Raw genomic sequence first — 53,854 nt, forward strand, 5'->3', positions numbered from 1 at the left:
GGTCCAGTCGCCCGTCATAGAGCGCGCGGCCCGTTATGACGCCCTCAATGCCATCCTTGGCGTGGAGCGAGAGGACGTGGATGTCGTCCAGCCCCTTCACCCCGCCGCTGGCGATCACGGGAATGTCGACTTGCCGCGCAAGGTCCACGGTCGCGTCGAGGTTCACACCCTTTAGCAATCCGTCGCGCCCGATGTCGGTGAAAAGCAAAGCGGCGACGCCTGCATCCTCGAACCGGCGAGCGAGGTCGACCACGGGGACGTCGGAAACTTCCGCCCAGCCCTCTGTCGCTACATGGCCGTCCTTCGCGTCCACCGCGACGACCACGCCGCCTTCGAAGGTGCGCGCCATGTCCTTGACGAATTCGGGGTCCTTCAATGCCGCCGAGCCCATCACCACGCGCGATACGCCCGCATCGAACCAGCCTTCGACATCCTCGCGTGTGCGGATGCCGCCGCCCAGCTGGACGTGCCCCGGAAAGGCAGCGACGATGCTTTCGACTGCCTCGCGGTTCTGCGCCGATCCGGCAAAACTGCCGTCGAGATCGACCACATGCAGATGCTGCGCTCCGGCCTCGGCAAACAGCGTCGCCTGCTGCGCGGGGTTGTCGCCATAGACGGTTGCGCGGTCCATATCGCCCTCGGCGAGGCGCACGACTTGGCCGGCTTTGAGGTCGATGGCGGGAAAGACGATCACGGGGCCCACTCCAGGAAACGTTCGAGAATGCCAAGGCCGTAGCTCTGGCTCTTTTCAGGGTGGAACTGCACCCCGAGGATGTTGTCGCGGCCGATGGCGGCGACCAGCCCACCGCCATGGTCGGTCATGGCCAGCACGTCCTGCCCGCTTCTCGCGTCAAAATGATAGGAATGGAGGAAATAGGCCTCCCCCGTATCGAGCAAGTCATGGTCGCGTGCGTGCGGGGTCAGCGCGACATCGTTCCAGCCCATGTGCGGGACTTTCACGGTGGTGTCGGTCGGCTCGATCAGCCGCACCTCGCCTTCGATCCAGTCGAGCCCCGGCGTCTCGCCATGCTCCAGCCCGCGCGTGGCGAGCAATTGCATTCCGACGCAGATGCCGAGGAACGGCGCGCCGCCTACGAACACGCGCTCGCGCATCGCCTCGATCACGCCCTTCTCGGCGCGCAAGCCCGCCGCGCAGGCCCCGAAGCTGCCGACACCGGGCAGCACGATACGGTCCGCGGCGCGTAGCACATCGGGATCGGCGGTGACCGTCACCTTGGCACCGACCCGCTTCAACGCGTTCTCGACGGAGTGCAGATTGCCCGCGCCATAATCGACGAGAGCGACGACTTCAGCCACCCAGCTGCCCCTTCGTGCTCGGGATTGCGCCGCCCTTGCGCGGGTCGATCTCCACCGCGGCGCGCATGGCGCGGGCGAATCCCTTGTAAAGGCTTTCGCAGATATGGTGATTGTTCGTGCCGTAGAGCAGTTCTATGTGCAGCGTCAGCCCGCAGGTCTGGCCGACCGAATGGAACCAGTGCTCGATCAGCTCGGTATCCCATTCGCCTAGCTTTTCCTGGGTGAAGCCGGCTTTCCACACGAAATAGGGCCGCCCCGAGATGTCGAGCGCGACGCGCGACAAAGTCTCGTCCATCGGCGAATAGGCGCTGCCGTAGCGCGCAATGCCGCCCTTGTCGCCGAGCGCCTGCGAAATCGCCTGGCCCAGCGCCAGCGCGCTGTCTTCGGTCGTGTGATGCTGGTCGACATGGAGATCGCCGTCGACTTTCATGGTCACGTCGATCAGCGAATGCTTCGCCACCTGCTCGACCATGTGGTCGAGAAAACCGATGCCCGTGCTGACATCGTATTTCCCCGTCCCGTCGAGGTTGACCTCGACCAGGATCTTGGTTTCCGCAGTGTTTCTTTCGATACGGCCTGTACGCATGGTGCCTGCCTATAGGGGCGCTACACGAGGGCGCAAGAAATAGCGCCTATCGGCAGGGTAAAGACCGGCTTAAACCGCTTGACCCGCGCCGCGCCGGGTTCCAATTATGCGGGCATGAGTGACGATACGCCCGACAGCCTGATCCCCTACGATACGATCGTGCAGGAAGCCCTGCGCGCCGTGGTCGGCCGGGTGCTCGGCGAAATCGAACAGGGCGGCAGCGAATTGCCCGGCGCGCATCACTTCTACATCACCTTCAAGACTCACGCGCCCGGCGTGTCGATCCCCGTGCATCTGCGTGAACGGTTCCCGGACGAGATGACCATCGTGCTCCAGAACAAGTTCTGGGATTTGAACGTGCGCGAAGATGGCTTCTCGGTCGGCCTGTCCTTCAACCAGATCCCGGCCGAACTCGACATTCCCTATGCCGCCATTACCCAGTTCGTCGATCCGGCGGTCGATTTCGGGCTGCAGTTCCAGGCGACCGTGGCCGATATGGCCGAGGTCCCGACCGACGAGGCCGGGAATGACGAGGAACAGGGTGACGGCCCGCCCGTTGAAGGAGCAGAAGACGGCTCCAACGTCGTCACGGTCGATTTCGGCCGCAAGAACTAGCTGCGGGGCCTGCTGCCCCGCCACAGCAATGGGGCAGGCATGGGACTTTCGAAAAAGGTAGGGCTTTCCGACGCGGAAGCGCCAAATCATCTCACCGACGTTGTGAGCGACGAGATTGCGGCGGCAAAGAAGGATGCGCGCGGCGAGAATGTCATTCCCGGCCCCAGCCCGAACCCTTCGACCAACCTCATCATCCACGACATCCTGCTGCGCAGCGCCGGTCGCCTGACTCGCCAGACGCTGGAAAAGGCGCTCCTCGGCCGGCAATACGGCAGCAAGTTCGCCAAGGAAGTGGTGGAGAACCGCTCGCTGGTCCAGACGCTGGCCGCCTATGGCGTGACGAAATTCGCCACAAAATCGGTGCCGGGCGCGGTGCTGGTCGGTGCAGGGCTGCTCGCCAAGACCATCTTCGACCGCAGCACCACCCGCCGCCGGTCGCGCCGCAGCGGCGAACGGGCGCTCAGAAAACAATCCAAGGGCGAGACCGCCGTCTGAAACCGGGCCGCGCGGGGTTGATTCCCTACGCCCCCATGCGCCACTAGCGCGCATGGCCGATTCCGCACATGACAACGACAAGCTGGCCCGCCGCGGGCTGATGTTTATCCTTTCCTCGCCCAGCGGCGCAGGCAAGACGACGATCAGCCGGATGCTGCTGGGCGCCGATGACGAGATCAAGCTTTCGGTCAGCGTCACCACCCGTCCGCCTCGACCCGGCGAGATCGATGGCGTGCATTATTATTTCGTCGACGATGCCGAGTTCGACCGCATGGTCGAGGAGGACGATTTCTACGAATGGGCGCATGTGTTCGGCCATCGTTACGGCACGCCCAAGGGCCGTATCCGTAACGCGCTGAAGGAAGGGCAGGACTTCCTCTTCGACATCGATTGGCAGGGCACGCAGCAGCTCTACCAGAAGGACCAGCAGGACGTGGTCCGCGTGTTCATCCTGCCGCCGAGCATTGCTGAACTGGAACGCCGCCTGCGCAGCCGCGGGACCGATGCCGAAGAGGTGATCGAGGCCCGCATGGAACGCGCCCGCAGCGAAATCAGCCACTGGGACGCCTACGACTACGTGGTCATCAACGAAAGCGCCGACGACTGCTTCGCCAAGGTCCGGGAAATCCTCGACGCCGAACGCATGAAGCGCCAGCGCCAGACGGGACTGATCCCGTTCGTGCGCGAATTGATGAGTTAAACCGAAAGGATCGGTTACGATCCGATAGCGGTCGTCAACGAAACCTGCTAATTTTTTCCTGGGTTTGCATTCCAAGGAAGCGAAAAAGATGCTGAGTTCGGTTTTGGCAGTTGCGCTGACGACCGCAGCACCTGCAACGGCATCCGAAGTCGACGAGGCGCCGATGCGCTCTTACCTCGCTGCGATTCTGGCTCGGGATAGCGAGTATCTCGAAGCAAACACTCATCCCGAAGTGCAATACGATTCCCAATTTCTTGATAGGACAGCTCCGAGCAATCTGGAAGAAAGCGTCGAAGCGATCTTTGCAAAAACGAAGGATTGCGATGTGGGCGCACTGCTTCGCGATCGGGGATCGAAAAGCTATACGGTCAACTGGTGGTGCAGCTATTATGACGAGCCGGCGGGGATACCGTTTGAAGGTGGAGCGGCCACATTTCGCGTGCGGGACGGCCACATCGAGATCAGCAATTTCAGCTGGTCGGGCCCATATCCCGCATGGGCACCGAGACGTGTGGAGCAATAGCCGAGTGGGAAAAGTGACGGTTCCGGCGCTCCGCCAATGTAGCGAGGCCGCACAGTGAGCGAAGTCGGCGGGGCGAGGCGCCTCTTCATCGCCTCGCCAGCCATTGGAAGAAACGTGTCCGATTTCGAATTGTTCGACGAGGATCGGCTGAGGCGAGAGGCGGATCGATCGCGCATGGCTGGGCACGTGCAAACCGGCAACAGTTTCGAAACGCTGTTCGGACTGCCCGAATATGCGGAGACACCACGCGTCAGGGTCGCGCTCTGCAACAGGCCGCTGGATTTCTATGGCTTCGACCGCTGGATACTCTCCGACCGCGCGCGGCAGCTATTATTTGAAATGGACCCGTTGGCCTTCGACTTTGTGGCGTGCGATACGTCGGGACCGGCGAAGCACGAGGTCGGCACCTACTGGCTTGGCAAGGTGAAGCGGGTGGTGACCGATTTCGACCATGATGCCTCCGATTTCGAACGGGGCGGGTGGATGTACGATCCGTCGTTGGAAAAGGAGGTCTACGTCCATGCAATCACGAAACTTAATCGCCTCACGCTCCTGCGCGGGTCCGAGGACGCGTTGGCCTTCTACCTCCTCGATTTCATCCGCTATCCCATTTTCGATGGGCGTCTGGTGGATGCCATCTGGGCGGCGAAGCTGACTGGCCTGATGTTCTCGCCGCTGCACTGACCGGATAAACGCGACGTCAGAACGAAATACATCGAGAATTACTCTTACTGGAAAGAGCAGGGCGCGATTTGACCGGTTCCAGACATGGGCGGGATTCCCTGCATCTGTATGAGATCAGTTCGGCATCACTTATTGTTGCCGCTCTCCTACTGTTCGTAGCAGGTCGGCTCGCTCTCGATTATCTTCCGCGGTTCGGTTTGCCAGCATGCGAGAGGCCCGACGGGGTCTTCCATGCGTTCCGCGGCTGCGTCGCGGTGTTGGTCCTCTCCGGTTTCGGTTTGCAGCTCCGGTTGCGGAACAACCCAAGCCTGCTCCGCCTGGCGCTCGCGACGGTTGTTTCACTTGCGGCTCTCGGGGTCCAGGAGGCCGCGGACTGGCATGAAGCACGCGAGCAAGAGCGATGCAGAAGCCGAACCCTGCCGCAGGCGACAAAGGTATGTCAGGTCGATCCTGCTCATCTTCGCCTCGGGAAAAGCAAATATGGAACACCGGTCCTCTCGCTCGTCTCTCCCGGTAATACCGGCGCTGCCTGGAACTGTCTGCAGGACTGGGCAACTTACCAGAACGACGTTTCCCTCGTGATCGACGAAGGCGTTTATCGCCAGCGAGGTGATTGAATCGCGCAAGGCGTGGCCGGTGTGCACAGGCCGCAGGTCCGCTCCTCACCCATTCTGGACGTTCCGCTTTCCTACATCGACAGGGCTGGATAGGCTGCGGCTGTTCCTTCACATTGTCGAAGCAGTTCATTCAGAAAGCCCCGCCGCCTCTCTCGAAGGCTAGCGGGGCTTTCGCGCTTCCATGGCAACCTCTTTGGCGAGGCGCGCCGGCGTATGTACTTCGTCAACTTGCAGCACACGCAAGCGTAGGAAATTATCTTCCGCCGGCGGGATCCGCGAAGTGGGTCGGCAAATGCGCGTTCACGATGCCGCCGTCGACCGCAATCGTATCTCCGACCGTGTAGTCGCCCGCGCGGCTGGCGAGGTAGACGCAGCTTCCGCCCATGTCGAACCTGTCGCCCACGCGCTTGTTGGGAATGCCCGCCGCGCTCGCCTCGGCATGGTCGCGGGCGACCTTGTTCATGTTCGAGGGGAATGCGCCCGGCGCAATGCCGGTGACATAGACGTGGTCCTTCACCAGCCGGGCCGCCATGCGGCGCGTCAGGTGGATCAGCGCGGCCTTGGACGCCTGATAGCTGTAGGTCTCCCAGGGGTTTATCCTGAGGCCGTCGATGCTGGCGATGTTGATCACCTTGCCGGGCTTGTCCTGGCTCGCCTCGGCGGTCAGCAAGGCATGGAGCTTCTGGGTCAGGAAGAAGGGCGTCTTGACGTTGAGGTCCATGACCTTGTCCCAGCCTTCTTCGGGGAAGTCGAGATAGTCCGCCCCCCAGGCCGCGCCCGCGTTGTTGACGAGGATGTCGAGCCGGTCTTCCTTGCCCGAAAGCTCGGCCACCAGCTCGTCGATGCCGTCCATGGTCGAGATGTCGCCCTGGATCGGCACGACCCGCTCGCCCAGTTCCTCGGCGGTTTCGTGCAATTCGCCGCCCTTGCGCGCGGTGATGTAGACCCGCTCGCAGCCTGCGGCGAGGAAGCCTTCCACGATCATGCGGCCGATGCCGCGGCTGCCACCGGTGACGAGCGCGATGCGCCCTTCAAGGCTGAACATGTCTTCGAGTGTCATGCTGTCTCTCCCGCTCAGTAACCGCTCATCTCGGCGACGCGTCCGGCGTGGTAATACTGGTCGCCGAGGAATTCCTGCAGTGCGCGGTCGCGTTTCATGTAGAGGCCGATGTCGTATTCGTCGGTCATGCCGATGCCGCCGTGCATCTGCACGCCCTCCTTGACCGCGAGGCCCGCCGCCTTGGCGACCTTGGCCTTGGCGACCGAGGCCATCAAATCGGCCTTCTCGCTGCCACCATCGAGCAACTGTGCCGCCTTGATGGTGACCGCGCGGGCGATCTCGACTTCGGAATAGAGGTGCGCGGCGCGGTGCTGCAGCGCCTGGAATTCGCCGATCAGCTTGCCGAACTGCTTGCGCTGCTTGAGGTAGTCGACGGTCATGTCCATCGCCCCCTGCGCGACTCCCACGCCTTCGGCAGAAGCCCCGACGCGCCCCGCCATCAGCATGGCATTCAGGACCTCGCGCCCGCCATCGACTTCGCCGATGACGGCATCGCCATCCAGTTCCACACCGTCAAAAGCGACGTGGCTGGCCATCGAACTGTCGACCAGGCGCACGCTGTCGTGGCTCATGCCATCGGCGTCCTGCGGAACGGCGAAGAGGGTGATGCCGTCGCTATCGCTGTCGTCGCCCGAAGTGCGCGCGGCGACGACGATCATCTCCGACGATGCGCCGTAGACCACGAAGTCCTTCTTGCCCGAAAGCCTGAAGCCGTTACCCGACTTCTCGGCCTTGCAGGCGATGGTTTCGGGGCGATGCTTCGCGCCCTCGTCGATGGCGACGGAATAGACCTTCTCGCCCTCGATCAGACCCGGCAGCCAACGGCCGCGCACATCGTCGCTGCCGTGCTTGAGCGCAGTCACCGCGAGGACGGAGGAGGACAGGAAAGGCGACGGGGTCAGGTTGCGCCCGATATTCTCGAGCACGATCCCGGCCTCGACATGGCCCATGCCGAGCCCGCCGTCGTCTTCGTCCACCAGCATTCCGGTGAATCCCATTTCGGCGAACTGCTTCCACAAACCGTGGCCGAAGCCGTCCTTGCAATCGCGGTCGCGCCAGTGGCGCAGCTGTTTCGCAATCGCGCCTTCCTCGGCCATGAATTGCTGGGCTGTCTCGGCGAGCATCGCCTGGTCGTCGTCGTAATAAAGGGGCATCGATCAGGCTCCCGGCAGGTCGAGGATACGCTTCGAGATGACGTTGAGCATGACTTCGCTCGTACCGCCCTCGATCGAATTGGCCTTGGTGCGCAGCCAGTTGCGCGCCCCCTTGCCGCCGCCGGTTTCCTCGCTCTCCCATTCGAGAGCGCGGCTACCACCCGCGGCCATCATCAGTTCGTGACGGCGCTTGTTCAGCTCGGTCCCGGCGTATTTCATCATGTTCGGCTGGGCGGGATGCGCCTTGCCGACCTTGAGTTCGTCGAGAAATTTCTCGCCCATGGCCGAATAGGCCAGCGCGTCGACATCGAACTGAGCAAGCTCGGCGCGCAGCACCGGGTCGATCTCGCCCGCGTTGCGCTTCAGCGCCGCGCCGATGGCCGCCGTACGGTCGCCGCCGCCTGCGCCCGAGATCATCTCGCGCTCATGGCCGAGCAGGTACTTGGCGACATCCCAGCCGCGGTTGATTTCGCCCACATAGCCGGGGCAATCCTCGCCATAGGACTTGGGCACCTCGACATCGTCGAAGAAGGTTTCGCAGAACGGGCTGTTGCCGCTGATCAGCTTGATCGGCTTGGTCGAGACACCATCGCCCGCCATGTCAAACAGCATGAAGGTGATGCCCTGATACTTGTTCTGCTTGTCGGTGCGCACGAGGCAGAAGATCCAGTCGGCTTCGTCGGCGTAGGAGGTCCAGATCTTCTGGCCGTTGACGACCCAGTGATCGCCCTTGTCCTCGCCGAAGGTCTGCATCGAGACGAGGTCCGAGCCGCTGCCCGGCTCCGAATAGCCCTGGCACCAGCGGATTTCGCCAGCCGCGATCTCGTTGAGAAAGCGCTTCTTCTGGCCTTCGGTGCCGAAGTGCAGCAGCGCCGGGCCGAGCATCCAGATGCCGAAGCTGGACAGCGGCGGGCGCGCGCCGATGCGGGCCATTTCCTGCCGCAGCACCTTGCCCTCGGCAGGCGAAAGGCCGGCCCCGCCATATTCCTTGGGCCATTCGGGAACAGTGTAGCCCTTGTCGCGGCACACTTCGAACCACGCCTTTTGTGCGTCGTTCTTGAAGGTCGCGTTGCGGCCGCCCCAGTAGACATCGGCCTCGTCGCGGACGGGCTTGCGCATTTCGGGGGGGCAATTGGCTTCGAGCCATACGCGCGTTTCGGCGCGGAAGCTTTCCAGATCGGACATGACCGACTCCTCTCTCAGATCTCCTCGGTTGACGTTTACGTTAGGGTGATTCGCGAGGCTCCCGCAAGGGCGATCATGATGAAGCGCCATGCCGTAGCGTCAGGCGGTTTGCGTTGACGTAAGGGGCGGCGCGCCTAAGCTTGGAGCCAGCATTTCCGGGAGAGAGACCGATGCGTTTTGACGGCAAGACCGTGATCATTACCGGTGCGGCATCCGGCATCGGCGCGGAGGCTGTGCGGCTTTTCGCCAGCGAAGGCGCGGTGGTCTACGCCTCCGATATCGATGACGAAGGCGGCAAGGCGCTCGAAAGCGAAACGCAAGGCGATGTGCGATACCGCCATTGCGATGTGTACAGCACCGACGACATCCGCCAGCTGATGGACGGCGCGGCGGCCGAGACCGGCGGGATCGACACGGTCTTCAACAACGCCGGCGCCGGAGGCACACGCGCGCCCATCGACGAGGTCGAGCCCGAGGACTGGGACCGCACGATGGACCTGCTCCTGCGCTCGGTCGCTTTCGGCATCCGCTACGCCGTGCCGCACATGAAGGGACGCAAGGGCGCGAGTATCGTCAACGTCTCCAGCGTGGCGGCGGTGGGTCCGGGCTATTCGCCGACCACTTATGCCGTTGCCAAGGCAGGCGTGCTCCACCTCACCAAATGCGCGGCGACCGACCTCGCACGCCACGGCATCCGCGTGAACGCGGTGCAGCCCGGCTTCATCAACACCAACATCTTCACCTCCTCGATGGAGATGCCGGAAGATATGGTGCACATGGCCAAGGCGGCCATCGCGCAGATGTCGTCCAACGCCCAGCCCGTCGCCCGCGGCGGCCAGCCGCGCGACATTGCCGAGGCGGTGGCCTTCCTCGCCAGCGACGCGGCCAGCTTCATGACCGGCGCATCCATGCTGGTCGACGGCGGCATCACCCTTGGCCCGCGCCACAGCTGGGACCCCGACACGCCGACGATGTTCGAAGCGCTTGAAGCGATGGAGAAACAGGCCCAGAGCGGCGGCTGATGGCATTCGTTCAAGGTCCCCTTTCCCAGCGGCTGAAGATCGTCCACGGCTTCGGGTCGATGGCCTTTGGCGTGAAGGACCTTGGTTTCAGCTTCTTCCTGCTGATCTTCTACAACCAGGTGCTTGGCATGGACGCGCGGCTGGTCAGCCTCGCGCTTCTTATCGCCCTGCTGGTCGACGCGGTTGTCGATCCCATCATCGGCAATCTGTCCGACCGCACCTATACGCGCTGGGGGCGTCGCCTGCCCTGGCTCTACCTCGCCCCGGTGCCGCTCGCGGTCATGTGGGTGCTCTTGTGGCATCCGCCCGGCGGGGAGGCTCCGGGCTTCTTCGGCCTGATCGCTATCGCCGTAGGCGTGCGCATCCTGCTCTCCGCCTGCGAGGTTCCCTCGATCAGCCTCGTGCCCGAGATCACGCAGGATTACGACGACCGCACCACGCTGTTCCGCTACCGTTTCCTGTCCGGCTGGCTGGGGGGCATCGTAATGATGATCCTCGCCTATACCGTCTTCATGTCGGGCCCCGACGGGCTGCTCCAGCAAGAAGGCTATTTCGGCTTCGCCATCTTCGGCGCGGCGCTGATGGTGCTCTCGGTAGTGGGCTCGGCGCTGGGCCAGCACCGCCTCGTTGCTCACTGGCCCGAACAGCGTCCCGCCCCCTTTTCCCTGCGCGGAGCCTTTGACGAGATATTCGACGCCTTTTCGGAAAAGAGCTTCCTCATCTTCGCCGCCGGCGCGCTGGCAGCCTACGTCAATCAGGGGATGACCTTTTCCATCTCCAACTACCTCAACGTTTTTGTCTGGCAGCTCGACCAGCCGCTGCTCGATGGTGGCCCCGATTGGTTCACCGGCCTGCTCGGCTATGCCCTCACCCTATTCCTGTCGGTCGTGCTGATGTTCTTCGTGGTCGGCCAGATGCACCGCGCCTGGGGCAAGGCGAAGAGCGCGGCGATCGGTGCCTATGCCAGCATCATCCTCGGCCTCACGCCCTATTTCCTTCTGCTTGGAGGGTTGTGGCCCGAAGTCGGTACGGCGGCGTCCACCTTCGGTTTTCTCGGCATGCTCCTGTTTGCGAACATGTTTGGCGTGGTCATGATGATTTCGGCCACCTCGATGATTGCCGAGATCGTCGAGGCGTTCGAGGAGCGCACGCACCGCCGCGCCGAAGGAGCCTTCTATTCGGGCAACTGGCTGATCCAGAAATGCGCAACCGGTCTCGGCATCTTCGTCACCGGCCAAATCGTGGCTGCCGCGCAGCTGCCCGATGGCGCTCGCGCCGGCAGCGTTGCGCCGGGCGTGCTGTCCGACATGATTCTTTATTATGCCTGCGCGGCAATCGTGCTGGCGGTGCTGGCCGCCTTCTGGCTTGGCCGGTTTCCGATCAGCCGGGAGGAACACGAAGCGCGTTTGCAGACCCTCGCTCAGCGCCGCGCGAACGTAATTGACGCTGCGGCACGCGGGGATGTCGATGCAGGCACCGTCGTGCCCTGAGATTTTCTTGCGAGAAAGGGCTTGGCGCGAGGCGTCGCCCTATGCCAGTTTCAAGCCGAAACGGATTTTGAGAGAGAGGACATACCCATGGATTTCGAACCCACCGAACGGCAAGTCTACTGGCGCGACCGGGTGAAGAACTTCATCGAGGACCATGTCCGCCCCGCGGTCCCGACCTACAAGCAGCAGGACGCCGAAGGCGAACGCTGGAAGGTCATCCAGGTGGTCGAGGATTTGAAGGCCAAGGCCAAGGACCAGGGTATCTGGAACCTCTTCATGCCACCGCGCAACGACGGCCACCACCATGTCGACGAGACCTATGACTTCGAAGGCCCCGGCCTCACCAATCTCGAATACGCGCTCTGCGCCGAAGAGATGGGCCGCATCGGCTTTGCCTCGGAAGTCTTCAACTGCTCCGCGCCCGACACCGGCAATATGGAAGTGTTCCATCGCTACGGCACGCGCGAACAGAAGGAGGAATGGCTGACTCCGCTGATGAACGGCGAGATCCGTTCGGCCTTCCTCATGACCGAGCCTTTCACCGCCTCGTCCGACGCGACCAATATCGAAACGCGCATCGAGCGTGACGGCGACGAATATGTCATCAACGGCCGCAAATGGTGGTCCTCGGGCGTGGGCGATCCGCGTTGCAAGGTCGCCATCGTCATGGGCAAGACGGATTTCTCGGCAGGCCGCCATGCGCAGCAGTCGATGATCCTCATGCCCATGGACGCCAAGGGCGTGAAGGTCCTGCGCCATCTCCCTGTCTTCGGCTATGACGACGCGCCGCACGGCCACATGGAAGTCGAGCTGACCGATGTCCGCGTGCCGGTCACCAATATGCTGCTGGGCGAAGGCCGCGGCTTCGAGATCGCGCAGGGCCGCCTCGGCCCGGGCCGCATCCATCACTGCATGCGCACCATCGGTGTCGCCGAGGAAGCGCTCGCCAAGATGTGCCAGCGCCTGCAGGAGCGCGAAGCCTTCGGCAAGCCGATCTACAAGCACTCGGTCTGGGAAGAGCGCGTGGCGCGCGCCCGCATCGATATCGACATGACGCGCCTCCTCTGCCTCAAGGCCGCCGACATGATGGACAAGGTCGGCAACAAGAGCGCCAAGCAGGAAATCGCCATGATCAAGGTGCAGGCGCCGAACATGGCGCTGAAGATCATCGACGATGCGATCCAGGCCCATGGCGGCGGCGGCGTCTCCGACGATTACGGCCTCGCCAACGCCTACGCCCACCAGCGCACGCTTCGCCTGGCGGATGGCCCGGACGAGGTCCACGCCCGCTCGATCGCGCGGATGGAATTTGCCAAGCACATGCCCAAGGAAGGGCCGACCTCAAACGCGCTTCGCGGCGGTAACGCCCAATCGGCCAGCGCCGGCAGCGCGGCGGCTTCGGCCGGCATGAGCAGCGGAGACGTGGGGGCCACGCGCTGATGGCCAAGGCAGCGATACTGGAGCAGGTCGGCGGCCTCACCATCGGCGAGGTCGAGCTAGCCGATCCGGGTCCGCACGAGGTCCTGATCGACACCAAGGCCTGCGGGCTGTGCCATTCGGACCTCCACTTCATCGACGGCGCCTATCCGCATCCCCTCCCCGCCATTCCCGGCCACGAGGCCGCCGGCGTCGTCCGCGCGGTCGGGAGCGAAGTGAAAACGGTGAAGCCCGGCGACCACGTGGTCTCCTGCCTCTCCGCCTTCTGCGGCCACTGCGAATTCTGCGTCACCGGCCGCATGGCGCTGTGCATGGGGGCGGACACGCGCCGCCCGCAGACCGCCGCGCCGCGGATCATGCGCGCCGACGGCAGCGCGCCGGTCGCCCAGATGCTCAACCTGTCGGCCTTCTGCGAACAGATGCTGATTCACGAGCACGCCTGTGTCGCTATCGACAAGGACATGCCGCTCGACCGGGCGGCCGTGATCGGCTGCGCGGTGACGACGGGGGCGGGCGCGATTTTCAATGCCTGCTCGGTCGTGCCGGGCGAGGCGGTGGCCGTGGTCGGCTGCGGCGGGGTTGGCCTTGCCGCAATCAACGCGGCGAAGATCACCGGCGCGGGCAAGGTCATCGCCATCGATCCGATCCCCGAAAAGCGCGCGCTTGCCGAGACGCTGGGCGCAACCCACACGGTCGACGCCATGGCCGATGACGCCGTCGAGCAGGTGATGAAGATCACCGGCGGCGGTGTGCACCATGCTATCGAGGCGGTAGGTCGTCAGGCTTCGGCGGACCTCGCCGTGAAGATCCTGCGCCGCGGCGGCACCGCCACCATCCTCGGCATGATGCCACTTGACTGCAAGGTGGGCCTCGGCGCGATGGACCTCCTGTCGGGCAAGAAGCTCCAGGGCGCGATCATGGGGATGAACCACTTCCCCGTCGACCTGCCGCGTCTCGTCGACTTCTACCTGCGCGGCCTGCTCGATCTCGACACGATCATCGCCGAGCGCATCCCGCTCGAAGAGATCAACGAGGGCTTCGAGAAGATGAAACAGGGCACGTCCGCCCGCAGCGTGGTGGTGTTCGACTGATGGCAGAGACTGGCATGCCCGAGATCGATTTCGACAAGGAAATGGTCGGCACCATAGAAGTGCCCGAGCGCGACCAGATGGACCTGGACGCGCTGACCGCGTGGTTCGAGGCTAATGTCGAGGGTTTCGAAGGTCCGATCTCCTATTCGAAGTTCAAGGGCGGCCAGTCGAACCCGACCTACCGCATCGACACGCCGGGACGCTCCTATGTCCTGCGCCGCCAGCCCTTCGGCAAGTTGCTGCCCAGCGCCCATGCGGTGGACCGCGAATACGCCGCCATGTCCGCGCTGGGGCCGACCGGTTTCCCCGTGCCGAAGACCTATGGCCTTTGCGAGGACCCGGAGGTGATCGGCAGCAAGTTCTTCGTCATGGGCCTCGCCGATGGACGCAGCCTGTGGAACGGCGCCCTGCCCAACAACACGCCGGACGAGCGCCGCGAAATCTACAACGCCATGATCGACACCATGGCCGACCTCCATTTGCGCAAGCCGGAGGAAATCGGCCTCGGTGATTACGGCAAGCCGACCGATTATTGCGCGCGCCAGATCGCCCGCTGGTCGAAGCAGTACAAGCTCTCCGAGACCGAGCACATGGAGAAGATGGAGCGGCTGATCGAATGGCTGCCGCAGACCATTCCGCCGCAGCACGAGAGCAGCGTGGTCCATGGCGACTACCGGCTCGACAATCTCATCTTCGAGAAGGACGCCAACAAGGTCCTCGCCGTGCTCGACTGGGAGCTCTCGACGCTGGGCGATCCGATCGCCGACTTCAGCTATCTCATGCTCAACTGGCACAACCCGGCCGACGGGCGTGCGGGCGTGCTCGGCCTCGATCTCGAAGCGCTGGGCATTCCCTCGCAGGACGAAGCGGTGGAACGCTATGTCGCGCGCACCGGCTATCCCGTGCCGCCGATGGACTGGTATTTCGCCTACAACCTCTTCCGGCTGGCAGGCATCATGCAGGGCATCAAGAAGCGCGTGATCGACGGCACCGCCTCCAGCGCCCACGCCAAGGCGATGAGCGAACGCGTCGGCCCGCTGGTCGACCGCGCCTATGAGTTCGCGCGCGCCGCGGGGATGGACTAGCGCGCCCACGCTGCTAACGACCTCTCCGCATTCAATACGGAGACCAGCATGAGCGCCGACCTCGAAAACCGCATCGAAGCCGCGTGGGAAGACCGCGCCAACGTAACGCCGCAATCGAGCGACGTGCGCGAGGCGGTGAATGCTGCGCTGGCGATGCTCGACAGCGGAACGGGCCGGGTCGCCGAGCCCGACGGCAAGGGGGGCTGGACGGTCAACCAGTGGCTCAAGAAAGCCGTGCTCCTCTCCTTCCGCCTCAACGACAACCGCGTCATGGATGGCGGCAGCGCTGGCCACCCTGCCTTCGACAAGGTGCCCAGCAAGTTCGCCGGATGGGACGGTGCGCGCTTCCGCGAAGCCGGCTTCCGCGTCGTGCCCGGCGCCGTGGCCCGTGAAGGGGCCTATATCGCCCCCGGCTGCGTGCTAATGCCGAGCTTCGTCAACATCGGCGCTTATGTCGGCAAGGGTACCATGGTCGACACCTGGGCCAGCATCGGCTCCTGCGCCCAGATCGGCGAGAATTGCCATATCTCGGCAGGTGCAGGCATCGGCGGCGTGCTCGAACCGATGCAGGCCAACCCGACCATCATCGGGGATAATTGCTTCATCGGCGCGCGTTCGGAAATCGTGGAAGGCGTGATCGTCGGCGAAGGCTGCGTCGTCTCGATGGGCGTCTTCATCACCCAGTCGACCAAGATCGTCTATCGCGACACGGGTGAAGTCATCCGCGGCTACCTGCCGCCCTTCTCCGTGGTTGTACCCGGCACACTGCCCGGCAAGGACGGCGGTCCCGGCCTCGCCTGCGCGGTGATCGTGAAGACGGTGGACGCGCAAACGCGCGAGAAGACCGGTATCAACGACCTCCTGCGCGATTAACGGTGCCCCTTCGGCGCAAGGGGAACATTCGCCAAGCCTGACCGTAGAACTGCCTGAAACCCGCGGGATCGCGATAACAGGGAGTATTGATACGTGCACAAGGAAGGCGACGAAATCCACGTCACCGATACGGAGGCCAGCGGCGGCTCGAAAGAGGGCGTCGTGCGCTGGGTCCTGCTCGGCGGGCTCGTGCTCGCGGTCATCCTGATGTCGGTCGTCTGGATCATTCCGGCGATGATGCAGGGCGATGTCGAGGAAGAGGCCACGGTCAGCGGCGAAATCCAGTCGATGGAAGAGGACGGCGACGGCACCGACAGCATCGTCGGCGTGCCCAGCGAAACCGACCTTGGCGACGACGCCGTCGCCACGCCCGAAGACCAGACCACCACCGAAGACGGCATCGAGGTCATCGAAAACTAAACGCAGAACTTTTGGAGAGGTCGCATGAGCAATTCGAACAGCTACCAATCGGACCAGTACGTCAAATGGAACTGGGGCAATGGCGAAGGCCATGGCCAGATCAAGGAGCGGTTCGAACGCGAAGTGACCCGCACCCTCCAGGGCAGCGAAGTCACCAAGGACGGTGACGAGGACAACCCTGCCTACCTCATCAAGCAGGAAGACGGGGACGAGGTCCTCAAGCGCGGCAGCGAACTTTCGGCCTGGGACAAGGACTGATGCCCAAGGCATCAAGCAAGGCGCAGCAGCAGGCTGCAGGCGCCGCCCTGTCCGCCAAGCGGGGTGAGACCAAGGTTGGCGACCTGCAGGGCGCGTCCAAGGACATGTACGACAGCATGAGCGAGAGCGAGCTTGAGGACATGGCCTCGACCGACCGCTCCGACCTGCCGGAAACCGCGGATAACGACTGATGGACGACGACAAAAAGGACGAGGTCTATTCCGACTTCTACGACTGCGTGAATTTGCAGCCAAAGGAACTGGAAGAATGGCTCGACACCGAGGAATCGAAGTCCGTCGGCGATAGCGACAGCGGGGAGAGCACCGGCCACAAGTCGGGCCGCCGCATCGTCGAGATCAAGAACACGAAGAAAGCCGATCTTACCGACAGCCAGTACGAGCATATGCAGAAAGTCGTCGGCTATGTGCATCGTCACACGGCGCAGAAACCGTCTGGCGACATCGAGGACAGCGACTGGCGCTACAGCCTCATGAACTGGGGCCACGACCCCTGTAAGTAATGCCGGACAAAGCCTCTTTCGATCACTTCCTCGCTGCGCAGGACCGAGGCGGCACCTATGACAACGCGCTTTCGGAAATTGCCGAGGGCAACAAGCGAAGCCACTGGATGTGGTTCGTCTTCCCGCAGCTTGCCGGGCTCGGCTCCAGCGCGCAGGCCCGCAAGTTCGCTTTGGCGGACCTCGGCGAAGCGCGCGCCTATTGCCGGCACGAGGAGCTTGGTCCTCGCCTCTTCGAAGCAACCGAAGCCATGCTCGAATGGGCCGGAACGATGAGCGCGGCGGATATCCTCGGCGATGTCGACGCGATGAAGTTCCGCAGCTCGATGACCCTTTTCGAACGCGCCTGCGACGATGAGGACGCTGCTGTCTTCGCCGATGCGCTCGAAGCCTTCTACGAGGGCGAGAGGTGCCCCCTGACGCTGGAGCGGTTATGAGCAACGAGCTTCCCGACAACGCGCAGGTCATCAGCGCGACTTTCAACGAACAACTGCTGATCGGTCTCGGCATGATCGCCGTCTGCGTCATCATCCACGGGCTGGGCCTGTTCACTATCAAACGTGTGATCACTCGCGAGAGCATGAAGCAGCGCGTCAGCTCGCTGCGTCCGCTGTCTTTCACCGGCTCGCTTTTCACCCTGCTCGCCGTCTTCGCCATCATCGTCGTGCATTTCGTCGAGATCTGGCTGTTCGCCTTTCTCTACGACTATCTCGGCGCGCTTCATTCCTTCAGCGAGGCGCTGTATTTCTCGACCATCAGCTACTCGACGGCTGGCTATTCCGACGCGCTGATCCATGAACAGTGGCGCATGGTCGCGGCGCTGGAAGGAGTTATGGGCGTGATCCTGCTGGGCTGGTCGACCGCCTTCTTCGTGCGCGTGCTGGGCCGGCTGGAAGGCGACGACGCCGAGGCGCGCTAGAGCTCTTTATCGAAGCCAGAAAGGGACCGAACGATGGCAGTAGTGGCACGGTGGAACGGCGAGGAAATCGCCCGCAGCGACGATACGGTCGTGGTCGAAGGCAACCACTATTTCCCCGCTTCCGATGTCGCGCGATCGGCGCTGGTGCCGAGCGAGCGCACCAGCGTTTGCCCGTGGAAGGGCACGGCGCAATACCACTCAGTGAACGCGGGCGGCGCGATCAACGCGGACGCGGCCTGGTACTATCCCGAACCCAAGCCCGAGGCCGCCGAAATCAAGGACCGCATTGCGTTCTGGAACGGCGTCGAAGTCACCGAAGAGTGACCACCGCCAGCGACCTCATCGACAGGCTCGGGCTGGCGCCCCATCCCGAAGGCGGCTGGTATCGCGAAACCTGGCGAGCGCCCACAGACGAGGGCGAGCGCGCCAGCGCGACGGCGATCCATTTCCTCCTCGAACAGGGCCGATCCTCGCACTGGCATCGCGTCGACGCGGCGGAAATCTGGTTGTGGCACGCGGGCGATCCGCTGATCCTGTCGGTCGCGGCAGGCTATGATGCGGCGCCCGAGGATATCCGCATGGGGCGCGAGGTTCTCGCCGGAGAGGCGGTCCAGCACGTCATCCCCGCCGGACACTGGCAAGCCGCCGCGCCCGCAGAGGGCGAGCATGGCTATGCGCTGGTGTCCTGCATTGTCTCGCCCGGTTTCGAATTTTCCGGCTTCGAGCTCGCCCCGCCCGGCTGGTCGCCCGGATGACCCCGGAGGAAAGCGCGGTCCTGCATCGGCTGGCGCAGCGCGCGCCCGGCGCCACCCTCTGTCCCAGCGAAGCGGCTCGCGGCCTCGCGGGCGACAGCGGCGACTGGCGCGCTCGAATGGACGATGTACACCGGGCCGTCGACGGTCTGTTGGAAGAAGGCCGCATCACGCTCAGCTGGAAAGGTTTGCCAATGGAGCGGCGTAACGGGCCCTACCGTATAGCGAAGGCGAGAGAATGATCCGCGCTGCTCTCCGCATCCTCCTCGCGCTGTTCTACGCCTATGCCGGCTACGCCCATATTGCGCGGCCGGAGCCGTTCCTCAGCATCATGCCCGAGGCCTTGCCCGCTCCCGAAGCCATCGTCTTCTGGACCGGCATTGCCGAACTGCTGGGCGCAACGGCGCTGCTCCAACAATTCTCGAAGGAATTGCGAAAAGCGGGCGCGATCGGTCTCGCGCTCTACGCGGTCTGCGTCTTTCCCGCCAACATCAACCACTTCGTCATGGACATGGCGCGCGCGGACGGCGGGTTCGGACTTGCCTATCACGTGCCGCGCATGATCGCGCAGCCGGTGCTGGTGTGGCTGGCCCTGTGGGTCGGCGGCGTCACGGACTGGCCGCGGCGCCGCCGCACCTGATCACTTACGACATGTGCTTGGAAACGGCACCGGTCATCTTGAACATCGAGATCTGTTCCTTGCCGATGACAGCGCCGAGCTTGTCGTCGGGGTTGATCATGCGCTTGTCCTTCGAATCCTGAAGGTCGTTCGCCTTGATGTGGTCCCACACCTTCGAGGTGACCTGGGCGCGAGTCATGGGACCCTTGCCGACCACGTTCTCGAGTTCCGGCGACAGGTTCACCGGCTTCTGCAGTGCGTTGTTCTTGCCAGCCATTTCAGGTTCCTTTCAGTTGGCTATGCTTATCATTAGTCTTCGATATCGAAGTCTTCCGCGTCCAGCTCCTCGATCTCATGCCCTTCGAAACGGGCGGTGAGAACGGCGGCAGACAGGACGTGTCCCTTGATGTTCTTGCGCAATTCTTCGTAGCCCGCGCCGGGCATCAGCGTCAGCGGCAGGTCGACCGCGTAGAGCTGAAATACATAGGTGTGCTGCACGCCCAGCGGCGGGTCGGGCAGCAGCCATTCCGAATTGCCGACCGCGTTCTTGCCGGTGCGCGGCGGCGTCTCGCCTTCGAACAGCGCGCCCTTTTGCGCCTTCAGACCCCAGACGAGCCAGTGGACCTTGCCGTCATCGGCGTCTTCCACGACCAGCACCAGTTCCTGCGTGCCGGGAGGCGGCGCGGTCCATTCGAGCGGCGGGGCGACGGCGTCGTCTTCGATCGCGGTGAAGCTGGGATCGAGCTCGCCGCCGTTGCGGAAGGCCGCGCTGGTCAGCGTGAAGCCCGATTTGCCGAGCAGCTTTTCCTCGGCCACTTCGCCGATGGTCAGCGATGCCGTGGCCTCGCCTCCGATTGCCTGCCGGACCCATTCGGGCGTGCCACTACTCAAATCACCTACTCCGAAAACCTGTTTACGGACGCCATTGCGCCTGTCGTAAGGGCAAGCCTAGGCACAGCGGCGGGGGGATGGCCATAAGCCGCAGATGCATTTGCACCGATTTCGGGGCATTTCATCGTGGTTTTCCACCGTCTTTCGCCCTGATTACCGCTCACTAGCCCATCAATTGACGCAGCGCTTGCTCAGTGACGGTTAATTGGCCATCCATGATTGTCATAAAGCAGCGCGAATTGGGGCGCGCTTTTTGGGAGATTCGGGATGAAATGGGGTCGCACCACTCTATCGGGAATTCTTGCGCTGTCGCTGGCCGCGTGTGGCGGGGACGATAGCAGCCCGCGCGGAGGGCTTGGCGGCGGAGGTGGCGGTGGAGGCGACACCGGCCTCTGTTCGCTTTCGGCGCGGCAGGATTGGGCGTTGGCGGTGCTGCAGGAATGGTATCTCTATCCCGACCTTCTGAACACTGGCGTTAACAAGGCCGACTACAACACGTTGCAGGGTTACATCGACGCGGTAACCGCGCCGGGCCAGGCGCTGTTCAATCCCGACGGCCTGTCGTCCAAGACGTTCACCTACATCACTTCCATTGAGGAGGAGAACGACCTCATCAACAACGGGTCGAACGCCGGCTTCGGCATTCGCCTGACCTATGACCAGGTGAACAACCGCGTTTTCGTGGCCGAGGTTTTCGAGAACGCTCCCGCCTTCCCGGCGGGCTTCGACCGTGGCACCGAGATCCTCCAGATCGAAGGCCAGTCGGTGTCCTCGCTGATGTCTTCGGGCGGTCCGGGCGCGGTGATCCAGGCTCTGGGGCCGAACGATCTCGGCGTGACTCGCAGCTTTGTCATCCGGAGTGCGGCAGGCGTGCAGCAGACCGTCAGCGTGACCAAAGCGGAATATGCGCTCGATCCGATCTCGGATCGCTACGGCGTGCGTATCCTGTCCGACGGGGCTGGCGGCCGAGTCGGTTATATCAACCTGCGCACCTTCATCGTGCAGGACGCCGCGCGCCAGCTGCGCGAAGCCTTCCAGCAGTTCCGCAGCCAAGGGATCACCAATGTCATCCTCGACCTGCGCTACAACGGCGGCGGGCTCGTCTCGGTGGCCGACCTCCTTGGCGACCTGATGGGCGAAGGGCTGGAAGGCCAGCTCTTCTCCGAAACCAACTATCGCCCGTCCAAGTCCGCGCGCGACAGCTTCGAGCTGTTCCAGGAAGAAGCGGCGCAGATCGCGCCCATGAAACTGGCGGTGATCGGGCGGGGGGGCACGGCCTCGGCCAGCGAGCTGGTGGCCAATTCGATGATCCCCTACCTTGGCGACAACATCGCGCTGGTGGGCACCGACACTTATGGCAAACCCGTCGGCCAGGACCCCTTCGACCGTCCCGAATGCGACGACCGCCTGCGCGCGGTGACCTTCAAGACGGTCAACGCCAACGGACAGGGCGATTATTTCGGCGGCCTTGCCAGCGTCATGCCCAACACCTGTTCGGCCGGGGACGACATCTTCAACCAGCTGGGCGATCCCAGCGAGCAGTCGGTTTCGGTCGCGCTCGACTTCCTTGCCGGTCGCACTTGCACGCCGATCACCGGCGCGGCCAAGGATGGACGCGTGCAGGCCGAAGGGATGCGGCGCGAGCTGCTCCAGCCGGCCACGCCGAGCGCGGCGCAGCATCGCAACCCGGGCCTGTTCTGAGGCGATAAGGATAGGAAGGGGCCGGAATGGCGAAACAATACACGCGTTTCGAGGAGTTCTGGCCCTTCTACCTGCGCGAGCATTCCAAGCCGCGCACGCGCGCGCTGCATTATTTCGGGACGACGCTGGTTGTCCTGCTCGCCATTGCGGCGCTGATGACCGGACGCTTCCTGCTGTTCGCCCTGATGCCGCTCGCGGGCTATTTCTTCGCCTGGATCGCGCATTTCGGGGTCGAGAAGAACCGGCCCGCAACTTTCACCTATCCCCTGTGGAGCCTTGGCGCGGACTTCAAGATGTGGTGGCTGTGGCTGACCGGCCGCCTTGGCCCGGAACTCGATAAGGCGGGCGTCGAAGCTTAAGCGAAGGCAATCGCCAGCGTCATCAGGCCGAGCCCCAGCGAAAGCGGCGCGCGCAAGGCCAGCCACCAGCGCGGCGCAAGGCTCGCCAGTCTCAGGTCCACCAGCAGCGCCAGCAGCAGGCCGGCGCCCATCATCACCAGCAGCGCCTCGAGCGCGAGCATCTCGATCGCCCAGCCGCCAAGCGCCGCCAGCGCGAGGAGGCTCGGCACCACCGCCGCGACCCATACCCAGCCAAGCCCGCCGCGCCGCTCGGCCGCCGGGGCCGTCGCTGCGATGCCCCACCAGGTTCCGCCGAGGAAGGTGAAGATCAGCGCGCTATAGATCCCCGCCAGCAGGGGCGCCGCGCTTGCAAGCTCGCCGGAGCGGCTGAAGGCAAGGCCAAGCAGCGCGATTTGCGGCAGGAGCCCGGCGAGCCCCAGCAGTCGCGGCCAGCGCGGCACTTTACGCATTGCCGCGCTCCATCACGGACGCTGCGGCCCGTCGAAGGGCTGGCGGTCGGTCCAGGCGCAGCCTTCGCGCTGCTCCTCGCCGATGCGCAGCGTGGCGGTGTAGGGATAGGTGCGGTCGCTCATCCCGTCCGAACATTCACCCGGCGTCACGGTGAGATCGAAATTGCGGTCGTCGACGAGGCCGGTCAGCGCCAGCCCGTTGTTTCCGGCAAAGCGCGTGACCTCGAAACGCGAGCCGTCCTGGTTTTCGGGCGTAGTGTAGAGCGCCTGGTCGCCCTTCACCTCGCCGCCCCAGAAGGGTTCGGTACCGGTGAGGTAGATGATCTCGGACGGTTCGATGGCGGAGAAGGCCTCGGTCGGCCCGCTGGCGGGCGCGCCCTCGCCCGATTGGCATCCGGCGAGCGCAAGGCCAAGCACGGCGCAGGACAGGATCGATCTCATGCCGCACTTCCCCCACGCACATTGGAGAGGAAGGCGGCGGTTTCGTCGAGCGCCTGGCGCCCTTCGGGGATCGGGAACAGCATCCAGTCGTGAAACATCTTCTCGTATTCGCGGTAAAGGGGTTTGGCGCCGAGCGCGGTCAGTTTTTCGACCAGCCGACGCGCATCGGGCAGCAGGATGTCATGCGTGCCCGCAAAAATCGCGATGGGCGGAAGGCCGTCGAGCTGCCCGAAAAGCGGGCTGAGGCGCGGATCGGTGAGCGGCAGGTCCCCGGCATAACGCGACCCGCAGGCCTTCAACCCCGCGATGGCAAGCATCCGGTCCTTGGGTTCGATCGGCGCCTGCCCCTCGTCGCTCGCTGTCGCATCGAGCCAGGGAGAATAGAGCACGAGCGCTGCCGGTTTTCCGGCCCCCTCGCCCGCCAGCCGCTGCGCCAGCGCGAGCGCCATGCCCGCGCCCGCGCTGTCCCCAAGGATAGCGATGTTCCCGGGTCCGTGCCGCTCGGCAAGTCGTGCGAACAGCGCCTCCACCCCCGCAACCGTCTCGGCCGCCTTGGCTTCGGGCGCCAGCGGATAGAGCGCCACGCTGGCGCTCGCCCCGGTCGCCGCGCACAGATGGCCGACCGCTTCCCAGTGGATCGCGGCGATATCCATGACGTAGCCGCCGCCGTGGAGATAGAGGAGGTGCAGCCCGCCCGCCTGCGCGCCGCCCTTCGGCGTCATATGGACCACGGGAAAACCGTCCAGCTCCTCTTCCACGATGTCGAATTCGCGGTGCCACTTGCCGCGCGGACGGGGCGATGGCTTCTGCCGCATCTTCGCGATGCGCGCGTCCATCCTGTCGGGCTCGGAAAAGAACCGCTTCACGCCGAGCAGCGGCAAGGCCAGCTCGACCAGGCGGGCACGCAGGCTTGGCATCGATGGAACTCCCTTGCAGACCGTCGGCAGGAGCCTAGCCATCGGGGCCTTCGCGGCAAGGACTATGTGAAGATGGTCAGCCCCGTCCGAAAAGGCGCGCCATGAGGCTCTTCTTCACCGGTTCTTCGGGTTCCGCCGATTCCGCGACGCGGCGGCGCAGGTCGACACCCGTCGGCGGCTCCTTCACCTCTTCCACCTCGCGGCGCGTGATCATCGAGGCGGGCAGCATCTCGGCCATCTGCGGGCCTTCGTTCTCGTCGCGCACCGCCGGGCGCTCGCCCTCGACCATGCCGTGCACCGCGACCACTTCGGGCTTCATATCGACCATGCCGGCGAGCACGGGCACATTGTGCGGCAGCGGCCTCTGCGCGCAGATCTTCTCCACCGCGCGGTGGAACAGCAGCGCGCGCCACCAGCAGGCGAGCACATATTCGACATAGCGCGCCGGGGCGTGCTCGGGCGCATCGTCGCGGAAGAAATGGCGTTCCTTGTGGTGGACCAGCGCGGTGTTGATGGCCGAGAGACCTTCGCACTCGAGGAAAACCTCGATGTCCTCGTCATAGCCGGCCCAGGCGGGACCATCTTCCGACAGCGTCTGTTCGACCAGCGTTTTGCTGTCCGCCTTGCTGAACGCGAAGGGTTCATCGCTGTAGAGGCCCAGCAGCATATAGGGGTGATGGACCTGCCCCTTTTCAAAGGCGCGGTCCGCCTCGTTGGCGATCGCGAGCGCGACGCCGGTGATCGGCTCGCCCTCGTGCAGCTCGATCGCCTCGATCAGCTCGCTCCAGCCGGTGATGGAGACGCGGTCCGGATCGTCGATCAGGCAGCGCGTTGCCAGTTCCGTGCCCAAGGCCTCCAGCTGCGAGACGAGATAGGCCTGCGCATCGCCCAGCTCCCCGCTGTGGAAATGCTCGTGCATCACCGCATTCCAGGCGTCCTCGCCTGCCTGCGTGGCGAACTGGGTTTGTAATTCGTGCATCGTCAGCGGTCCGTAAGCCCTGTTTCAACCTGCTCATGGCGTAAAAATCTCACCATCCCATTAACTCTTGCACACAAGCTTTGCCGCGCCCTTACCGCGTGTCGTTAAGGCGAAGTGAAGCGCGTGGCGTCCGCTTGCGGGAACACGAAGGCGCAATCGCACGTTGATCAGGCAAGACGCTTTATGCGGAGATACAGCCATGAAATTCACCCCCCAGGTGCTGGGCGCGGTGGCCGTGGTGGCAATTGCCGGAGCCGTTAGCGGCGCCACCATCGGAGACAGCCCCGTCCTAACGCGAGGACATAGCGACACCCTGCCCGAGGCCCAGCTTGTGACCGCCTCGAACGACGCACTGCGCACCTCGCAGCGCTCGCCCGACCACTATCCGCTCGAAACGCCCGAGGGCACGATCGAAGTGGGCGAACTCGCCCTGCACGGTCGCCTGCGCGACCGCGGCGGCGACATGTGGTGGGAGCGCCGCGAGGACGACGCTGTCCGGATGTCGGCGGAATACGATTTCTACGCCACCGCCAGCCCCGAACGCATCGAACACGAACGCCGCCTGCTCGCCTTCCAGGAAGGCGCGCGCGAAGTGGCCGAACCCGCCTATCGCGAAGAGCGCGTTGCCGACGCCGCACCCACGCGCATGACCCGCGCCGACGCGCCGATGGCGCTGGCCGAACCGGTGGAAGTTGCCGCGCAGGTGCAACCTCCGCATCCGGCCGCCAGCGAAACCAGCGTAGGCAATTCCAAGACGGTCGACGTCAGCGCCGCCCTCGCCCGCAGGGACTGATATCTGGACAAAGAGTCGACACCCGCCCCGCAGCCTTGCGTGGCGGGTGTTTTCTCGCGCCTAGTCTGCATTCACGTTGGATTGCAGAGCGCCCGGAAAACGGGCACTCCTCTGCCATGAGCGAGCCGGACGAATTCAGCGCCACTCTGGGCATCTCGCCCGATGCGGAGATCGGTGTTCACCACCGGGTGAAGCAGAGCTTCCGCGGCATCTCGACGCGCAAGAAGCTTCGCATTCTCACCGCAAGCGCGGTGAACCAGGATTTCCTCGACGAGATTTGCGAGCTTCCCGAGCTCGAATGGCTCGAGCTGACCTGGCCAGTCACTGCCGAGACGCTCGAGGGCCTCAAACGCCTGCCGAAGATCCATCGCCTGAAAATCGACTCCCCGCGCAACATCACCGACTTCACGCCGATCCTCGCCCTGCCACGCCTGACCCGGCTGGAGATCGAGAACGCCAAGCATCTCTTCGACCTTGGGTGGATGCGCCCCTTGAGGAACCGGCTAGAAATCCTCGGTCTCGATGGGTCGATCAACACGGTCCAGAAAATCGCCAGCCTCGACCCGCTCGATGGCTTTGCGATCCGCAAGCTGACGATGACCAGCGCGTCTGTGGCAGACAAGGACCTCTCGCCGCTGATCACCTGCCGCCAGTTGACCGATCTCGTCTGCGCCAAGGCGGTTTCCACCTTCGAAGGCTTCATGGCGCTCGCCGATGCCCGCCCGGACATGGCGTGCGACTGGTTCTCGCCCGAGCATTGGCCGGGCCGCAAGTTCAGGGGCGCGCCCGCCACAAGCTCGCGCAGGCACCCTTAGCGATTTCGCCCGTTACTCCTTCATCCCCAACACCTTGAAGGAGTCGCGTTCATGTCCGACCGTTCGGTTTCCCAGATTGCCGAGACGCTCAAATCCATCGATATCGCCATGCTGGTCACCAAGACCGGCAGCGAAGGCGCGATTGCCGCGCGGCCGATGTCGAACAACAAGGATGTGAGCGAGGAGGACGGCACCTCCTACCACTTCGCCACCGACGATGGCCGGATCGACGACGATCTGAAGAACTCCGACCAATGCGGCGCCACCTATACCAGCGGCGAGTTCTATTGCGCGGTACAGGGCACCGGCAAGCTGCACCGTGACCGCGCCCTGCTCGAGAAGCATTGGGTGAAGGACCTCGAGGCCTGGTTCGAGAACGGTCTCGACACCGAGGGCCTCATCCTGATCGAAGTCAGCCCCAAGCGGATCGAATGGTGGGAAGGCCGCGAGGAAGGGCAGCTGACGTTCTGACCCTCTCCTCACGAATGGGAACACAAAAAAGGCGGCCCTGTCGAGGGGCCGCCTCTTCTTTGTCGGCTAGGCGCGCTTACTGCGGCATGAGTACGGTATCGATGACGTGGATGACACCGTTTGACGCGGCGACATCGGTGGCCGTCACGGTCGAGGCGCCGCCGGCGGCATCGGTAAGGACGACATTGCCGTCCACGAGATTGGCCGTCAGCGTGCCGCCGCCCACAGTGTTGATCGTGTAGCCTGCGTCACCGGCATCGGTGATCGCCTGCGTCAGCGTGGCGGCGTCCACATTGCCTTCGACGACATGGTACTGGAGGATGTTACCCAGCGTTTCGGTGTCGTTGGTGGTCAGTTCGGTCAGCGTTGCTTCGGGGATCTTGCCGAAAGCGTCGTTGGTCGGCGCGAAGACGGTGAAGGGACCTTCGCCCGACAGCGTTTCGCCAAGGCCGGCTGCGGTCACTGCGCTGACCAGCGTCGAAAACTGGCTGTCGCCCTGTGCGACTTCGACGATCGTGCCGGTTTCGGCCGTATCGTTGGCCATCTGGTCGGCCATGGCGGTGTCGTCGGCCATCGGTTCTTCGGCTTCCCCGCCACAGGCGGTAAGAGCGAGCGATGCGGCCGAGGCGAGCGCAAGTGTCATCTTGTTCATAATGGGTCCCTTTTCTTTCGTAAAATCAGCATAATCGCAGCCGGCCCACCCGGCTGGTGCTTCAAGATACGAACGAAGGGGCGCCGCGGATGTTTCGAATTTCGGCAATAATGTGTCGACCCGCGCCGCTGACGCGACGAGCCGTGCTCCAGTTTTCACATCACCTTGTCGGGGCGCGCGTCGTGCTTGTGCCGCTCGCCCTTCCCGAAGTGGCGTTCCAGCCGCTGGGCGAGCGTGCCGGCGGCCTTGCTCGCAGCGTCATCGACCTTGGCGGCATGGGCGCTCACGCTCACCGGCTGGCCGCCCGTGGGCCGTGCCTCGATGGTGCAGCTCTTGTCGTCGCCCCCGCCCTTGGCGCCGTTCTCGTCGCGCACATGGATTTCGAGCCGCGTCAGCCGGTCCTCGAACCGCGCCAGCTTCTCGCGCACCCGCGTCTCGATCCGGGTCGCGACGTTCTCGGTGCCCATCACGCTGCTATCGGAATTGAACTGGACCTGCATGGCGAATGCTCCTCTTGTTGTTGTCTGTCCAATCAACGAGCGGGGCACGCCGGGGTTTCCCGTAGCCGACACGCTTTCCAACAGGATGGAGCGCATGGAGCACGGTCCAGGGCGAAAAAGTCCGAAAGGCCGCAAGGCCCCGGATTCGCGCGGGTTTGAAAGGGTTCGGACAGGCTCATGCGAGGGGCTTAGCCCGCACGCCGTCCTGTAGGAAAGGCTCAGGCCTCGGCGGCTGCCAGGGCCTCGCGCGCCTCGCGCTTTTCGCGTTCGGTCTTGATCCGCGCCTCGGCCACGCCGCGGGCGTGTTCGGCAAGGTCTGCCCAGGATTTCGCCGCGCGCAATTCGCGGTCCCGCACATTATCGAGCGTGGCGGCATCGGCCGCCTTGCGGGCCGCCTCGGCGCGGGCGCAATAGAATTCGTAAGACTGGCTCATCGGCAGGCTCCTTGGGACAGGGTAGAGGAGGTGCCGCGCGCCCCGGCGGGATGTCCCCGGCCGGGGCGCGCGAGCCTCTAAGACAAATGTCAGTCGGCAGCCGAGAGGTTCACGGCGCTTTCCTTGCCGTTGCGGCCCTGCTCGACGTCGTAGTTCAGGCGCTGTTCCTTATCGAGCGTCTGCATGCCGGCGGCCTGCACGGCGGTGATGTGGACGAAGCTGTCGGCCGAACCATCGTCGGGCTGGATGAAGCCATAGCCCTTGTCGGTGTTGAAGAATTTTACGGTGCCGGTCTTGGCCATGATGTGTTCCTTTCGAGAACGCTTGGAAGTGCCGCCTGCGCCACATGCGCGGGCGGTCGTGCAAAAGGTCGTCCGAAGAAAGGAAATCGTCGCCTGTTTACGCCGGGGCCCGAAAGGCGAGCGGCGGTCTTCAAATTTCGACATCCGTCGCAAATTTCGACGTCAGCGCAGGCGCGGTAGCACGGGGCGCGCGAAACGCCTAACGATTGCTCGCATGAGCGATCCCGTCACCATACTCGTCGACGCCGATGCCTGCCCGGTGAAGGAGGAGGTCTACCGCGTGGCACAGCGCCACAAGGCACACGTCCGCGTGGTCAGCAACAGCCCCTTCCGCGTGCCGGTGAGCGAGCGGGTGAAGCGCGTGGTGGTCTCGGACGGCTTCGACGCGGCGGATGACTGGATCGCGGAGAACGCGGGGCCGCGGGCAGTGGTGATCACCGCCGACATCCTGCTGGCCGAACGCTGCCTCAAGGAGGGCGCGACCGTGCTGCGCCACGACGGCAAGAGCTTCGACGCCGCCAGCATCGGCAGCGCCATCGCCACCCGGGCAATCATGGAAGACCTGCGCGCCGGGATGGACGGAGTGGGAGGCGGCCCGCCGCCGTTCAGCAAGGCGGACCGGTCGAACTTCCTGCAGGCGCTCGACCGGGAGCTGGTGCGGATGGGGCGGGAAAGTTAGCGCCGCGAATTTAAGAGGACTTTACCGACTAGATGTCGTCCGAGTAGGTTTCGCGCTGAAAAACTTGTGCTGCCTCTGGATCATTGAGGACGTCCATCAGCTCCTTAAGGCAAATAGCGTGAAATTCGCTGTTACCCGACGCCATCAGATGGGTAAGGCCATGGTACGGCCTGTGGTGGACGTTGTCGAAATCTAGATAGGAGAGCGGAGTGTATTCTCGCTCATACTCCTTGCCCATTTCCCAAAAAACACAAAGATTCACATCAGTCTCGTGCTTTTCGCCGCTTTCGAACTCACGGATCAGTCCATCCAAGCCATACTTGTATTCGAGAATCTTGGGAGGAGATACAAAGGGCTTTGTAAGTTGTTCCTCCAACACACCGAGTGGATTGCTTTCTTCTTCAAACTCATAGACTTCCAATGGTTCTTCGGCGACGTAGCGATATACACCGTCATATTGCGAAACCTGCGATGTCCCAAGCAATCGAATGCCGCGGATCACGCCCCCAGCGATGAGCTGATTGAAAAGTACAATAACATCCTGTTCAGAGCGGGGGGTCGATCCCAGCGAAACCTTTTTCGTCGGAATGAAGAACTTGTCGCTCGTTAAGGTAAGAGGGGAGTTTTCCTCATGCTGTTCTTGATCGCGTAGCCACTCATGAACTTTGACTTCTTTGTCTATGTTGGCCTGGGCACCGCTATCAGCTTTCAAAATATCTCTGCGCTCGCTCAATTGACGGACAATTGCCACCGAGATTTTTTCCGCCAATTCTTTAAGTTCGGGTTGCAGTCCCTTGCGGCCATAATCTGGTTCGGCACCATCGAAATGCACGATGATGTGTGCTTGGTTCTGATGGCCAATCGAGCGAGTGAGCGGTATCGTAATCAACTCACCCTGCGGCATCCCGTTCACTGCTTGCTGCAACCCGCCTCTAAGTATCCGAAGGCCCTTGCGCAGCTTAGCCTTTTTATCATTCAATTGATCCCAAACTTCAGTTGAATAAGCAAAATAGCCGTAAGCAGAAACTGAAAATTCGTCGATTAAACTAGCATCATCGTCGTTGATCGAGCGGAATTCTTTGATGTCATCCGCTTCGTAAATTTCGTATACGCCATTCGAGTTGCGAAATTTGCTAATCGCCTTCTGAAGGTCTTTCCCTTTATCTAAAGCCTTCTGCTGTATCTCTTTGATTTCCGAGATTCTGCGGCTAGCCTTTATTTCAGTGTGCGGATACTTGTATCCGATATCCCGATCTGAAATTGTCCGTGCCTCGCCTTCTCGATCAAGCACCGTCAAATCGAACTTGATCGGAAGTCGGTCTGATCCATCGATGTCAATGAGACCTAGAGGCGTCTTTACGAGCAGCAGGTAAAGCCATTGTTCGGGCGTGCTGGCTTGATACCATGACAGATTGCTCGGGCGTATTCCTTCGCCAGTGAATTCAATTTTGAAACTGGTCCCTTGATCGATCTCTTCAAAGAGATCGCTATTGTCTTTTGCTCCCTCAATCTTTGGCCGGGCAACCGTCCCTTCGGAATCGTTTATCCATTCGCGGCCCCTTCGGATCACACCTTGATATTCGAAATCCTCGTTCTTCGTCCGAATTGTTAGCTTGTTGAACCCATACGCAATGTAGGTGACGCCAACGCCTTTGTTTCCCCTGGTCTTTCCTGCATTCTTGAACGAAATGCTCGGAGCAAGAAATGACTTGAATTCGCTCGCTCGGAAGCCGCAACCATTATCTACGACCTCAACGGAGTTTTGCATCAAGTCGATAAAGATTCTGACCTTGGGTTCGAAGTCTTCGTCGTTTTCAGCCCGGCGCTCAATCGCATCAAGCGCGTTTTGGATCAGTTCTGAGAACGGATCATAATTGGAGACGTAGGATTTCAGGATATTCTTGATTTCGCGCTTCTTTGCGGCAGAAACGATCTCTTTATCCGTATCCTCCGCAGCCTCTAGAGGATCCCAACTTTCAATTGCCATATGCGCATAATCCATTCAGCGAAGCTTCGAGTGCCTTAGAAAAGGCGTACATTGTCCAAGTGCCCTACCCCTCCGGCAAATACAACTTCTCACCCTTCTCGCGATAGACCTCGCTCATCTCCTCCATGCCCTTCTGGGCTTCCTCGGCCTCTTCGGCTGAGGTCTCGCGCTTGATGTTTTCGCTCGCGAGATAGCTGTCCGAGTTCTGCTTGGCCGCGAAGTCGCGCACTTCCTGCGTGATCTTCATCGAGCAGAATTTGGGGCCGCACATGGAGCAGAAGTGGGCGGTCTTGGCGCCTTCTGCGGGGAGGGTCTGGTCGTGGTATTGCTCGGCCGTGTCGGGGTCGAGGCTGAGGTTGAACTGGTCGCGCCAGCGGAATTCGAAGCGAGCCTTGCTTAGCGCGTCGTCGCGGACCTTGGCGGCCGGGTGGCCCTTGGCGAGGTCGGCGGCATGGGCGGCGAGCTTGTAGGTCACCACGCCCACCTTCACATCGTCGCGGTCGGGCAGGCCGAGGTGTTCCTTGGGCGTGACGTAGCAGAGCATGGCGGTGCCGTACCAGCCGATCTGCGCCGCGCCGATGCCGCTGGTGATGTGGTCGTAACCCGGCGCGATATCGGTGACGAGGGGGCCAAGCGTGTAGAAGGGCGCTTCGCCGCAGGCTTCCAGCTGCTTGTCCATGTTCTCCTTGATCTTGTGCATCGGCACGTGGCCGGGGCCTTCGATCATCACCTGCACGTCCTGTTCCCAGGCGCGCTTGGTGAGCTCGCCCAGCGTGTAGAGCTCGGCGAACTGGGCTTCGTCATTCGCGTCGGCGATGCTGCCGGGGCGCAGGCCGTCGCCCAGCGAATAGGCGATGTCATAGGCCTTCATGATCTCGGTGATCTCGTCGAAGCGCTCGTAGAGGAAGCTCTCCTTGTGATGCGCGAGGCACCATTTCGCCATGATCGAGCCGCCGCGCGACACGATGCCGGTGACGCGCTTGGCGGTCATGGGGACATAGGGCAGGCGGACCCCTGCGTGAATGGTGAAATAGTCGACGCCCTGTTCGGCCTGTTCGATCAGCGTGTCGCGGAAGATTTCCCACGTCAGGTCCTCGGCAATGCCGCCGACCTTCTCCAGCGCCTGGTAGATCGGCACGGTACCGATGGGGACGGGCGAGTTGCGGATGATCCATTCGCGCGTGTCGTGGATGTTGCGGCCCGTGGAGAGGTCCATGACAGTGTCGGCGCCCCAGCGGATCGACCAGACCATCTTGTCGACCTCGCTCGCCACGTCGGAGGCCACGGCGGAGTTGCCGATGTTAGCGTTGATCTTGACGAGGAAGTTGCGCCCGATCGCCATGGGCTCGGTTTCGGGGTGGTTGATGTTGGAGGGGATGATCGCGCGGCCCCTCGCCACTTCGTCACGGACGAATTCGGGGGTGACGTAATCTGGGAGATCCGCGCCCCAGGGCTGGCCATCGTTGCGCGCGGTGAGGCGGGCCGCTTCCTCGCGCAGCATTTCGCGCCCCAAGTTTTCGCGCTCGGCGACATATTCCATCTCGGGAGTGATGATGCCGCGGCGGGCGTAGTGCATCTGGCTGACGTTCGCGCCGGGCTTCGCGCGCAGCACCTTCTTCGCGACATTGGGGAAGCCGGGGACGCCGCCCGAACGGTCGGGGCCGAGCTGGCCGTTATCCTCGGGCTTCACTTCGCGGGCATCGTATTCCTCGACATCGCCGCGGGCCATGATCCACTCGCGGCGCTTCTGTTCGAGACCCTTGCGGATGTCGATCTGGGCATCGGGATCGGTGTAGGGTCCGGAGGTGTCGTAGACGCGGACGCTGGGTTCGCCGTCCTCGAGATCGATCTCGCGCATGGCGACCTGGATGCCGCTGCCGCTCTTGGCACCAACATGAACCTTGCGGCTGCCGCGGATCGGACCGGTGGTGACGCCGATGTCGAATTTGCTGTTGATGTCGGCCATGCGTGCTCTCTCCATAAGGCGGAGGAAGAGCGGGTTTGCGCGCGCCGCTCCACTCCCTCCGCCGATGCTAATCGGTTCAGGTTCGACGGGTCGGAGGGTGCGAGACCTCCCTCTCAGCCAGCGCTGGCTCCCCGGGGATGGCCAGCGGTGTAGGCGCATTGCGTACGGGCGTCCAGCAACGCAATGCCCGCCGCCCCAAATTCCTGGACACCCTCATTTTATCCGGAATCAAACTACTCCGCCATCATGACGTCTTACGCCATGTTGACTCAGCATGTTAACTGTCAACTTCTGGCCGGGCCGCGACGGCTGTGGTCCTTGCCCCGCTTTCGCGTGAAAACTCGGCACTTGAATCTCGCATCCAACTCTCGATCAGGTGCGCTCAAGGTTTTCCCGTTATCGTCGATAACGATCAAGCTTTTCAAGCTTCGAATAAGCAGCCACCCCTATTGCACCGACAGAGGCTTATTACAAATGATCAACCGATGACCATTTCGATGGCCCTTAGCACATCCACTGGCATCCGGCATAGAGTTCAGATTCCCTGAAAAAAAATGTTGTTGTCTTCCGCTAGTAATTAATACGATAGGTGGGTTCTTAAAGTACCCCATTTCTTGTTTCATCGGGTGCGATTATCGAGTAATGAACTCTTATATATGCCTTCAATTCGCCTTCGGCATTCACCATCAAGTCGCTTAACGTAAACTCCAATGATGCAAATTGCGAGAATACTGAAGCCTGATATCCAAGTGGATTAAACGTAATTGCTCTGCTTTCTACGATCTCTCCCATCACTATTTTCGACGACAGCACGAAGCTTGTGGCCAATCAACTTAGTCGTCGGCCGGTCGTCAGCGCGACTAAAGTCGCGATCGCGACGCACAGGATGGGGCTCCTGCCAAACTTGCGCTTCAAAAGCACGGTTGATTTCCGACCTAAGGTGGCGCTCCTGCCCTCCACATCCGCACCGGCCTCCAGCCGAACAAAAAGTGCGGCGAACGTCGCTTTTACGTTCATTGAGCAGATCTCAGCCGCTAACGGCATAGATGTCTTCGGCGCCGCCGATATCTTGGGCCAGATAAACGTAGGTCGAGACGCCGATATAATCGAATAAATTTGGGACTTATTATTTCTTAATCCAAAGCCCTATCACATATGACTTTCGCCCGATCGGAGAGTCGGGTCAAACCTCTCACGAAGTACCGGTTTAAGAACAAATAGGTGAGCGCGTTCGCAAGACATGCGCGCTCTTCTATATTAAGGGCCGCCCCACACGAATACTTCGATTTCACGAGATCCCGATTGAACAGTTTATGCAGCGTGCCAACCTTTTCCTAAGTTGAAGCAGTGCTCGGAATTTTTTTGGTTGGGAGAGTTCTGGCGGGAAGATTCGCATCTGCGGTTACCTTAACGAGAAGCAAGAGTACTCGCTCCCATGGACTGCCTAGAAGTCTGGCCGTAATGCTAACCGCCCTCGGGCCCCTTCCTTTCCGCCCAAACATTCTCAATTTGTTTGTTGGTTGCGTAGTTGCTTTAACCCTGCGGCTACAAATTGAGCCAAAGCCTCGCCATGCAGTTCGAGTTCGCCCGAAAGCCGCCCTTGGCGATGCGCTCGGCAAAGAAGGTCTACAGGCCCTAAGAAACTTGCCTGAAAGAATGCAGGAGGAAAGAGGGGCAATGCCCCACTGGCAAAGTGTCCGGCAGCCCAGCGGATAACCGGTTGCTCTTCTTCTGCGGCCACCGCCAGCCAAACATCGGCGTTGTGTCGTATCCATTCGCTGTCGACGAATTCGGCGATAAGCCTCTCATAACGTTGAGGGTTGGCCGCTTGATAGGCAAGTGCTGCGCGAGTCCCAGCTGCAAAAGCATCGCACGGATCACCTACATATGCGGTAATGGCTTGGGCTATTGTATGTAGATAGGCCCCTCGTTCGGTTCGAAATAGCTCGCGCACGATACCTTCTTTTGATCCGAAATGATGGAATACACTGCCGTTCGATACTCCCGAGCAATCGCAAATTTGCTTTAGAGAAACCTGTTCGTGTCCACGCTCAACAATGAGTCCGCGCGCAGCATCGAGAACCTTTACTCGCGTTTTAAGACTTCTCTCCTGGGCCATATTCGCTCATTATGCACACAAGACCCTTCGTGTCACTCTGGATTGAAGGTCGTAGGTTACAACGGCCCGGCATTTGGTAGATGCACACTAGAAGGAGACGAAACACCTGCAACACTGGCGCCCATCTCCACGTGCGGTCAGAAGAATGGCCGCATTTCTGTTCCCGAATTTATTCTAGCCAATTGGAATATCTGTCGTGCTTATATCGTCGGCCGGAAGCTTGAGCTGCTCCATGCCGACCGTACTAGTAGAGGGGGACGCGCCCCGCGCGTAGAAATCAGTATGTTCGAGGTGCGTACCTACAGCGACCTTCGCGAATAGGACCTTCTCCACAACGCCTGTGCCGTCTGCATCGTACCAAATATTACCCGTAGCTTCGTCGTAGATGATGCGATCTCCCGCATCTGCGGCTTCAGTGCCCAGAGCAAAAGCCGATTTCCAGAGCGTGCCGAAACGAACTTCGGTGAATGCAGGGCGCCAAAGCTCGATCAAGTCGACGCCCGAGATAAAGTCGGTGATCGTGTCGACCCCAACCTCTTTGTCCATAATGAAAGAATCCGCACCAGCGCCGCCAGTCAGTAAATCGTCACCAGCGCCGCCTTTGAGGCGATCATTACCCCGACCACCATCCAGAATATCATTGCCATCACCACCAAATAGGACGTCATTCCCACTACCACCGAACATCGTGTCGATACCCGCTTTACCATTCAGAAAGTCGTTCGCCCCACCGGCATCCATCCAATCGTCGCCTGCGCCGCCCTGCAGATTGTCATTCCCCATGCCAGAAATGAGAATGTCATCACCCGCTCCGCCGCGAAGTTTGTCCCATCCGTGGTCGTCTGCGCCGCCGATTAGCGTATCATTGCCATTCCCGCCGACGATGACATCACTACCGTTTCCCCCATCCATGTAGTTATTGCCGTCCCAGCTCATCAGGAGGTCTCGACCACTCCCACCGAAAAGCGCATCATTTCCGGCACCGCCAAACAGCTTGTCGAATCCTGATCCGCCAATCAAAACATCGTCTCCCGCTGCGCCGAACATTCGGTTTAATCCAGCAGCTGCGCTGAGGGTGTCGTTGCCGTTATTGCCAAAGAGCCAATCGTCGCCTTCGCCGCCGTCTACACGGTCATCCCCGCTTAAGCCACGAACAGTATCATTTCCGAGACCACCGTGCAGCGTGTTCGCAATGTTGTTGCCCCGCACATAATCGTCGCCCATTCCACCAATTGCGTTCTCGATAACAGTTCCCTGCGCGATCGACACATTCCCGATGAGCCCGCCGACATTCATCAAGCGGCCTTCGATCAGAGTGATCAGCTGGTTCTGAGTGTGCTGCGAATAATCGAGCGTGTCGACGCCTGCGCTGTCGACGATCGTATAGGCGGCGCCGGTGGTGAGCGAAGCGTCGTAAAGGTCGCCCGCGGTGCTGTTGAAACCATAGGTGTCGTCACCGGTGCGCGTGTTTGTCGGTGCGCCGTAGATCGCCTGGATCGCCGCGACATCGGCCATCATCGGCGTAATCGCGTCGAAGCTCGAATAGCCTCTGCTCGCCAGCGTCACATTGGTCGAATTGTCGAAGCCCGACATGACCGTGAGCATGTTGCTGTCGTTGAGATAGACGAGGTCATGCGCGCGGTACGAGACGAACTGGCCGTTCGTGTACTGGCCCGCATGGCCGAGGCCGAGCGCGAAGCCGACTTCCTGCATCACCACCTGGTAGGCACGGGTCGCCGACGCAAAGCCCGGCGTTGCCGGATCAATCGTGACGATGGCGCCGTCGATGAAGCCGCCGCTGCGCGTGACCGTGGTGTCGTTTTCGGTGCCGGTGACGAACTGCAGTGCGCCGCCAGCCTGCTCGATGAAGGTGATGCCGGCGGCATCGCCCCATGCGGCAAGCGAGACGCGTGCAGCCTCGTGCATCGAGGCGTCGAGACCGGAAAGGTCGACGGTGATCGTGCGCGAAGCATCGAGCGCCCAGCCGCCGGCCTGCTCGCCCATATCGGCGAACCAGCGCGAGGAGAGGTATTCGCTGATCTGGTCGACGCTGCCCTCCACCGCATTGTGGGTCAGCAAGGCGGTCAGCGCATAGCTGCCGGTCGCAACGCCGTCGAAGCCGCTGACTTCGACGTAATATGTGCCGGTCGCTTCGGCTGCGAAGTCCACGAAGGAATAGAGGTCGGTGCCGTTGTCGTCATTGGTGAGCAGCGCGTTGCCGGCCGCGTCGTAAATGGTGATGACCGTATCGTTCGCCGCAGCGCCTGTGCCGGCGGCGGTCGAGAAGGAGATCGCCTGGCCGAGCGCGATGTCGAAAGCGAACCAGTCGCTGTCGCCCGCATAGTCGAGCTGCGTCAGGATCGTTTCGCCTGCCGCGATGGTCCCGGCGGTGTCGACACCGGCAGCAAACGCATCGTTGAGGTCGATCTCGTTCATCGAGACCTCGTAGGAACCCCGATCCCCCTGATAACCAAGAACGGCAACGTAATAGGTGCCGCCGGCCTCTGCCGTGTGGAGGAGGGTCGAGAAGGCGCCGTTGTTGCTGTCGTCATTGCCGGCAACGAGATTGCCGTCGGCATCGTAGAGCGCGAGGACGGTGTCGCCGATCGAACCGGTGGCCCCGGCGGTAGTCGCGAACTGGTAGCTGGAACCAGCGACCAGTTCGACGGCAAACCAGTCTACATCGGTGCGGCTGTCGATCGCGGTGGCGATGGTCTGGCCGTCGGCAAGCACGCCGGTGGTGGTGGTGTCGGCCGCGTAGGCATCGACCGTGGCGTTGCCATTGCCGTTTCCGCCCGCGGAACCGCCGTTGCCAATGCCATTGCCGTTGGAAGTGCTGGAGTCGTTACCGGTCGTGCCCGAACCGGCGTTGCCGTTCGTCGCACCGTTACCGTTCTCGCCTGCACGGCCGTTATCGGTCCCGTTGCCGCCCGCGTTGTTCGAGCCGCCACCGTTACCGTTGCCGTTGCCACCGCCGTTGACCGGATTCAGGGCGCCTTCGTCGAAGGGCTTGTAATCCTTAGCCTGTGCCATCTCGCGTCTTCCCGTTCCTTTTGCGCAGGGGCGGCGCGAAACGCCGAATCTGCCCCCAACAATGGATTTCGTCACGTTGGCTTATGCCCGCCAAACGTTAACGAGGGACTACGTATTTCGCGAAAATCGGCAAAAATCACGTGTTTTTTCACGTATTTACGTCGATTTATGGTTAACAGGAGATTGCCCCCTTCAAATTTCTTAATTTTTGGGCGGCGCCCGATTCGATTCGCGAACGAAGCACCGTCCGGAGGCCATGGGATGGCGTCGCGCCATTGCAGATGGGTGAGGCCAATGGTCACGCAGCGGTCTGGGCCGGGCAGTGGCAACAGCCAAAGACCCTCAGCTCGCATCGTGTGAAATTTGGGAGTGCTGGATGCCCCGTGAGGATTCGAACCTCAATTGACGGAGTCAGAGTCCGTAGTCTTACCATTAGACGACGGGGCATCAGGCCTGCGAAAGGGGCGAGAATCGGCTCGCCGGTGCAGGAGAGGCCGCGCATCTAGTTTCGCCGCGGCGCAAGGTCAACCCCGCAGACGCCTTGCGAGCTTGCCCATGCGCCCTTCCCCCGCTAGCATCGTTAACAGGTCCCTGCGCGAGGTGGTTTTGCGCAGGAGGAATAACGAAAGACACACCCCATGGCGGATCAATCTCCGCCGGACATCAGACGGGGGCACGGCAAGACAAGGGGCGGCACGTCCGGCAAGGTAGCCGATTTCCGCTACAAGCGCCCCTCCCGGCCCGACAAGCGCTCGAAGAGTAAGAGCGCACAGCCGCGTGGGGCCAAGCCGCGCGGCGCGTCCGCTCCCTCGGCGAAACCCGCGCCCTCCCTTCCCGAAGCCCGTGGCCGCAAGCAGGCCTATGCCGCGCTGGACCTGGGCACCAACAACTGCCGCCTGCTGATCGCGCGCCCTTCGGGCGAGAATTTCACCGTGATCGACGCCTTCAGCCGCGTCGTGCGCCTTGGCGAAGGGCTGGCGGCAAGCGGCCGCCTCTCGGACGAGGCGATGGATCGTACCCTGGCCGCACTCCATGTCTGCGCCGAAAAGCTGCGCCGCCGCCATGTCCACCTCGCCCGCTCGGTCGCGACCGAGGCCTGCCGCCGCGCCGCCAATGGCGAGGAATTCATCGAGCGGGTGCGGCAGGAAACCGGCATCGTGCTCGACATTATTTCCGCGCAGGAAGAAGCGCGCCTTGCGGTGCTGGGCTGCCACATCCTGCTGGAAGACGGCGAAGGCCCCGCGGTCATCTTCGACATCGGCGGCGGCTCGACCGAGCTGGTGCTGGTCGAACCGAGCGGCGCGGTGCCGCGCATCATCGACTGGATGAGCGTGCCCTGGGGTGTGGTGTCGCTGACCGATACCGTCACCGGCTCGGACGACAGCGAGGAAGAGCGGCTCGACCGCTATCGCCGGATGCGCAAGACCGTGCGCGACAGTTTCAAGCCCTTTGCCGACCGCGTGCGCGAGTTTGTCAAGGGCCCGCACCCGATCCGCCTTTTGGGCACCAGCGGCACGGTGACCACGCTCGCCAGCCTGCATCTGGAACTGCCGCAATACGACCGGCAGGCGGTGGACGGGCTCATCCTGCGCTCGCAGGCGATGCGCGATATCTCGGTCAAACTCAGCCATATGAGCGGGGTGGACCGGCGCAAGCTCCCCTGCATCGGGGACGATCGCGCCAACCTCGTGGTGGCGGGCTGCGCCATACTCGAAAGCATCCTCGACATCTGGCCGTCGGAAACACTGGGCGTGGCCGACCGCGGCATTCGCGAAGGCATCCTGCGCAGCCTGATGGCCGCCGACGCCGACGGCGACCGCAGCCGCGCGGCCCTGCAACGTATGAGAGAACAAGACGTATGAGCCGCTCGGGCAAGGACAAGGACACGCGTGTCCGCACGGCGAAGAAGCGGTCGGAATCCTCCACCCGCTGGCTGCAGCGCCAGCTCAACGATCCTTACGTGAAGCAGGCCAAGGCGGACGGCTATCGCAGCCGCGCGGCCTACAAGCTGATCGAGATGGACGAGAAGTTCGGCCTGCTGAAAGGCGCCAGCCGCATCGTCGACCTCGGCATCACGCCGGGCGGGTGGAGCCAGGTGGCGCGAAAGGTGCGCCCCAAGGCCACCGTCGTCGGCATCGACCTGCTGGAGACCGAACCAATCGAGGGCGTCACCATTTTCCAGATGGACTTCATGGACGACGACGCGCCGCGCGTGCTGGAAGAAGCTCTGGGCGGCAAGGCCGACCTCGTGATGAGTGATATGGCGGCCAACACGGTGGGCCACAAGCAGACCGACCATCTGCGCACCATGGGCCTTGTCGAGGCGGCGGCCTGGTTCGCGGTCGAGAACCTCGATACCGGCGGGACCTTCCTCGCAAAGGTGCTGGCCGGCGGGACCGACAACGACCTCCTCAACCTGCTCAAGAAGCATTTCAAGACGGTCAAGCACGCCAAGCCTCCCGCTAGCCGCAAAGGCTCCAGCGAGTGGTATGTCATCGCGCAAGGCTTCAAGGGCTAGGACTAGCTTCCTTCGCCAGGCACAAAAAACCCCGCTCTGTGGCGGGATTTTTCATTCACGATAACGCGGACCGATCAGTCGATCTTGGCCGCGCCTTCGTTGTCACCGCCCGCGTTGGCGGCGGGAACGGGCTGATCGGCGCTCATGGCACCGGCCGCTTCGGCTGCACCGGCTTCGGCGCCTTCGACCGGACCGGGACCTGCACCGGGAGCTTCTTCGCCTTCACCCGCTTCCACTTCGGGAGCAGCCGGTGCGGGCTTCGCAGGAGCGCCGCCCATCGAGGCGAGATATTCCATCACGTTGGCGCGGTCTTCCGGCTTGGAGAGGCCGGCGAAGCTCATCTTGGTGCCGCTGGCAAAAGCGCGCGGGCTCTTGAGCCATGCGTCCATGTTTTCCCACGTCCACTGACCGCCGTGGTCGGACAGCGCCGAGGAGTAAGCGAACCCGGCAGCGTGGCCGCCGATGGCCTTGCCCATCACGCCGTAGAGGTTCGGGCCGATGCCGTTGGCGCCGCCCTGTTCGATCGTGTGGCAGGCGGTGCACTTGGCGAAGACCTTTTCGCCTGCAGCCGCGTCGGCGCTGGCGAGCAGCGTGCCGAGATCGGGGCCCGCATCCGCGCCGCCTTCTTCTTCCGCGCCTTCCACGAAATAGCCCCAGTCCTGGCCTTCGGGATATTCATGGCTGTCGGCGTGGAAATACATGCCCGAGCCGATCGAAGCGCCGAGCGCGACGATGCCGGCGAAGAGAACCCAGCCGGAAGCGGTGTTGAAACGATCGTCCATTGCGTGTTTGCCTGCAAGAATCCGTGTGGTCTGATGATTGGGCGCCGCTCTAGTGCGACAGGCCTTTTCGCGCAAGTGCACAACTGGCAATAGAGCTTGCGAGGCGGGAATTCGTCGCTAACACAGCCCGTCCCATGCGTACCTTTGCCAAGCCCGCCGTCGATATGGTCGACACCATGCGCCGCGCCGCCGCCGCCGATCCTGCGCGCGCCATCGCCTTCGGAGGCGCGCCCGGCTCCAATTCGCACCAGGCCGCGATGCAGTTCGACCCAGAATGCCTGCCGCTGCCCTATCTCGGCTTCGAGGATGCGCTCGACGCGGTGAAGAGTGGCAAGGCGGGCTGCGCGATGATCCCGATCGAGAACAGCCAGCATGGCCGTGTCTCGGACATCCACTTCTTGCTGCCAGAAAGCGGCCTTGCGATCGTGGCCGAACATTTCATGCGCATCACCCATGCTCTGATGGCAACCGGACAGGGCCCGTTCGAGGCGGCTTACAGCCATCCGCAGGCGCTCGGCCAGTCGCGCGAATTCCTCCAGCAGCGCGGCATCGTTGCCCTTGCCCATGCCGATACGGCCGGTGCGGCGGCCTATGTCGCGGAAATGCGCGATCCCAGGTTCTGCGCCATCGCCCCGCCGATGGCGGCTGAGCTTTATGGGCTCGATATCGTGGAAGAGGCGGTCGAAGACGCCGCCGACAACACCACGCGCTTCGTCGTGCTGGCCAAGGACCAGCGCGATCCGGCGCGGATCGAGGCGGCGACGAAGATGACGACCTTCATCTTCGAGGTGAAGAACGTGCCCGCCGCGCTCTACAAGGCGCTGGGCTGCTTTGCGACCAACGGCGTCAACATGACCAAGCTGGAAAGCTACCAGAAGGGCGCCAGCTTCGCCGCGACGCGCTTCTACGCCGACATCGAGGGCGCGCCGGGCGATCCGGGCGTCGATCGTGCGCTGGAGGAACTGGCATTCCAGACCAACGATGTGCGCCTGCTCGGCAGCTACGCACAGGCACGGAAACGCGGATGAGCCTCGCCCGGCGCTCTTTCCTTGCGAGCGCGGCAGGGCTTCTCGGCTCGGCCTGCGTCCCGCTCGACCGTAGCATCGCGGGGCGGACCTCGGCCCAGTTCCGCATCCTAGAGCGCGAGCTTGGCGGGCGCTTGGGCGTCGTCTTTTACGATCCGGCCAACAGGAGCCTGCTGGACTATCGCGGCCTGGAGCGGTTTCCGATGGCCTCCACCTTCAAGACCTCGCTCGCCGCTTTCGCGCTGGCGCTCGAACAGCAAGGTGCGCTCGACCTGTCGCGGCGTATGGAGTGGTCGGAGGAGGAACTCTTGTTCCATTCGCCCTTCACCCGCGAGAACCTGGGCCGGGGCGCCAGCCTGCGCGAGCTTGCCCGGGCGGCGCAGACCACCTCGGACAATCTTGCCGCGAACATCCTGCTGCGCGAAACGGGCGGCCCTGCGGCGCTTACGGCCTTCCTGCGCGACCTGGGCGATGACACCACGCGGATCGAGCGCAACGAACCGGAGGTCAATTTCGTCCCCTCGGGAGAGGAGCGCGGCACGACCACGCCCTTGGCCATGGCGCGCACGCTCGCGGCGCTCATTGGCGAGAACACGCATGGCCCGCTGGACGCAGAACGGCGGCAGGAATTGCGCGGCTGGATGATCCAGAGCGAGACCGGTCTCGACCGTGTCCGCGCTGGCCTGCCCAAGGACTGGGTGGCGGGCGACAAGACCGGCAATTCCGGCACATGGAACGCTCGGATGGGCTTTGCCCGCGGCGATGTCGGTTTCGTGGAAAGCCCTGCCGGATCGCCCGTTTTCTTCGCCGTCTACCACCAGAGCCCGCTTGGAGCTCCGGTGGACGGCGCGCGCGTAGATGCGGTGTTTGCGCGGATCGGTCGCTCACTCACCGATTGGGTGCGCGACCTCTACACCATCGTCCTGACCTGAGCCGCGATCCTATTCGTCGCCGTAAATCGCGACTTCGCTCGCCCCTTCGCTCGTCGCGCGGCCGCGGTACATGCCCTCGGTGTTGAAGCTGTAAAGCGCATGGCCTTCGGGCGTGACGAGGATGATACCGCCGTCGCCGCCTAGCGTTTTGACGTCGCGCATCACGGCATCGCCGATTTCCTGCGCCTCATTCGCTGCGATCCTGCCGGCGTTGTAAACGAGCTCGCCGTCATCGGCCTCCACGGTTCGTTCCATGGCGGCGACGAGGGTATCCTGATCGTGGGTTTGCGCCAATCGCAGCCGCGTGCAGATTTCATGCGCCACGCCGACGCGGATGAAATATTCGCCCCAACCCGTTGCCGATACGGCGCAGCTGCGGTTGTCGGCATAGGTGCCTGCGCCGATCACCGGGCTGTCGCCGATACGGTTCCAGCGCTTGCCGGTCATCCCACCTGTCGATGTGCCGGCGGCAAGGTTGCCATGCGTGTCGAGCGCCACCGCGCCGACCGTGCCGAACTTGGCATCGACATCGAGCGCGGAGAGCTTCTCCGCCTTCACCCGCTCCAGCGCCTCGCGGCGGAAGTCGGTGTCGAACCATTCGTTGGGCACGCGTTCGAGATCGTGTTCCGCGGCGAAGACCTCCGCGCCCTCGCCCGCCAGCATGACATGCGGGCTGTCGGTCATGACCTTGCGCGCGAGCAGGATCGGGTTGCGGATGCCCGAAACGCCCGCCACCGCGCCCGCGTCCCGGTTGCGGCCGTCCATGATCGAGGCGTCGAGTTCGTGTCCGCCTTCCCAGGTGAAGACCGCGCCGCGCCCGGCGTTGAACTTGGGATCGTCCTCCAGGATGAGGATCACCGCTTCGACCGCGTCGAGCGCCTCGCCCCCTTCGGCCAGCACCTTCGCGCCTGCATTCAGCGCCTCTTGCAGCGAGGCGCGATAGGCCGCGTCTTCTTCCGCCGTCATGTCGGCGCGCGCGATCGTCCCTGCTCCGCCATGGATGGCGAGCGACCAGCGCGGCGCCTCGTCCTCGGCCGCCGCGGGCGCGGCGAAAACGGACATGGCCAGCGCAAGGCCGGCGGCGAGCGGGGATGCAAAACCTCTCATCCCTCTGGGATAGCACCGAAAGTTATCCACTCAATCCCCGCCGGCTTTTTGGACAAAACCGTCAAGGGTGATAGCCCCTGCCGCTACGGAAACCATGAGGGAGAGGTTTCATGCGTATCGGTAATTATCGTTTCGACCAGCAGGTCGCGATGGACGTGATCGAAAAAGTCGGTCTCGCGCTTATCGTCCTGCTTATTACGTGGGCGGCGGCCAAGGCCGCGAAATGGGCCTTCGCCAAGCTCGTCGACAACATTTCTTTCTTCCAGCGCGGAACCGGCAACGGCTCGTCGCTGGGTGAATCGCTGGGCAAGATCGTGAGCCTGCTGATCTGGCTCTTCGGCCTGCTGGTGATCCTGCAGATCCTCGGCCTCGGCGCCGTGGCAGGGCCGGTGGACAGCCTGCTCGAGAACATCGTGGACTTCATCCCCAATCTGGTGGGTGCGGGCCTGATCTTCTTCATCGGCATGATGGTGGCGCGGATCGTGCGCGATCTCATCATCACCACGCTGCAGACGGTCGATTTCGACAAATGGGCCAATCGCGGCGGGGTGGACAATGTCACCGGCAACACGGCGATCAGCAAGACCATCGCCACAATCGTCTATGCGGTGATCGTGATCTTCGTCTCGATCATGGCTCTGGATGCGCTCAATATCGAGAGCATCTCCGGCCCGGCGAGTTCGATGCTGCAGCTGATCTTCAACGCCATCCCGAACATTATCGCGGCCGCGATCCTGCTCGGCATCGGTTACCTCATAAGCAAGTTCGTGGTGCAGGTGCTGAAGGAAGTGCTGCCCGGCCTCGGCGTCGACCGCGCGCTGGCGGAAAGCGGCATGATGGCGGAAGGCACGCGCGCTTCCAGCATCATCGCCCGCGTCGTGCAGGTAGCGATCATCCTGTTCTTCGCCATCGCCGCCACGCGCCTGCTGGGCTTCCCCGAACTTACCGCCATTCTCGACCAGGTGCTCGAACTTGGCGGGCGGGTGATCTTCGGCGCAGTCGTGATCGCTTTCGGCTTCTTCATCGCCAATCTGCTCGCCCGGCTCATCGCCGGCGACACGGGCGAGAATGGGACCGCGGCGACCATCGTGCGCTGGGCGACGATCATCCTGTTCGTCTTCATGGGCCTGCAGTTCACCGGCATTGGCGGGATGATCCCGGCCAACGTGCTGACGATCCTGATCGGCGGTGTCGCGGTGGCCGGCGCGCTTGCCTTCGGCCTCGGCGGCCGTGACTGGGCGGCGCGCAAGCTCGAACAGATGGACAGCGACCTTGGCGGCGGGACGACGGGCGGAAGTCCGGCCGCGCCCAAGCCCAAGCGCCGCAAGGCGGCTGCTCCGAAGAGCAACGACCCGCTGCCTCCGGGCGCGTAATGCGGAACTGACAGGACACCAGGGAGAGAGGGTGTCGGCGGGGCGCGGGGAGAAATCTCCGCGCCCCCTTTTCGTTGTGCGCCCCCTTCTTTGTGCTACGTCCTGATTTGCAACCGGAAGAGAGGGCCAGACATGAGCGAATTCGGATTCGAAAGCACGGCGGACGAGGTGCTGGCGGACAAGGACCTGAAGGGCCGCACCGCGCTCATCACCGGCGGCTATTCCGGCCTCGGGCAGGAAACGGCCCGTGCGATGGCCGCGAGGGGCGCGCACATCATCCTTTCCGGCCGCGACGCGACCAAGCTGTCCGCCGCCGCCGACGAACTTGCCACCGCGACCGGCGCCAAGGTCGATACGCTGGTCTGCAACCTCGCCTCGCTCGACAGCGTGCGCAAGGCAGGCAAGGAAGCCAGCGAACGTTTCGAGAAGATCGACCTGCTCATCAACAACGCGGGCGTCATGGCCTGCGACGAGGCGAAGACCGACGACGGTTTCGAGATGCAGTTCGGGACCAACCATCTCGGCCACTTCCTGCTCACCAATCTGCTCATGCCGCTGGTCGAAAAGGGCGAGCGCCCGCGCATCGTCAATTTGTCGAGCCGCGGCCACCACATCGCGCCGGTCGATTTCGACGATCCCAATTTCGAGAACCGCGCCTACGACAAATGGGTGAGCTACGGCCAGTCGAAGACCGCCAACGTCCTTTTCGCCGTTGGGCTGGAAGAGCGGCTCGCGGGCAAGGGCATCCACGCCTACGCTCTGCATCCCGGCGGCATCCACACAAATCTCGGCCGCCACATGAGCGAGGAAGACGTCGCCAATCTGATGGCGCGCATCCGGAAGGCCGCCGAAGAACGCGGCGAGGAGCCGCAGCCTTTCAAGACAATCCCGCAAGGCGCGGCGACCACCTGCTGGGTCGCCACAACCGACGAACTGGAAGGCGCTGGCGGCCTCTATTGCGAGGACTGCCACGTCGCCAACGAGGATAATGAGGACACCGGCGGCGGCGTGCGCAGCTATGCGATCGACAAGGACAAGGCGGACCGGCTCTGGACGATGAGCGAGGAGATGGTCGGCCAGTCTTTCGCCTATTGAGCAGGCACCTGTAACCTTTCCGGCCACCCGTCCGAACACCGGTCCAGCACGCTTTGGTGCAGGAGATGGTCGATGATTGCCGATGAAGCCAGCTTGGCGCAGATGATGACCGCCGCCCAGAAGGGCGATGCGGCCACGTACCGCGCCTTGCTGGCCGAAGTGCAGCTCTGGCTCGAACGCTATTACCGTCGGCGCGTCCCGCCCTCCCAATTGGACGACCTCGTGCAGGACGTGCTCCTGGCGGTGCATAAGAAGCGCGCCACCTGGGATAACCGCCGCGCCTTCTATCCCTGGCTTGCCGCCATCGCCCGCTATCGCTGGGTCGATCACCTGCGCAAGGTCTATCGCTCCGCCGAAGACGAGCTGGGCGATCACGATGTGCCCGAAGACAGCGAGGAAGAAGCGGTGATGGCGCGGATGAGCCTGGAGCGGCTGTTCGTCCACCTGCCCGACAAGCAGGCGCAGGCCATCGAACTTGTCAAGATCGAAGGGCTGAGCATCGCCGAAGCCTCCCAGCGAACCGGCCAGAGCGAAAGCCTGGTCAAAGTGAATATCCATCGCGGACTGAAGAAGCTGTCCGCGCTCGTAGAAAAGGCTGAATAGAATGAACCGGGTCTCCACCCCCCTGATCGACGCTCTGGCGCAGGATCTCGCGCCCGTCCGCCCGATCCGCCTGTCGCACGGCATCGCGCTGGTGGCGCTGGCTGCCATCGGCACCGTCGTCCTCGTCGAGCTGATCGAAGGGCTATGGCGCGGCATCATGGAGGGCGCACCCTCAGTCGAATTCTTCATGACCAACGGCATGCTCGGCCTGCTGGGTGCAGCCTCCGCCTACGCCGTCCTGCGCATGGCGACGCCCCATGTCGGCAACAGCCACGAGGGGGCGCGCTGGTCTGCCGGAATGCTGGCGCTGCTGCCGCTCACCGCGCTGGTCATGCTCGGCTTCGGCAGGTTCGCCGCCGCGCTGACGCAGGATATGTATGGGCTAGGTTGTTTCGTTGCGGGAAGCGCCTTCGGGCTCGTCACCGCCAGCGCGCTGACCCTCTGGTTGCGGCGCGGTGCGCCTGTGTCGCTTAAATCCGCAGGCACCTATGCCGGCATTGCAGCCGGCGCGATCGGCAGCTTCGCCTTCGGCCTCGCCTGCCCGGTGGACGATATCGGCCACCTCGGCATCTGGCACGTCGCGCCGGTGGTGCTCTCCGGCCTCGTCGGCCGCTTCGCCATCCCGCCCTTGGTCCGCTGGTAGGCTAGAGCCAGCGCAGCCGACGGAAGACCACGATCAGCGCGACGAACAGGAATCCGCAGAGCATCACCACGGCCCAGAAGGCGTCCGGATCGTCCATCCCGGGCATACCGCCGACATTGATGCCGAGCAGGCCGGTGAGGAACCCGAGCGGAAGGAAGATGCCGGCGACGATGGTGAGCATGTAAGTCGCGTGCTCGGAGGAAGCGAGGCTGCGAGCGCGCAATTCGTCCTGCAGCACCAGCGCGCTTTCCTTGCTGATGTCGATGTCGTCGAGATAGCGGCGCAGGCGCGCGATACTCTCGGCGATTTCGCGGCGGTCCTCCTCCTCGAACCAGGGCGGCGCGTCACGGCTGATCTGTTCCAGCGCCTCGTGCTGCGGGGCCATGTGGCGCTTGAGCGCGAGGCAGTTGCGGCGGATGGTGGAGATACGCTTCAGCATCGCCTCGGCGTGCTCTTCGGGATCGTCATGCTCAAGTTCGTCGAGCACCTGGTTCATGTCGATGATCGACTGGCTCATGCGCGCGATCATGTATTCGGCCAGCAAGGTGATCGTGGCCCCCGCATCGACCGGCCCGAACCCGCTGTCGAGCTGGGCGACGACTTCGCGCGGGGTCTGCAGCGGAAAGCGACGCAGCGTGATGAGCCGATTGCCGTCGCACCACAGCTGCATCGAGATCATGTCTTCGGGCTCTGCGCCCGGATTGAAGTTGATACCGCGCAATGTCCCGACCAGCGTCGCGCCTTCGCGAAAGGCGCGCGGGCGGGTCTGGTCGCTGGTGAGCAATTCTGCCGTCGGTTCGGGCACGCCGAGCTCGGTTTCTAGCCATTGCTGCACGCCTTCGCGGCTACGGCAGAGGTGGAGCCACAAGACCTCGCCCGCCGCAGCAGGCTCCCAGCCCTGCGCCTCGTCCCAATCGATCGGCCGCGCGCCGCCCTTAACGTCGAGCACGCGCCCGAACAGCAGCGGAGTTTCCGTTTGGTTGTCGTCGGTTGCTTCGCTCATCGCCGCAGTGATGCCGCAAGCCGTGGCCCAATGCCAGCATCACGCGCAGTCGGCGGTGGAAACCACTCGCGCGGTTTGCGCGTTCCTCGCCCATGACGCCCCAATTCAAAACAGCTTCGTCCGCCCTCGCCATCGGCCTCGGCATGGTCCTCGCAAGCCCCGCCTATGCGGGCGGCTTCTACATCCAGGAGCAATCGGCCAAGGAGGCCGGGCGAGCGTATTCGGGCAACGCGGCGGCCGCGGACAGTCCGGCGACGATCTTCTTCAACCCCGCCGGAATGACCGAACTCGAAGGCATACAGGTGGAAGCCAACGCGCAGGCCCTTTTCGTCACCGCGCGCCAGTCCGACACCGGCACGACGCGCAGCGTGCCCGGCCTTCCCGTCACCCTGCCCGTGACCGGCAGCGACGGCGGCAGCCCCTTCGCCCAGCCGCTCGTCGTGCCGTCGCTCTATGCCAGCGCGCAGGTGACCGACCGCTTGTGGGTCGGCCTCGGCGTCAACAGCCCCTTCGGCGTGGTCGTCGATTACGACGAGGACTTCTTCGGCCGCTACGATTCCGTTACGTCGGACCTCTTCACGCTGAACGCCCAGCCGAGCGTGGCCTACAAGATCTCCGACAATTTCTCGATCGGCGCCGGGGTCGACATCCAGTATATCGATGTAAAGCTCGCCAACGCGGTGCCCAATCTCAATCCGGCCGACCCCGACGGCGAGTTGCGCATCACGGGCGATGATATTTCGGTAGGCTGGAACGCGGGCTTCACCGCCACTTTCGACCCGGTGCGCATCGGCGCGCATTACCGTTCGGCCATCGATCACGATCTGGAAGGCGAATTCGACCTCTCCGGCCTCACCGGCCTGCTGGCCGGCAACAACGTCACCACGCCTGCCGCCGCGCCGCTATCGACGCCCGACATCGCCACGGTCAGCGTCCTCTTCGGCACCGACACGCCGTGGCGCGTCTATGGCACCTGGCGCTGGTACAACTGGAGCAATTTCGACGAAATCCGCGTCGAGCCCGAAGGCCTCGAGCCGCAGGTTAACGAGCAGTTCTATCGCGACACCTATTCCATGGCCCTGGGCGCGGAATACGACGTGAACGAACTGCTGACCCTGCGCGCGGGCACCATGTTCGACGCCTCGCCGATCACCGACGAGTTTCGTTCGACCCGCGTGCCCGATGGCGACCGCACTTGGCTTTCCGTCGGCGCGAGCTACGACATCAACGACCGCTTCTCCGCCAGCCTCGCTTATGCGCATGTCTTCGTGAAGAGCGAACCGATCGACCGCACCGATACCTTCTTCGAAGGCACGCCGGCCGCCGTCGATGCCCGCATCCGCTCCAGCAGCAGCGGCAACGCCGACGTGCTCGCCTTCTCGCTGGGCGCGCGCTTCTGAACCGCGCCGCGCGGCGCGTCATTGCCCCTTCACAATAGGCGCTCTATATCGCGCCCATGTCTTCCGTACGTCCCTGGCGCGATATCGAGCGCCGTAAGTCCCGCCAGATCATGGTCGGCAACGTCCCCGTCGGCGGCGATGCCCCGATTTCCGTGCAGACCATGACCAACACGCCTACCGAGGATGTGCGCGCGACGATCGACCAGATCCGCCGCTGCGAGGACGTGGGCGCGGATATCATCCGTGTGTCCTGCCCGACCGAGGAATCGACCGCCAATTTCGACCAGATCACGCGCGCGGCCAATGTGCCGATCGTTGCGGACATCCACTTCCACTACAAGCGCGCATTGGAAGCGGCCGACAAGGGCGCAGCCTGCCTGCGCATCAATCCGGGCAATATCGGCAGCAGCGAACGCGTTGCCGAAGTCGTCCGGGCTGCCAAAGCCAACGGTTGCGCGATCCGCATCGGGGTGAATGCAGGCAGCCTCGAAAAGGACCTGCTCGAGAAATACGGCGAGCCTTGTCCCGAGGCGCTGATCGAAAGCGCGCTCGATCACATCAAGCTGCTGCAGGATCACGATTTCCACGATTACAAGGTCGCGGTGAAGGCCAGCGACGTGTTCCTCGCCGTGGCCGCCTATCATGGCCTTGCCGAGGCGGTGGACTGCCCGCTGCATCTCGGCATCACCGAGGCAGGCGGATTGATCGGCGGCACGGTGAAGAGCTCAATCGGCATCGGCAGCCTGCTGTGGGCCGGCATCGGCGACACCATCCGCGTCTCGCTTTCTGCCGAACCGGAGCAGGAAGTGAAGGTCGGCTTCGAGATGCTGAAGGCGCTCGGCCTCAGGACCCGCGGCGTGCGCGTCGTCTCCTGCCCCAGCTGTTCGCGCCAGGGCTTCGACGTGATCCGCACGGTAGAGACGCTGGAAAAGCGCCTCGAACATATCAAGACGCCGATGAGCCTCTCGGTCCTCGGCTGCGTGGTCAACGGCCCCGGCGAAGCGCGCGAGACCGACATCGGCCTCACCGGCGGCGGCTCCGGCAAGCACATGGTCTATCTGTCGGGCGTCAAGGACCACCACATCGAAAGCGAGGACATGCTCGACCACATCGTCCGCCTCGTCGAGGAGAAAGCCGCAAAGATCGAGGCCGGCGAAGCGACCGCTTTCGATCCGCACGCGGAGGCGGCCGAATGAAGCGTCCCTTAGCGGCAGCTTTGGCTCCGTTCGTCCTGGTCGCCTGCACCACGACGGCCCCTCCGCAGCCTGTCGCTATTCATCACCCCGAAGCGCGGTCCTACGAGGCTTCGCGCGATGCAGGCGCCGATGTCGAGGCTGCGCTCGAACGCGCTCTGGCCAACGGCAAGAAGGTCATGCTGGTGATGGGCGCCAATTGGTGCCACGACAGCCGCGCGCTGGCGGGCCTGCTTGAGACCCCGCGCTTTGCCGAACTGGTCGAGCGCGAATACGAACTGGTCTTCGTCAATGTCGGCATGCCGCAAACGGGCGACGGCCACAATCTCGACATTGCCGCGCGCTTCGGTCTCGAAGACCTGCCCGGTACGCCCAATGTGCTCGTCCTCTCGCCCTACGGCACGCTGCTCAACGCCGAGACCGCCACCAGCTGGCGCAACGCCGCCAGCCGCAGCGAGGATGCGATCTACGAAGAACTCGCCGCGCTGGCCGGCTGACCGATGATGGCCGAAGCCTATCTGCGCTCGCTCTTGCCCTATTGGCGCGAAGCTTTGGTGCTGTGGTTCGGGGCGATCGTCCTCCTCGCGGTCATACACGCCGTGCTTGCCTGGATGGGGCGCGAAAAGCCGGGGCAGTTCGCACAGGCCCTCGGCACCTTGCCGACTTTGGTCATGATCGGTCTCCCGCCGCTTGCCGGGCTGGTGGCCGGCCTCCACCTGATGCGCGAATACCGGGAGGCCGAGGCCCTTGCGGTCTTCCTCATCGCGCCGCTGGTCGCTGTGCTCGCGGGCGAGAAATTGAAGCGCCTCCTCGTGTGGATCCTCACCGGCGGCGGGAGAGGCGCGGATCGCAATCCTCCTCCGCCCATTCGCGTGGTGCAAGGCAAGGGCCCGCTGATCAACGGGCGGCCGATCGACCCCAGCTGATGCTCCATGTCGTCCACCATGCGGATTACATGGCGCCGGCGCCCACGCGCGGGACCTTCCGCTTCGACAAGTACATGGCGGTGATGGAGGCGCTGCGGGCCAGCGGCTATCCGCTGACCGAGCACGCCCCGCCACCGATGCCGCGCCGATGGCTGGAGGCGGTGCACTGCCCCGATTACGTCGACGAGGTTTTCAGCGCCAGCGTCCCGCAGGCGAAGGAGCGGCGGATCGGCTTTCCCGTCACCCCGCATATCTCCCAGAGAGTGCAGCACACCAATGGCGGCACATGGCTCGCCGCCCAACTTGCGCGCCGCCATGGCTACGCCGCCAATTCGGCCGCCGGGAGC

General features: G+C 63.2%; 64 protein-coding genes, 1 tRNA gene and 1 riboswitch (2 of these 66 cut by a window edge). Of the genes, 41 read left to right on the top strand and 24 right to left on the bottom strand.

What is annotated here, in order from left to right; all coding sequences use genetic code 11:
• The 3 genes in view from hisA to hisB are tightly spaced (each overlapping or abutting the next) and all read right to left on the bottom strand, a layout consistent with a single transcriptional unit that may run on beyond the window.
• A protein-coding gene (gene hisA, locus K3148_RS03270; RefSeq protein WP_221425895.1) for a 1-(5-phosphoribosyl)-5-[(5-phosphoribosylamino)methylideneamino]imidazole-4-carboxamide isomerase crosses the window boundary here: on the bottom strand, positions 1-694 show its 5' portion. 32 nt of this gene lie to the left of the window's left edge; only the first 694 of its 726 coding nucleotides appear in the window; the start codon lies at positions 692-694; its stop codon lies beyond the left edge, outside the window.
• Positions 691-1,317: an imidazole glycerol phosphate synthase subunit HisH gene (gene hisH, locus K3148_RS03275; RefSeq protein ID WP_221425896.1), complete on the bottom strand. Its 627-nt coding sequence runs from the start codon at positions 1,315-1,317 to the stop codon at positions 691-693. The genes hisA and hisH overlap by 4 nt, the downstream gene beginning before the upstream one ends.
• Entirely contained in the window at positions 1,310-1,903 is a 594-nt protein-coding gene (gene hisB, locus K3148_RS03280) for an imidazoleglycerol-phosphate dehydratase HisB (protein ID WP_221425897.1), read from the bottom strand. Before hisB ends, hisH begins: the two co-directional genes overlap by 8 nt.
• Positions 1,904-2,017: 114 nt before the next feature.
• Here hisB and K3148_RS03285 point away from each other — a divergent pair, with 114 nt between their 5' ends.
• From K3148_RS03285 to K3148_RS03310, 6 genes are all read left to right on the top strand, one after another.
• The gene (locus K3148_RS03285) at positions 2,018-2,518 is read left to right on the top strand and encodes an SspB family protein (protein WP_221425898.1); all 501 of its coding nucleotides are present in this window, start codon (positions 2,018-2,020) and stop codon (positions 2,516-2,518) included.
• Positions 2,519-2,620: 102 nt separating this feature from the next.
• Positions 2,621-3,013 (top strand): hypothetical protein, encoded by a 393-nt coding sequence (locus K3148_RS03290; protein WP_247711631.1) that lies wholly within the window; start codon positions 2,621-2,623, stop codon positions 3,011-3,013.
• Between the two features lie 52 nt (positions 3,014-3,065).
• Complete coding sequence (gmk, locus tag K3148_RS03295) at positions 3,066-3,713, top strand: guanylate kinase (RefSeq protein ID WP_221425900.1); 648 nt, start codon at positions 3,066-3,068, stop codon at positions 3,711-3,713.
• Between the two features lie 88 nt (positions 3,714-3,801).
• A complete protein-coding gene (locus tag K3148_RS03300) occupies positions 3,802-4,236 on the top strand; it encodes a hypothetical protein (protein WP_221425901.1) in 435 nt (144 codons plus the stop codon).
• Between the two features lie 54 nt (positions 4,237-4,290).
• The gene (locus tag K3148_RS03305; RefSeq protein WP_221425902.1) at positions 4,291-4,920 is read left to right on the top strand and encodes an imm11 family protein; all 630 of its coding nucleotides are present in this window, start codon (positions 4,291-4,293) and stop codon (positions 4,918-4,920) included.
• A gap of 68 nt (positions 4,921-4,988) precedes the next feature.
• Positions 4,989-5,537, top strand: a complete 549-nt coding sequence (locus K3148_RS03310; RefSeq protein ID WP_221425903.1) for a hypothetical protein — start codon at positions 4,989-4,991, stop codon at positions 5,535-5,537.
• A gap of 253 nt (positions 5,538-5,790) precedes the next feature.
• Here K3148_RS03310 and K3148_RS03315 read toward each other — a convergent pair whose 3' ends face one another.
• The 3 genes from K3148_RS03315 to K3148_RS03325 are packed head-to-tail and all read right to left on the bottom strand — an operon-like array spanning position 5,791 to position 8,936.
• Positions 5,791-6,597 (bottom strand): SDR family oxidoreductase, encoded by an 807-nt coding sequence (locus tag K3148_RS03315; RefSeq protein ID WP_221425904.1) that lies wholly within the window; start codon positions 6,595-6,597, stop codon positions 5,791-5,793.
• Between the two features lie 14 nt (positions 6,598-6,611).
• Positions 6,612-7,751, bottom strand: coding sequence for an acyl-CoA dehydrogenase family protein (locus K3148_RS03320; protein WP_221425905.1), 1,140 nt, complete (start codon positions 7,749-7,751; stop codon positions 6,612-6,614).
• 3 nt (positions 7,752-7,754) lie between these two features.
• Positions 7,755-8,936, bottom strand: a complete 1,182-nt coding sequence (locus tag K3148_RS03325) for an acyl-CoA dehydrogenase family protein (RefSeq protein ID WP_221425906.1) — start codon at positions 8,934-8,936, stop codon at positions 7,755-7,757.
• A gap of 170 nt (positions 8,937-9,106) precedes the next feature.
• Between K3148_RS03325 and K3148_RS03330 the strand changes: the two genes are divergently transcribed.
• The 16 genes from K3148_RS03330 to K3148_RS03405 all read left to right on the top strand — a co-directional run bounded on the left by K3148_RS03330 (position 9,107) and on the right by K3148_RS03405 (position 19,440).
• Entirely contained in the window at positions 9,107-9,958 is an 852-nt protein-coding gene (locus K3148_RS03330; RefSeq protein ID WP_221425907.1) for an SDR family NAD(P)-dependent oxidoreductase, read from the top strand.
• The gene (locus tag K3148_RS03335) at positions 9,958-11,448 is read left to right on the top strand and encodes an MFS transporter (RefSeq protein ID WP_221425908.1); all 1,491 of its coding nucleotides are present in this window, start codon (positions 9,958-9,960) and stop codon (positions 11,446-11,448) included. The genes K3148_RS03330 and K3148_RS03335 overlap by 1 nt, the downstream gene beginning before the upstream one ends.
• An 87-nt stretch (positions 11,449-11,535) precedes the next feature.
• Positions 11,536-12,888 carry an acyl-CoA dehydrogenase family protein gene (locus K3148_RS03340; protein WP_221425909.1) on the top strand — a complete coding sequence of 451 codons (1,353 nt, stop codon included), beginning with the start codon at positions 11,536-11,538 and terminating at the stop codon, positions 12,886-12,888.
• Complete coding sequence (locus tag K3148_RS03345; RefSeq protein WP_221425910.1) at positions 12,888-13,976, top strand: Zn-dependent alcohol dehydrogenase; 1,089 nt, start codon at positions 12,888-12,890, stop codon at positions 13,974-13,976. Before K3148_RS03340 ends, K3148_RS03345 begins: the two co-directional genes overlap by 1 nt.
• A complete protein-coding gene (locus K3148_RS03350; RefSeq protein WP_247711632.1) occupies positions 13,976-15,061 on the top strand; it encodes a phosphotransferase family protein in 1,086 nt (361 codons plus the stop codon). The genes K3148_RS03345 and K3148_RS03350 overlap by 1 nt, the downstream gene beginning before the upstream one ends.
• A 48-nt stretch (positions 15,062-15,109) precedes the next feature.
• Positions 15,110-15,934 (top strand): 2,3,4,5-tetrahydropyridine-2,6-dicarboxylate N-succinyltransferase, encoded by an 825-nt coding sequence (dapD, locus tag K3148_RS03355; RefSeq protein ID WP_221425911.1) that lies wholly within the window; start codon positions 15,110-15,112, stop codon positions 15,932-15,934.
• Positions 15,935-16,027: 93 nt separating this feature from the next.
• Positions 16,028-16,354, top strand: coding sequence for a hypothetical protein (locus K3148_RS03360; RefSeq protein ID WP_221425912.1), 327 nt, complete (start codon positions 16,028-16,030; stop codon positions 16,352-16,354).
• A gap of 24 nt (positions 16,355-16,378) precedes the next feature.
• The gene (locus K3148_RS03365) at positions 16,379-16,612 is read left to right on the top strand and encodes a hypervirulence associated TUDOR domain-containing protein (protein WP_221425913.1); all 234 of its coding nucleotides are present in this window, start codon (positions 16,379-16,381) and stop codon (positions 16,610-16,612) included.
• Complete coding sequence (locus K3148_RS03370) at positions 16,612-16,803, top strand: DUF3008 family protein (RefSeq protein WP_221425914.1); 192 nt, start codon at positions 16,612-16,614, stop codon at positions 16,801-16,803. The genes K3148_RS03365 and K3148_RS03370 overlap by 1 nt, the downstream gene beginning before the upstream one ends.
• Complete coding sequence (locus K3148_RS03375) at positions 16,803-17,132, top strand: DUF3140 domain-containing protein (RefSeq protein WP_221425915.1); 330 nt, start codon at positions 16,803-16,805, stop codon at positions 17,130-17,132. The genes K3148_RS03370 and K3148_RS03375 overlap by 1 nt, the downstream gene beginning before the upstream one ends.
• Positions 17,132-17,566: a DUF1810 domain-containing protein gene (locus tag K3148_RS03380; RefSeq protein ID WP_221425916.1), complete on the top strand. Its 435-nt coding sequence runs from the start codon at positions 17,132-17,134 to the stop codon at positions 17,564-17,566. Before K3148_RS03375 ends, K3148_RS03380 begins: the two co-directional genes overlap by 1 nt.
• Positions 17,563-18,048 carry a potassium channel family protein gene (locus K3148_RS03385; RefSeq protein WP_221425917.1) on the top strand — a complete coding sequence of 162 codons (486 nt, stop codon included), beginning with the start codon at positions 17,563-17,565 and terminating at the stop codon, positions 18,046-18,048. Before K3148_RS03380 ends, K3148_RS03385 begins: the two co-directional genes overlap by 4 nt.
• Before the next feature lie 33 nt (positions 18,049-18,081).
• Complete coding sequence (locus K3148_RS03390) at positions 18,082-18,372, top strand: DUF427 domain-containing protein (protein WP_221425918.1); 291 nt, start codon at positions 18,082-18,084, stop codon at positions 18,370-18,372.
• Entirely contained in the window at positions 18,369-18,803 is a 435-nt protein-coding gene (locus K3148_RS03395; protein WP_221425919.1) for a cupin domain-containing protein, read from the top strand. Before K3148_RS03390 ends, K3148_RS03395 begins: the two co-directional genes overlap by 4 nt.
• Complete coding sequence (locus tag K3148_RS03400) at positions 18,800-19,042, top strand: DUF3253 domain-containing protein (protein WP_221425920.1); 243 nt, start codon at positions 18,800-18,802, stop codon at positions 19,040-19,042. Before K3148_RS03395 ends, K3148_RS03400 begins: the two co-directional genes overlap by 4 nt.
• Entirely contained in the window at positions 19,039-19,440 is a 402-nt protein-coding gene (locus tag K3148_RS03405; RefSeq protein WP_221425921.1) for a DoxX family protein, read from the top strand. The genes K3148_RS03400 and K3148_RS03405 overlap by 4 nt, the downstream gene beginning before the upstream one ends.
• A gap of 4 nt (positions 19,441-19,444) precedes the next feature.
• Here K3148_RS03405 and K3148_RS03410 read toward each other — a convergent pair whose 3' ends face one another.
• Both K3148_RS03410 and K3148_RS03415 read right to left on the bottom strand, forming a co-directional pair.
• Complete coding sequence (locus tag K3148_RS03410) at positions 19,445-19,696, bottom strand: SWIB/MDM2 domain-containing protein (RefSeq protein ID WP_067463687.1); 252 nt, start codon at positions 19,694-19,696, stop codon at positions 19,445-19,447.
• Positions 19,697-19,728: 32 nt separating this feature from the next.
• Positions 19,729-20,310, bottom strand: coding sequence for a YbhB/YbcL family Raf kinase inhibitor-like protein (locus K3148_RS03415; protein WP_221425922.1), 582 nt, complete (start codon positions 20,308-20,310; stop codon positions 19,729-19,731).
• Between the two features lie 267 nt (positions 20,311-20,577).
• Between K3148_RS03415 and K3148_RS03420 the strand changes: the two genes are divergently transcribed.
• On the top strand, positions 20,578-22,011 hold the full coding sequence (locus tag K3148_RS03420; RefSeq protein ID WP_221425923.1) for a S41 family peptidase: 1,434 nt from the start codon (positions 20,578-20,580) through the stop codon (positions 22,009-22,011).
• A 26-nt stretch (positions 22,012-22,037) separates the two neighbouring features.
• The gene (locus K3148_RS03425) at positions 22,038-22,370 is read left to right on the top strand and encodes an Mpo1-like protein (protein ID WP_221425924.1); all 333 of its coding nucleotides are present in this window, start codon (positions 22,038-22,040) and stop codon (positions 22,368-22,370) included.
• Here the strand turns inward: K3148_RS03425 and K3148_RS03430 are convergent.
• The 4 genes from K3148_RS03430 to K3148_RS03445 all read right to left on the bottom strand — a co-directional run bounded on the left by K3148_RS03430 (position 22,367) and on the right by K3148_RS03445 (position 25,156).
• Positions 22,367-22,819, bottom strand: a complete 453-nt coding sequence (locus K3148_RS03430; RefSeq protein ID WP_221425925.1) for a DUF3429 domain-containing protein — start codon at positions 22,817-22,819, stop codon at positions 22,367-22,369. The two genes, K3148_RS03425 and K3148_RS03430, sit on opposite strands and share 4 nt — an antisense overlap.
• A 12-nt stretch (positions 22,820-22,831) precedes the next feature.
• Complete coding sequence (locus tag K3148_RS03435) at positions 22,832-23,260, bottom strand: COG3650 family protein (protein ID WP_221425926.1); 429 nt, start codon at positions 23,258-23,260, stop codon at positions 22,832-22,834.
• On the bottom strand, positions 23,257-24,177 hold the full coding sequence (locus K3148_RS03440; protein WP_221425927.1) for an alpha/beta hydrolase fold domain-containing protein: 921 nt from the start codon (positions 24,175-24,177) through the stop codon (positions 23,257-23,259). Before K3148_RS03440 ends, K3148_RS03435 begins: the two co-directional genes overlap by 4 nt.
• Before the next feature lie 76 nt (positions 24,178-24,253).
• Entirely contained in the window at positions 24,254-25,156 is a 903-nt protein-coding gene (locus K3148_RS03445; protein WP_221425928.1) for a hypothetical protein, read from the bottom strand.
• A gap of 199 nt (positions 25,157-25,355) precedes the next feature.
• Here K3148_RS03445 and K3148_RS03450 point away from each other — a divergent pair, with 199 nt between their 5' ends.
• From K3148_RS03450 to K3148_RS03460, 3 genes are all read left to right on the top strand, one after another.
• On the top strand, positions 25,356-25,949 hold the full coding sequence (locus K3148_RS03450) for a hypothetical protein (protein ID WP_221425929.1): 594 nt from the start codon (positions 25,356-25,358) through the stop codon (positions 25,947-25,949).
• Between the two features lie 116 nt (positions 25,950-26,065).
• Positions 26,066-26,764 carry a hypothetical protein gene (locus K3148_RS03455; protein WP_221425930.1) on the top strand — a complete coding sequence of 233 codons (699 nt, stop codon included), beginning with the start codon at positions 26,066-26,068 and terminating at the stop codon, positions 26,762-26,764.
• A 51-nt stretch (positions 26,765-26,815) separates the two neighbouring features.
• Positions 26,816-27,235, top strand: a complete 420-nt coding sequence (locus K3148_RS03460) for a pyridoxamine 5'-phosphate oxidase family protein (protein WP_221425931.1) — start codon at positions 26,816-26,818, stop codon at positions 27,233-27,235.
• A gap of 76 nt (positions 27,236-27,311) precedes the next feature.
• Here the strand turns inward: K3148_RS03460 and K3148_RS03465 are convergent, their stop codons facing one another.
• The 4 genes from K3148_RS03465 to K3148_RS03480 form a co-directional block, all read right to left on the bottom strand.
• Entirely contained in the window at positions 27,312-27,887 is a 576-nt protein-coding gene (locus K3148_RS03465) for a fasciclin domain-containing protein (RefSeq protein WP_221425932.1), read from the bottom strand.
• Between the two features lie 155 nt (positions 27,888-28,042).
• Positions 28,043-28,387, bottom strand: coding sequence for an HPF/RaiA family ribosome-associated protein (locus K3148_RS03470; protein WP_221425933.1), 345 nt, complete (start codon positions 28,385-28,387; stop codon positions 28,043-28,045).
• Positions 28,388-28,605: 218 nt separating this feature from the next.
• Complete coding sequence (locus tag K3148_RS03475) at positions 28,606-28,821, bottom strand: hypothetical protein (protein ID WP_221425934.1); 216 nt, start codon at positions 28,819-28,821, stop codon at positions 28,606-28,608.
• Between the two features lie 89 nt (positions 28,822-28,910).
• Positions 28,911-29,123, bottom strand: a complete 213-nt coding sequence (locus K3148_RS03480) for a cold-shock protein (protein WP_221425935.1) — start codon at positions 29,121-29,123, stop codon at positions 28,911-28,913.
• 214 nt (positions 29,124-29,337) lie between these two features.
• On the opposite strand from K3148_RS03480, the gene K3148_RS03485 reads away from it, so the two are divergent.
• Entirely contained in the window at positions 29,338-29,802 is a 465-nt protein-coding gene (locus tag K3148_RS03485) for a YaiI/YqxD family protein (RefSeq protein WP_221425936.1), read from the top strand.
• A 28-nt stretch (positions 29,803-29,830) separates the two neighbouring features.
• Here the strand turns inward: K3148_RS03485 and K3148_RS03490 are convergent, their stop codons facing one another.
• From K3148_RS03490 to K3148_RS03510, 5 genes are all read right to left on the bottom strand, one after another.
• Entirely contained in the window at positions 29,831-31,804 is a 1,974-nt protein-coding gene (locus K3148_RS03490) for a hypothetical protein (RefSeq protein WP_221425937.1), read from the bottom strand.
• Positions 31,805-31,853: 49 nt separating this feature from the next.
• On the bottom strand, positions 31,854-33,755 hold the full coding sequence (gene thiC / locus K3148_RS03495; protein WP_221425938.1) for a phosphomethylpyrimidine synthase ThiC: 1,902 nt from the start codon (positions 33,753-33,755) through the stop codon (positions 31,854-31,856).
• A gap of 35 nt (positions 33,756-33,790) precedes the next feature.
• Positions 33,791-33,899, bottom strand: a riboswitch (TPP riboswitch).
• 1,360 nt (positions 33,900-35,259) lie between these two features.
• Entirely contained in the window at positions 35,260-35,874 is a 615-nt protein-coding gene (locus K3148_RS03500) for a TetR/AcrR family transcriptional regulator (RefSeq protein ID WP_221425939.1), read from the bottom strand.
• A gap of 174 nt (positions 35,875-36,048) precedes the next feature.
• Positions 36,049-38,907 carry a M10 family metallopeptidase C-terminal domain-containing protein gene (locus K3148_RS03505; RefSeq protein WP_221425940.1) on the bottom strand — a complete coding sequence of 953 codons (2,859 nt, stop codon included), beginning with the start codon at positions 38,905-38,907 and terminating at the stop codon, positions 36,049-36,051.
• A 373-nt stretch (positions 38,908-39,280) separates the two neighbouring features.
• Positions 39,281-39,354: transfer RNA gene (locus tag K3148_RS03510), tRNA-Gln, on the bottom strand.
• Positions 39,355-39,545: 191 nt separating this feature from the next.
• On the opposite strand from K3148_RS03510, the gene K3148_RS03515 reads away from it, so the two are divergent.
• Complete coding sequence (locus K3148_RS03515) at positions 39,546-40,769, top strand: Ppx/GppA phosphatase family protein (RefSeq protein WP_221425941.1); 1,224 nt, start codon at positions 39,546-39,548, stop codon at positions 40,767-40,769.
• Entirely contained in the window at positions 40,766-41,425 is a 660-nt protein-coding gene (locus tag K3148_RS03520) for an RlmE family RNA methyltransferase (protein WP_221425942.1), read from the top strand. Before K3148_RS03515 ends, K3148_RS03520 begins: the two co-directional genes overlap by 4 nt.
• Positions 41,426-41,499: 74 nt before the next feature.
• Here the strand turns inward: K3148_RS03520 and K3148_RS03525 are convergent, their stop codons facing one another.
• Positions 41,500-42,207: a c-type cytochrome gene (locus tag K3148_RS03525; RefSeq protein WP_221425943.1), complete on the bottom strand. Its 708-nt coding sequence runs from the start codon at positions 42,205-42,207 to the stop codon at positions 41,500-41,502.
• Between the two features lie 134 nt (positions 42,208-42,341).
• Between K3148_RS03525 and K3148_RS03530 the strand changes: the two genes are divergently transcribed.
• Together K3148_RS03530 and bla are read left to right on the top strand one after the other, a co-directional pair.
• Positions 42,342-43,235, top strand: coding sequence for a prephenate dehydratase (locus tag K3148_RS03530; protein ID WP_221425944.1), 894 nt, complete (start codon positions 42,342-42,344; stop codon positions 43,233-43,235).
• Positions 43,232-44,164 carry a class A beta-lactamase gene (gene bla, locus K3148_RS03535; RefSeq protein ID WP_221425945.1) on the top strand — a complete coding sequence of 311 codons (933 nt, stop codon included), beginning with the start codon at positions 43,232-43,234 and terminating at the stop codon, positions 44,162-44,164. Before K3148_RS03530 ends, bla begins: the two co-directional genes overlap by 4 nt.
• A gap of 9 nt (positions 44,165-44,173) precedes the next feature.
• Here the strand turns inward: bla and K3148_RS03540 are convergent, their stop codons facing one another.
• Positions 44,174-45,271: an isoaspartyl peptidase/L-asparaginase family protein gene (locus K3148_RS03540; protein ID WP_221425946.1), complete on the bottom strand. Its 1,098-nt coding sequence runs from the start codon at positions 45,269-45,271 to the stop codon at positions 44,174-44,176.
• 110 nt (positions 45,272-45,381) lie between these two features.
• On the opposite strand from K3148_RS03540, the gene K3148_RS03545 reads away from it, so the two are divergent.
• From K3148_RS03545 to K3148_RS03560, 4 genes are all read left to right on the top strand, one after another.
• Positions 45,382-46,644 carry a mechanosensitive ion channel gene (locus tag K3148_RS03545; RefSeq protein WP_221425947.1) on the top strand — a complete coding sequence of 421 codons (1,263 nt, stop codon included), beginning with the start codon at positions 45,382-45,384 and terminating at the stop codon, positions 46,642-46,644.
• A gap of 132 nt (positions 46,645-46,776) precedes the next feature.
• Positions 46,777-47,739: an SDR family NAD(P)-dependent oxidoreductase gene (locus K3148_RS03550; protein WP_221425948.1), complete on the top strand. Its 963-nt coding sequence runs from the start codon at positions 46,777-46,779 to the stop codon at positions 47,737-47,739.
• A gap of 72 nt (positions 47,740-47,811) precedes the next feature.
• Positions 47,812-48,342, top strand: coding sequence for a sigma-70 family RNA polymerase sigma factor (locus tag K3148_RS03555; protein WP_221425949.1), 531 nt, complete (start codon positions 47,812-47,814; stop codon positions 48,340-48,342).
• A 1-nt stretch (position 48,343) separates the two neighbouring features.
• Positions 48,344-48,985, top strand: a complete 642-nt coding sequence (locus K3148_RS03560; RefSeq protein ID WP_221425950.1) for a DUF1109 domain-containing protein — start codon at positions 48,344-48,346, stop codon at positions 48,983-48,985.
• 1 nt (position 48,986) lies between these two features.
• Here the strand turns inward: K3148_RS03560 and K3148_RS03565 are convergent, their stop codons facing one another.
• The gene (locus K3148_RS03565; protein ID WP_221425951.1) at positions 48,987-49,988 is read right to left on the bottom strand and encodes a zinc transporter ZntB; all 1,002 of its coding nucleotides are present in this window, start codon (positions 49,986-49,988) and stop codon (positions 48,987-48,989) included.
• Positions 49,989-50,080: 92 nt separating this feature from the next.
• Here K3148_RS03565 and K3148_RS03570 point away from each other — a divergent pair, with 92 nt between their 5' ends.
• The 5 genes in view from K3148_RS03570 to K3148_RS03590 are tightly spaced (at most 56 nt apart) and all read left to right on the top strand, a layout consistent with a single transcriptional unit that may run on beyond the window.
• Positions 50,081-51,388 carry an OmpP1/FadL family transporter gene (locus K3148_RS03570; RefSeq protein ID WP_221425952.1) on the top strand — a complete coding sequence of 436 codons (1,308 nt, stop codon included), beginning with the start codon at positions 50,081-50,083 and terminating at the stop codon, positions 51,386-51,388.
• A gap of 56 nt (positions 51,389-51,444) precedes the next feature.
• The gene (gene ispG, locus K3148_RS03575) at positions 51,445-52,584 is read left to right on the top strand and encodes a flavodoxin-dependent (E)-4-hydroxy-3-methylbut-2-enyl-diphosphate synthase (RefSeq protein WP_221425953.1); all 1,140 of its coding nucleotides are present in this window, start codon (positions 51,445-51,447) and stop codon (positions 52,582-52,584) included.
• Positions 52,581-53,078 carry a thioredoxin family protein gene (locus tag K3148_RS03580; protein ID WP_221425954.1) on the top strand — a complete coding sequence of 166 codons (498 nt, stop codon included), beginning with the start codon at positions 52,581-52,583 and terminating at the stop codon, positions 53,076-53,078. The genes ispG and K3148_RS03580 overlap by 4 nt, the downstream gene beginning before the upstream one ends.
• 3 nt (positions 53,079-53,081) lie before the next feature.
• A complete protein-coding gene (locus K3148_RS03585; protein WP_221425955.1) occupies positions 53,082-53,507 on the top strand; it encodes a hypothetical protein in 426 nt (141 codons plus the stop codon).
• On the top strand, positions 53,507-53,854 hold the start of the coding sequence (locus K3148_RS03590) for a histone deacetylase family protein (RefSeq protein WP_221425956.1). It continues 594 nt past the right edge of the window; 348 of the gene's 942 nt are visible here — the first part of the coding sequence; its start codon is at positions 53,507-53,509; its stop codon lies off the right edge, out of view. Before K3148_RS03585 ends, K3148_RS03590 begins: the two co-directional genes overlap by 1 nt.

This window comes from Qipengyuania aurantiaca, assembly GCF_019711375.1.
Classification (GTDB): domain Bacteria; phylum Pseudomonadota; class Alphaproteobacteria; order Sphingomonadales; family Sphingomonadaceae; genus Qipengyuania; species Qipengyuania aurantiaca.

Bases quoted from the DNA above. Each gene is read 5' to 3' on its own strand.
- K3148_RS03325 (WP_221425906.1), bottom strand. From the start codon at position 8,936: ATGTCCGATCTGGAAAGCTTCCGCGCCGAAACGCGCGTATGGCTCGAA.
- K3148_RS03435 (WP_221425926.1), bottom strand. From the start codon at position 23,260: ATGAGATCGATCCTGTCCTGCGCCGTGCTTGGCCTTGCGCTCGCCGGA.
- K3148_RS03285 (WP_221425898.1), top strand. From the start codon at position 2,018: ATGAGTGACGATACGCCCGACAGCCTGATCCCCTACGATACGATCGTG.
- K3148_RS03430 (WP_221425925.1), bottom strand. From the start codon at position 22,819: ATGCGTAAAGTGCCGCGCTGGCCGCGACTGCTGGGGCTCGCCGGGCTC.
- K3148_RS03440 (WP_221425927.1), bottom strand. From the start codon at position 24,177: ATGCCAAGCCTGCGTGCCCGCCTGGTCGAGCTGGCCTTGCCGCTGCTC.
- K3148_RS03585 (WP_221425955.1), top strand. From the start codon at position 53,082: ATGATGGCCGAAGCCTATCTGCGCTCGCTCTTGCCCTATTGGCGCGAA.
- K3148_RS03370 (WP_221425914.1), top strand. From the start codon at position 16,612: ATGCCCAAGGCATCAAGCAAGGCGCAGCAGCAGGCTGCAGGCGCCGCC.
- bla (WP_221425945.1), top strand. From the start codon at position 43,232: ATGAGCCTCGCCCGGCGCTCTTTCCTTGCGAGCGCGGCAGGGCTTCTC.
- K3148_RS03400 (WP_221425920.1), top strand. From the start codon at position 18,800: ATGACCCCGGAGGAAAGCGCGGTCCTGCATCGGCTGGCGCAGCGCGCG.
- K3148_RS03475 (WP_221425934.1), bottom strand. From the start codon at position 28,821: ATGAGCCAGTCTTACGAATTCTATTGCGCCCGCGCCGAGGCGGCCCGC.
- K3148_RS03455 (WP_221425930.1), top strand. From the start codon at position 26,066: ATGAGCGAGCCGGACGAATTCAGCGCCACTCTGGGCATCTCGCCCGAT.
- K3148_RS03550 (WP_221425948.1), top strand. From the start codon at position 46,777: ATGAGCGAATTCGGATTCGAAAGCACGGCGGACGAGGTGCTGGCGGAC.
- K3148_RS03465 (WP_221425932.1), bottom strand. From the start codon at position 27,887: ATGAACAAGATGACACTTGCGCTCGCCTCGGCCGCATCGCTCGCTCTT.
- K3148_RS03555 (WP_221425949.1), top strand. From the start codon at position 47,812: ATGATTGCCGATGAAGCCAGCTTGGCGCAGATGATGACCGCCGCCCAG.
- K3148_RS03580 (WP_221425954.1), top strand. From the start codon at position 52,581: ATGAAGCGTCCCTTAGCGGCAGCTTTGGCTCCGTTCGTCCTGGTCGCC.
- K3148_RS03505 (WP_221425940.1), bottom strand. From the start codon at position 38,907: ATGGCACAGGCTAAGGATTACAAGCCCTTCGACGAAGGCGCCCTGAAT.
- K3148_RS03410 (WP_067463687.1), bottom strand. From the start codon at position 19,696: ATGGCTGGCAAGAACAACGCACTGCAGAAGCCGGTGAACCTGTCGCCG.
- K3148_RS03365 (WP_221425913.1), top strand. From the start codon at position 16,379: ATGAGCAATTCGAACAGCTACCAATCGGACCAGTACGTCAAATGGAAC.
- K3148_RS03490 (WP_221425937.1), bottom strand. From the start codon at position 31,804: ATGGATTATGCGCATATGGCAATTGAAAGTTGGGATCCTCTAGAGGCT.
- K3148_RS03335 (WP_221425908.1), top strand. From the start codon at position 9,958: ATGGCATTCGTTCAAGGTCCCCTTTCCCAGCGGCTGAAGATCGTCCAC.
- ispG (WP_221425953.1), top strand. From the start codon at position 51,445: ATGTCTTCCGTACGTCCCTGGCGCGATATCGAGCGCCGTAAGTCCCGC.
- K3148_RS03545 (WP_221425947.1), top strand. From the start codon at position 45,382: ATGCGTATCGGTAATTATCGTTTCGACCAGCAGGTCGCGATGGACGTG.
- K3148_RS03320 (WP_221425905.1), bottom strand. From the start codon at position 7,751: ATGCCCCTTTATTACGACGACGACCAGGCGATGCTCGCCGAGACAGCC.
- dapD (WP_221425911.1), top strand. From the start codon at position 15,110: ATGAGCGCCGACCTCGAAAACCGCATCGAAGCCGCGTGGGAAGACCGC.
- K3148_RS03300 (WP_221425901.1), top strand. From the start codon at position 3,802: ATGCTGAGTTCGGTTTTGGCAGTTGCGCTGACGACCGCAGCACCTGCA.
- K3148_RS03480 (WP_221425935.1), bottom strand. From the start codon at position 29,123: ATGGCCAAGACCGGCACCGTAAAATTCTTCAACACCGACAAGGGCTAT.
- K3148_RS03500 (WP_221425939.1), bottom strand. From the start codon at position 35,874: ATGGCCCAGGAGAGAAGTCTTAAAACGCGAGTAAAGGTTCTCGATGCT.
- K3148_RS03560 (WP_221425950.1), top strand. From the start codon at position 48,344: ATGAACCGGGTCTCCACCCCCCTGATCGACGCTCTGGCGCAGGATCTC.
- K3148_RS03375 (WP_221425915.1), top strand. From the start codon at position 16,803: ATGGACGACGACAAAAAGGACGAGGTCTATTCCGACTTCTACGACTGC.
- K3148_RS03425 (WP_221425924.1), top strand. From the start codon at position 22,038: ATGGCGAAACAATACACGCGTTTCGAGGAGTTCTGGCCCTTCTACCTG.
- K3148_RS03315 (WP_221425904.1), bottom strand. From the start codon at position 6,597: ATGACACTCGAAGACATGTTCAGCCTTGAAGGGCGCATCGCGCTCGTC.
- K3148_RS03380 (WP_221425916.1), top strand. From the start codon at position 17,132: ATGCCGGACAAAGCCTCTTTCGATCACTTCCTCGCTGCGCAGGACCGA.
- K3148_RS03390 (WP_221425918.1), top strand. From the start codon at position 18,082: ATGGCAGTAGTGGCACGGTGGAACGGCGAGGAAATCGCCCGCAGCGAC.
- K3148_RS03485 (WP_221425936.1), top strand. From the start codon at position 29,338: ATGAGCGATCCCGTCACCATACTCGTCGACGCCGATGCCTGCCCGGTG.
- K3148_RS03520 (WP_221425942.1), top strand. From the start codon at position 40,766: ATGAGCCGCTCGGGCAAGGACAAGGACACGCGTGTCCGCACGGCGAAG.
- K3148_RS03345 (WP_221425910.1), top strand. From the start codon at position 12,888: ATGGCCAAGGCAGCGATACTGGAGCAGGTCGGCGGCCTCACCATCGGC.
- K3148_RS03445 (WP_221425928.1), bottom strand. From the start codon at position 25,156: ATGCACGAATTACAAACCCAGTTCGCCACGCAGGCAGGCGAGGACGCC.
- K3148_RS03450 (WP_221425929.1), top strand. From the start codon at position 25,356: ATGAAATTCACCCCCCAGGTGCTGGGCGCGGTGGCCGTGGTGGCAATT.
- K3148_RS03565 (WP_221425951.1), bottom strand. From the start codon at position 49,988: ATGAGCGAAGCAACCGACGACAACCAAACGGAAACTCCGCTGCTGTTC.
- K3148_RS03405 (WP_221425921.1), top strand. From the start codon at position 19,039: ATGATCCGCGCTGCTCTCCGCATCCTCCTCGCGCTGTTCTACGCCTAT.
- K3148_RS03350 (WP_247711632.1), top strand. From the start codon at position 13,976: ATGGCAGAGACTGGCATGCCCGAGATCGATTTCGACAAGGAAATGGTC.
- thiC (WP_221425938.1), bottom strand. From the start codon at position 33,755: ATGGCCGACATCAACAGCAAATTCGACATCGGCGTCACCACCGGTCCG.
- K3148_RS03525 (WP_221425943.1), bottom strand. From the start codon at position 42,207: ATGGACGATCGTTTCAACACCGCTTCCGGCTGGGTTCTCTTCGCCGGC.
- K3148_RS03470 (WP_221425933.1), bottom strand. From the start codon at position 28,387: ATGCAGGTCCAGTTCAATTCCGATAGCAGCGTGATGGGCACCGAGAAC.
- K3148_RS03340 (WP_221425909.1), top strand. From the start codon at position 11,536: ATGGATTTCGAACCCACCGAACGGCAAGTCTACTGGCGCGACCGGGTG.
- K3148_RS03460 (WP_221425931.1), top strand. From the start codon at position 26,816: ATGTCCGACCGTTCGGTTTCCCAGATTGCCGAGACGCTCAAATCCATC.
- K3148_RS03530 (WP_221425944.1), top strand. From the start codon at position 42,342: ATGCGTACCTTTGCCAAGCCCGCCGTCGATATGGTCGACACCATGCGC.
- K3148_RS03330 (WP_221425907.1), top strand. From the start codon at position 9,107: ATGCGTTTTGACGGCAAGACCGTGATCATTACCGGTGCGGCATCCGGC.
- K3148_RS03540 (WP_221425946.1), bottom strand. From the start codon at position 45,271: ATGAGAGGTTTTGCATCCCCGCTCGCCGCCGGCCTTGCGCTGGCCATG.
- K3148_RS03420 (WP_221425923.1), top strand. From the start codon at position 20,578: ATGAAATGGGGTCGCACCACTCTATCGGGAATTCTTGCGCTGTCGCTG.
- K3148_RS03570 (WP_221425952.1), top strand. From the start codon at position 50,081: ATGACGCCCCAATTCAAAACAGCTTCGTCCGCCCTCGCCATCGGCCTC.
- gmk (WP_221425900.1), top strand. From the start codon at position 3,066: ATGGCCGATTCCGCACATGACAACGACAAGCTGGCCCGCCGCGGGCTG.
- hisB (WP_221425897.1), bottom strand. From the start codon at position 1,903: ATGCGTACAGGCCGTATCGAAAGAAACACTGCGGAAACCAAGATCCTG.
- K3148_RS03515 (WP_221425941.1), top strand. From the start codon at position 39,546: ATGGCGGATCAATCTCCGCCGGACATCAGACGGGGGCACGGCAAGACA.
- K3148_RS03385 (WP_221425917.1), top strand. From the start codon at position 17,563: ATGAGCAACGAGCTTCCCGACAACGCGCAGGTCATCAGCGCGACTTTC.